This window comes from Mesorhizobium qingshengii (genome assembly GCF_027563465.1).
Classification (GTDB): Bacteria; Pseudomonadota; Alphaproteobacteria; order Rhizobiales; family Rhizobiaceae; genus Mesorhizobium; species Mesorhizobium qingshengii_A.
The window spans coordinates 108,859-165,686 of sequence record NZ_JAPFQA010000010.1 but is presented as its reverse complement, the minus strand read 5'-3'; the positions used below and the strand labels follow the sequence as shown (position 1 = coordinate 165,686).

The 56,828-nt window shown below is 64.5% G+C and carries 51 protein-coding genes and 1 pseudogene (1 of these 52 running past the window's edge); 35 read left to right on the top strand and 17 right to left on the bottom strand.

Going from position 1 to position 56,828, the window contains the following annotated elements; all coding sequences use genetic code 11:
• Positions 1–199: 199 nt before the first annotated feature.
• From OOJ09_RS21450 to OOJ09_RS21420, 7 genes are read right to left on the bottom strand one after another with little or no spacing between them, the layout of a single operon-like run.
• Positions 200–733: an NADH-quinone oxidoreductase subunit B family protein gene (locus tag OOJ09_RS21450; RefSeq protein ID WP_269907110.1), complete on the bottom strand. Its 534-nt coding sequence runs from the start codon at positions 731–733 to the stop codon at positions 200–202.
• A gap of 12 nt (positions 734–745) precedes the next feature.
• The gene (locus OOJ09_RS21445) at positions 746–2,260 is read right to left on the bottom strand and encodes an NADH-quinone oxidoreductase subunit C (protein WP_269907109.1); all 1,515 of its coding nucleotides are present in this window, start codon (positions 2,258–2,260) and stop codon (positions 746–748) included.
• A gap of 18 nt (positions 2,261–2,278) precedes the next feature.
• A complete protein-coding gene (locus OOJ09_RS21440; RefSeq protein ID WP_269907108.1) occupies positions 2,279–3,730 on the bottom strand; it encodes a hydrogenase 4 subunit F in 1,452 nt (483 codons plus the stop codon).
• A complete protein-coding gene (locus tag OOJ09_RS21435; protein WP_091581941.1) occupies positions 3,727–4,389 on the bottom strand; it encodes a hydrogenase-4 component E in 663 nt (220 codons plus the stop codon). Before OOJ09_RS21435 ends, OOJ09_RS21440 begins: the two co-directional genes overlap by 4 nt.
• Complete coding sequence (locus tag OOJ09_RS21430; protein ID WP_269907107.1) at positions 4,389–5,345, bottom strand: respiratory chain complex I subunit 1 family protein; 957 nt, start codon at positions 5,343–5,345, stop codon at positions 4,389–4,391. Before OOJ09_RS21430 ends, OOJ09_RS21435 begins: the two co-directional genes overlap by 1 nt.
• Positions 5,336–7,357, bottom strand: a complete 2,022-nt coding sequence (gene hyfB, locus OOJ09_RS21425) for a hydrogenase 4 subunit B (protein WP_420107530.1) — start codon at positions 7,355–7,357, stop codon at positions 5,336–5,338. The genes OOJ09_RS21430 and hyfB overlap by 10 nt, the downstream gene beginning before the upstream one ends.
• Positions 7,354–7,668 carry a helix-turn-helix domain-containing protein gene (locus tag OOJ09_RS21420; protein ID WP_269907106.1) on the bottom strand — a complete coding sequence of 105 codons (315 nt, stop codon included), beginning with the start codon at positions 7,666–7,668 and terminating at the stop codon, positions 7,354–7,356. Before OOJ09_RS21420 ends, hyfB begins: the two co-directional genes overlap by 4 nt.
• A 270-nt stretch (positions 7,669–7,938) precedes the next feature.
• Between OOJ09_RS21420 and OOJ09_RS21415 the strand changes: the two genes are divergently transcribed.
• The gene (locus OOJ09_RS21415) at positions 7,939–8,709 is read left to right on the top strand and encodes a spermidine synthase (protein WP_269907105.1); all 771 of its coding nucleotides are present in this window, start codon (positions 7,939–7,941) and stop codon (positions 8,707–8,709) included.
• 113 nt (positions 8,710–8,822) lie between these two features.
• Here OOJ09_RS21415 and OOJ09_RS21410 read toward each other — a convergent pair.
• Both OOJ09_RS21410 and OOJ09_RS21405 read right to left on the bottom strand, forming a co-directional pair.
• A pseudogene (locus OOJ09_RS21410) lies at positions 8,823–9,569 on the bottom strand (YoaK family protein); the annotation flags it as partial.
• Positions 9,570–9,709: 140 nt separating this feature from the next.
• On the bottom strand, positions 9,710–9,982 hold the full coding sequence (locus OOJ09_RS21405; RefSeq protein WP_269907104.1) for a helix-turn-helix domain-containing protein: 273 nt from the start codon (positions 9,980–9,982) through the stop codon (positions 9,710–9,712).
• Between the two features lie 130 nt (positions 9,983–10,112).
• Between OOJ09_RS21405 and OOJ09_RS21400 the strand changes: the two genes are divergently transcribed.
• Entirely contained in the window at positions 10,113–10,295 is a 183-nt protein-coding gene (locus OOJ09_RS21400) for a hypothetical protein (RefSeq protein WP_269907103.1), read from the top strand.
• Positions 10,292–10,504, top strand: coding sequence for an alkylphosphonate utilization protein (locus OOJ09_RS21395; RefSeq protein ID WP_269907102.1), 213 nt, complete (start codon positions 10,292–10,294; stop codon positions 10,502–10,504). Before OOJ09_RS21400 ends, OOJ09_RS21395 begins: the two co-directional genes overlap by 4 nt.
• A 96-nt stretch (positions 10,505–10,600) precedes the next feature.
• On the opposite strand, the gene OOJ09_RS21390 is transcribed toward OOJ09_RS21395, so the two are convergent.
• Complete coding sequence (locus OOJ09_RS21390; protein ID WP_269907101.1) at positions 10,601–11,704, bottom strand: histidinol-phosphate transaminase; 1,104 nt, start codon at positions 11,702–11,704, stop codon at positions 10,601–10,603.
• Positions 11,705–11,918: 214 nt separating this feature from the next.
• Here OOJ09_RS21390 and OOJ09_RS21385 point away from each other — a divergent pair, with 214 nt between their 5' ends.
• The 18 genes from OOJ09_RS21385 (at position 11,919) to OOJ09_RS21300 (ending at position 32,126) form a co-directional block, all read left to right on the top strand.
• The gene (locus OOJ09_RS21385; RefSeq protein ID WP_269907100.1) at positions 11,919–12,692 is read left to right on the top strand and encodes an SDR family NAD(P)-dependent oxidoreductase; all 774 of its coding nucleotides are present in this window, start codon (positions 11,919–11,921) and stop codon (positions 12,690–12,692) included.
• A 206-nt stretch (positions 12,693–12,898) separates the two neighbouring features.
• Positions 12,899–14,221, top strand: a complete 1,323-nt coding sequence (hisD, locus tag OOJ09_RS21380; protein ID WP_269907099.1) for a histidinol dehydrogenase — start codon at positions 12,899–12,901, stop codon at positions 14,219–14,221.
• 15 nt (positions 14,222–14,236) lie between these two features.
• On the top strand, positions 14,237–15,262 hold the full coding sequence (locus OOJ09_RS21375) for a zinc-dependent alcohol dehydrogenase (RefSeq protein WP_269907098.1): 1,026 nt from the start codon (positions 14,237–14,239) through the stop codon (positions 15,260–15,262).
• Between the two features lie 31 nt (positions 15,263–15,293).
• The gene (hutC, locus tag OOJ09_RS21370; RefSeq protein ID WP_269907097.1) at positions 15,294–16,025 is read left to right on the top strand and encodes a histidine utilization repressor; all 732 of its coding nucleotides are present in this window, start codon (positions 15,294–15,296) and stop codon (positions 16,023–16,025) included.
• A gap of 108 nt (positions 16,026–16,133) precedes the next feature.
• Positions 16,134–17,420: a hypothetical protein gene (locus OOJ09_RS21365; protein WP_269907096.1), complete on the top strand. Its 1,287-nt coding sequence runs from the start codon at positions 16,134–16,136 to the stop codon at positions 17,418–17,420.
• A gap of 250 nt (positions 17,421–17,670) precedes the next feature.
• Positions 17,671–18,678 carry an ABC transporter substrate-binding protein gene (locus OOJ09_RS21360; protein WP_269907095.1) on the top strand — a complete coding sequence of 336 codons (1,008 nt, stop codon included), beginning with the start codon at positions 17,671–17,673 and terminating at the stop codon, positions 18,676–18,678.
• A gap of 124 nt (positions 18,679–18,802) precedes the next feature.
• A complete protein-coding gene (locus OOJ09_RS21355) occupies positions 18,803–19,570 on the top strand; it encodes an ABC transporter permease (RefSeq protein WP_167365185.1) in 768 nt (255 codons plus the stop codon).
• Positions 19,571–19,580: 10 nt separating this feature from the next.
• Entirely contained in the window at positions 19,581–20,372 is a 792-nt protein-coding gene (locus OOJ09_RS21350) for an ABC transporter ATP-binding protein (protein WP_269907094.1), read from the top strand.
• Positions 20,373–20,480: 108 nt separating this feature from the next.
• The gene (locus OOJ09_RS21345) at positions 20,481–21,083 is read left to right on the top strand and encodes an ANTAR domain-containing response regulator (protein ID WP_269907093.1); all 603 of its coding nucleotides are present in this window, start codon (positions 20,481–20,483) and stop codon (positions 21,081–21,083) included.
• A 2-nt stretch (positions 21,084–21,085) separates the two neighbouring features.
• Positions 21,086–22,324 carry a CmpA/NrtA family ABC transporter substrate-binding protein gene (locus OOJ09_RS21340; protein WP_269907137.1) on the top strand — a complete coding sequence of 413 codons (1,239 nt, stop codon included), beginning with the start codon at positions 21,086–21,088 and terminating at the stop codon, positions 22,322–22,324.
• A gap of 357 nt (positions 22,325–22,681) precedes the next feature.
• On the top strand, positions 22,682–22,879 hold the full coding sequence (locus OOJ09_RS21335) for a hypothetical protein (protein ID WP_269907092.1): 198 nt from the start codon (positions 22,682–22,684) through the stop codon (positions 22,877–22,879).
• A gap of 55 nt (positions 22,880–22,934) precedes the next feature.
• On the top strand, positions 22,935–24,236 hold the full coding sequence (locus OOJ09_RS21330; protein WP_269907091.1) for an MFS transporter: 1,302 nt from the start codon (positions 22,935–22,937) through the stop codon (positions 24,234–24,236).
• Positions 24,237–24,256: 20 nt separating this feature from the next.
• Positions 24,257–26,707 (top strand): nitrite reductase large subunit NirB, encoded by a 2,451-nt coding sequence (nirB, locus tag OOJ09_RS21325; RefSeq protein ID WP_269907090.1) that lies wholly within the window; start codon positions 24,257–24,259, stop codon positions 26,705–26,707.
• Between the two features lie 66 nt (positions 26,708–26,773).
• Complete coding sequence (gene nirD / locus OOJ09_RS21320; RefSeq protein ID WP_269907089.1) at positions 26,774–27,103, top strand: nitrite reductase small subunit NirD; 330 nt, start codon at positions 26,774–26,776, stop codon at positions 27,101–27,103.
• Between the two features lie 2 nt (positions 27,104–27,105).
• Positions 27,106–29,796, top strand: a complete 2,691-nt coding sequence (locus OOJ09_RS21315) for a nitrate reductase (protein ID WP_269907088.1) — start codon at positions 27,106–27,108, stop codon at positions 29,794–29,796.
• A gap of 129 nt (positions 29,797–29,925) precedes the next feature.
• The gene (locus OOJ09_RS21310; protein WP_269907087.1) at positions 29,926–30,948 is read left to right on the top strand and encodes an LLM class flavin-dependent oxidoreductase; all 1,023 of its coding nucleotides are present in this window, start codon (positions 29,926–29,928) and stop codon (positions 30,946–30,948) included.
• A gap of 48 nt (positions 30,949–30,996) precedes the next feature.
• Positions 30,997–31,644 (top strand): ThuA domain-containing protein, encoded by a 648-nt coding sequence (locus tag OOJ09_RS21305; RefSeq protein ID WP_269907086.1) that lies wholly within the window; start codon positions 30,997–30,999, stop codon positions 31,642–31,644.
• Positions 31,645–31,715: 71 nt separating this feature from the next.
• Positions 31,716–32,126 (top strand): hypothetical protein, encoded by a 411-nt coding sequence (locus OOJ09_RS21300; protein WP_269907085.1) that lies wholly within the window; start codon positions 31,716–31,718, stop codon positions 32,124–32,126.
• 10 nt (positions 32,127–32,136) lie between these two features.
• Here OOJ09_RS21300 and OOJ09_RS21295 read toward each other — a convergent pair whose 3' ends face one another.
• Complete coding sequence (locus OOJ09_RS21295) at positions 32,137–34,164, bottom strand: amidase (protein ID WP_269907084.1); 2,028 nt, start codon at positions 34,162–34,164, stop codon at positions 32,137–32,139.
• Positions 34,165–34,378: 214 nt separating this feature from the next.
• On the opposite strand from OOJ09_RS21295, the gene OOJ09_RS21290 reads away from it, so the two are divergent.
• Positions 34,379–34,654, top strand: a complete 276-nt coding sequence (locus OOJ09_RS21290; protein WP_269907083.1) for a hypothetical protein — start codon at positions 34,379–34,381, stop codon at positions 34,652–34,654.
• 46 nt (positions 34,655–34,700) lie between these two features.
• On the opposite strand, the gene OOJ09_RS21285 is transcribed toward OOJ09_RS21290, so the two are convergent.
• Complete coding sequence (locus tag OOJ09_RS21285; RefSeq protein WP_269907082.1) at positions 34,701–34,844, bottom strand: hypothetical protein; 144 nt, start codon at positions 34,842–34,844, stop codon at positions 34,701–34,703.
• Positions 34,845–35,189: 345 nt separating this feature from the next.
• Here OOJ09_RS21285 and OOJ09_RS21280 point away from each other — a divergent pair, with 345 nt between their 5' ends.
• The 6 genes from OOJ09_RS21280 (at position 35,190) to OOJ09_RS21255 (ending at position 43,662) form a co-directional block, all read left to right on the top strand.
• Entirely contained in the window at positions 35,190–35,387 is a 198-nt protein-coding gene (locus OOJ09_RS21280) for a hypothetical protein (RefSeq protein WP_269907081.1), read from the top strand.
• A gap of 261 nt (positions 35,388–35,648) precedes the next feature.
• Positions 35,649–36,656 (top strand): ABC transporter substrate-binding protein, encoded by a 1,008-nt coding sequence (locus OOJ09_RS21275; RefSeq protein WP_269907080.1) that lies wholly within the window; start codon positions 35,649–35,651, stop codon positions 36,654–36,656.
• Between the two features lie 68 nt (positions 36,657–36,724).
• Positions 36,725–37,519, top strand: coding sequence for a taurine ABC transporter ATP-binding protein (locus OOJ09_RS21270; protein WP_269907079.1), 795 nt, complete (start codon positions 36,725–36,727; stop codon positions 37,517–37,519).
• Entirely contained in the window at positions 37,516–38,364 is an 849-nt protein-coding gene (locus tag OOJ09_RS21265; protein ID WP_269907078.1) for an ABC transporter permease subunit, read from the top strand. The genes OOJ09_RS21270 and OOJ09_RS21265 overlap by 4 nt, the downstream gene beginning before the upstream one ends.
• 45 nt (positions 38,365–38,409) lie before the next feature.
• Complete coding sequence (gene ssuD / locus OOJ09_RS21260) at positions 38,410–39,567, top strand: FMNH2-dependent alkanesulfonate monooxygenase (protein WP_269907077.1); 1,158 nt, start codon at positions 38,410–38,412, stop codon at positions 39,565–39,567.
• Between the two features lie 660 nt (positions 39,568–40,227).
• Positions 40,228–43,662 carry an autotransporter outer membrane beta-barrel domain-containing protein gene (locus tag OOJ09_RS21255; RefSeq protein WP_269907076.1) on the top strand — a complete coding sequence of 1,145 codons (3,435 nt, stop codon included), beginning with the start codon at positions 40,228–40,230 and terminating at the stop codon, positions 43,660–43,662.
• Between the two features lie 167 nt (positions 43,663–43,829).
• Here OOJ09_RS21255 and OOJ09_RS21250 read toward each other — a convergent pair whose 3' ends face one another.
• Positions 43,830–44,273, bottom strand: coding sequence for an SRPBCC family protein (locus OOJ09_RS21250; protein WP_269907075.1), 444 nt, complete (start codon positions 44,271–44,273; stop codon positions 43,830–43,832).
• 246 nt (positions 44,274–44,519) lie between these two features.
• Between OOJ09_RS21250 and OOJ09_RS21245 the strand changes: the two genes are divergently transcribed.
• The 5 genes from OOJ09_RS21245 to OOJ09_RS21225 all read left to right on the top strand — a co-directional run bounded on the left by OOJ09_RS21245 (position 44,520) and on the right by OOJ09_RS21225 (position 52,956).
• Positions 44,520–45,380, top strand: a complete 861-nt coding sequence (locus OOJ09_RS21245; protein ID WP_269907074.1) for an FAD binding domain-containing protein — start codon at positions 44,520–44,522, stop codon at positions 45,378–45,380.
• Positions 45,380–45,856, top strand: coding sequence for a (2Fe-2S)-binding protein (locus OOJ09_RS21240; RefSeq protein ID WP_269907073.1), 477 nt, complete (start codon positions 45,380–45,382; stop codon positions 45,854–45,856). Before OOJ09_RS21245 ends, OOJ09_RS21240 begins: the two co-directional genes overlap by 1 nt.
• Before the next feature lies 1 nt (position 45,857).
• A complete protein-coding gene (locus OOJ09_RS21235; RefSeq protein WP_269907072.1) occupies positions 45,858–48,122 on the top strand; it encodes a xanthine dehydrogenase family protein molybdopterin-binding subunit in 2,265 nt (754 codons plus the stop codon).
• 157 nt (positions 48,123–48,279) lie between these two features.
• Positions 48,280–48,525, top strand: a complete 246-nt coding sequence (locus OOJ09_RS21230) for a MoaD/ThiS family protein (protein WP_269907071.1) — start codon at positions 48,280–48,282, stop codon at positions 48,523–48,525.
• Between the two features lie 630 nt (positions 48,526–49,155).
• Positions 49,156–52,956 (top strand): IPT/TIG domain-containing protein, encoded by a 3,801-nt coding sequence (locus tag OOJ09_RS21225; protein WP_269907070.1) that lies wholly within the window; start codon positions 49,156–49,158, stop codon positions 52,954–52,956.
• 471 nt (positions 52,957–53,427) lie between these two features.
• On the opposite strand, the gene OOJ09_RS21220 is transcribed toward OOJ09_RS21225, so the two are convergent.
• The gene (locus OOJ09_RS21220; RefSeq protein ID WP_269907069.1) at positions 53,428–53,625 is read right to left on the bottom strand and encodes a hypothetical protein; all 198 of its coding nucleotides are present in this window, start codon (positions 53,623–53,625) and stop codon (positions 53,428–53,430) included.
• Entirely contained in the window at positions 53,597–54,868 is a 1,272-nt protein-coding gene (locus tag OOJ09_RS21215) for a LuxR C-terminal-related transcriptional regulator (protein WP_269907068.1), read from the bottom strand. Before OOJ09_RS21215 ends, OOJ09_RS21220 begins: the two co-directional genes overlap by 29 nt.
• Here OOJ09_RS21215 and OOJ09_RS21210 point away from each other — a divergent pair.
• Positions 54,867–55,316 (top strand): hypothetical protein, encoded by a 450-nt coding sequence (locus tag OOJ09_RS21210; RefSeq protein ID WP_269907067.1) that lies wholly within the window; start codon positions 54,867–54,869, stop codon positions 55,314–55,316. The genes OOJ09_RS21215 and OOJ09_RS21210 overlap by 2 nt on opposite strands.
• Before the next feature lie 58 nt (positions 55,317–55,374).
• Here OOJ09_RS21210 and OOJ09_RS21205 read toward each other — a convergent pair whose 3' ends face one another.
• Positions 55,375–55,728 carry a hypothetical protein gene (locus OOJ09_RS21205; protein WP_269907066.1) on the bottom strand — a complete coding sequence of 118 codons (354 nt, stop codon included), beginning with the start codon at positions 55,726–55,728 and terminating at the stop codon, positions 55,375–55,377.
• 211 nt (positions 55,729–55,939) lie between these two features.
• Between OOJ09_RS21205 and OOJ09_RS21200 the strand changes: the two genes are divergently transcribed.
• Positions 55,940–56,353 carry a DOPA 4,5-dioxygenase family protein gene (locus OOJ09_RS21200; RefSeq protein WP_269907065.1) on the top strand — a complete coding sequence of 138 codons (414 nt, stop codon included), beginning with the start codon at positions 55,940–55,942 and terminating at the stop codon, positions 56,351–56,353.
• A gap of 280 nt (positions 56,354–56,633) precedes the next feature.
• Here the strand turns inward: OOJ09_RS21200 and OOJ09_RS21195 are convergent, their stop codons facing one another.
• A protein-coding gene (locus OOJ09_RS21195) for a response regulator (protein ID WP_269907064.1) crosses the window boundary here: on the bottom strand, positions 56,634–56,828 show its 3' portion. Its footprint extends 174 nt past the window's final position; the window shows 195 of its 369 coding nt (coding positions 175–369); its start codon lies beyond the right edge, outside the window; it ends in the stop codon at positions 56,634–56,636.

The following is a 56,828-nucleotide window of genomic DNA, read 5'->3' as shown; positions in this document are numbered from 1 at the left end:
TTGCACCAGCGGTGCGGTTTCAATTGGTGGCGATCCTGTCAGCTGCCGAGGGCCGGGATGGGCCCGCAGAGCGAGGGCGGAGCACCAATGCCGCAAGATGCGCGGTGGGTGCGCAAGCGGTGAAATCGACAATCGAGCGCTCGTAAAAGCTATTCCGAGACAGCGACAAGCCCGGCTGGAAAAGCTCCCACATCGGCATTCAACCCCTGGAAACAGCGGTCCTTGAATCTTCGAGCAAGGCGAGCAAGCCCTTCAGGATTTCGATTGGCGGCGGCGGACAACCTGGAATGTGCAGATCGACCGGCAGCACCTCAGACACTCCCCCCACCACGGCATAGCTGCCAGCGAAACAGCCGCCGTTGCCGGCGCAATCCCCCAGTGCAACCACCCATTTGGGGTTGGGAGTCGCGTCGTATGTTCGCTTCAACGCTTCGCGCATGTTTTTGGTCACCGGTCCCGTGACAAGCAGGATATCGGCATGGCGCGGCGAGGCGACAAAGCGGATTCCGAAACGCTCGACGTCATAGAATGCATTGTTGAGCGCGTGCATCTCAAGTTCGCAGCCATTGCAGGAACCGGCGTCGACAGCCCGAATGGCCAGGCTTCTCCCCAGCCTTTTGCGGGCGGATCCGTTGAGGGCGCGCGCCAGTTCCTCGACCGCCGAGTCGCGTGCCAACGGTGGTCGCTCGGTGAGGACAGGGCGTATCAGGCTTTCGAAGAGGAGCTTGCGCATGACAGCGTGCCTTCAAAGATCGTGCCCGGAATAAGAGCAGTTGAACGATTTGTTGCAGAGCGGAAAGTCGGCGACGATGTTGCCCTCGATGGCGGCTTCAAGAAGCGGCCATTGAAACCATGACGGGTCACGCAGGTGACAGCGCTCGACAAGGCCGCCCTTGCCGATGCGCAGCCAGGCCAGAATGTCGCCGCGAAACCCCTCGACGAGCGCCATGCCTTCATGCGGTCCGTCTGTCGGCGCCAAATCGACACGGACCGGGCCGCCGGGCAGTTTTCCAAGGACCTGTTCGATCAGGGACAGGCTCTGCTTCACCTCGTGGATGCGAATCCAGACGCGCGCGTTGACGTCGCCTTCCTGGAGGAGAGGGACGTCGAAGGCGAGTTCGTCATAGGGCGGATAGGCCAGGCCGCGCCGCGCATCGAAGTCCCGGCCAGAGGCTCGGCCGACATAGCCTCCGGCACGATACTGTCGGGCGAGCTCCGCCTTGAGCCGGCCGGTTGCGACTGTCCGGTCCTGCAGCGACGCCGTATTGTCGTAGAGGTCGATCAGCTTGGGGAACCGCTGCCTGATCTCGGTGAGCAGGGACCGAACCGCTGTCGTTCCTTCGTCGCTCAGGAAGCCTGCCACGCCTCCAGGCACGATGCAGTCGCGCATCAGACGATGGCCGAAAGCGGCATCGCTTGCTCGCAATACGCGCTCACGCAGCACCCCGCAGTGGGCATGCATGAGCGAGAAGGAGGCGTCGTTGCAGATTGCGCCGATATCGCCCAGATGATTGGCCAGACGTTCCATTTCGGCCATGAGCGCTCGCAGCCAGACCGCGCGTTGAGGGATCTCGACACGGAGCGCCGCTTCGATCGCGCGGGCGAAGGCGAGGGAGTACGCCACGGTGCTGTCGCCCGAGGTCCTGGCTGCCAGCGTGGTGGCACGATCGATGCCGGATCCCGCCATCAGATCTTCTATGCCCTTGTGCGTGTATCCAAGGCGCTCTTCCAGCCGGACAACCGTTTCGCCGCTCGCCGTGAACCGAAAATGCCCCGGCTCGATGATGCCGGCATGCACAGGTCCGACCGGGATCTGGTGCAGGCCCTCCCCCTCGGCAGGCAGGAAATGATAGGGGAATGCCGTCGGAGACACCGCCGGCTGGGTTGCCAGCGGATAGTTGACCCCCCACTGGCCATGATCAAGCCACCGGCGTGTATCGGGCGCGCCCTGCGGCAGGAGACCGAACAAGTCGGCGGCCGCACGTTCGAGGCGCAATGCGGGCGGATGCAGCCGGCCGACCGATGGGTAGCGGCCATCCGGACATGCCAGGCTGACAACGCCGATGTCGCTGGCGCCTTCATCGATAAGCGCCATGTGGACGACGCCAGGCTCACCCCAGAGACCGAGCAAGCCCCAGTGACCCTCGACCAGCTGTTCAAGGGCAAAGCTCCATATCCTGGGAGCCACCACGGCGCGGGGCCACGGAAAATGGTTGTCGACACGTTGGCCAGCAAGGATGAGGTCGATCAGAGCGGGCATGCTTCTTTCTCCCTTCCATCATCCCAGAAGGTTGGCGACATGCTGGAACCATGTGACCAGCGGTGGCGGCAGATAGATGCCGGCGGCAAACACCAGCGCCAGGTGGGAATACATCGGAATGTAGGACGCCTCGGCTGGCGCGGTGCTGCCGCGCGGTTCGCCGAAAGCGACGCCGGTCAGCCGAAGCAGCAGGGCGCCGAAAGCGAGCAGAATCCCGAATACCAGCGGCACCGCCAGAAAGGGGTGCCTTGCAAATGTCGAACTCACAACCAGGAATTCGCTCATGAAGATGCCGGATGGAGGGAGGCCGGCAATGGCGACGACGCCGATGACGAGCGCCCAGCCAAGCGCCGGATGCGTCTCCGTCAGCCCCCTGATCTCGGTTATGTTCTGTGTTCCCTTGACCTGCGCAATGTGTCCGACCGTGAAAAAGATCGCCGACTTGGTCAGGCTGTGCATCACCATGTGCAGCAGGCCGGCAAAGTTGGCGAGCGGGCCACCCATGCCGAAGGCGAACACGATGATGCCCATGTGCTCGATGGAGGAATAGGCGAACAGGCGTTTGATGTCGCGGCGGCGGTAGAGCATGAAGGCCGCGAAAACCAGCGACGTCAGCCCCATCGTGATCATCAATGGCCCCGTCGCGATCGCTTCCGGGCTTGCCGCGAGCAACAGCTTGAAGCGCAGCACGGCATAGAGCGCGACATTCAACAGCAAGCCCGACAGCACCGCGGAAATCGGCGTCGGGCCTTCCGCGTGCGCGTCGGGCAGCCAGGCGTGCAAGGGCGCAAGGCCAACCTTCGTACCGTAGCCGAGCAGCAGGAAGACGAAGGCGACATTCAGCAGGGCCGGGTCGAAATGTGCCGCGTGTGCGATGAGCACTGTCCAGACCATGGCATTCGTGCCCTCGCCAACAACTGGTTGCGCGGCCATGTAGACGAGGATGGTGCCGAACAGGGCAAGCGCGATGCCGACGCTTCCCAGAATGAAATATTTCCAGGCGGCTTCCAGCGCTTCATGCGTGCGATAGATGCCGACCATGAGCACGGTGGTCAGCGTGGCAAGCTCCACCGCCACCCACATCAAGCCGATATTGTTCGACACGAACGCCAGGTTCATGCCGAACATCATGATCTGGTACATGGCATGGTAGAACCGCAGGTTCGACGCGGTCAGCCGTCCGGTATCCAGTTCGTGCGCAATGTAGGAGGCGCTGAAGACGCTGGTCGTGAAGCCGACAAACGCATTGAGCACGATGAAGACGATGTTGAGATCGTCGACGAGCAGGTATTGCCCGGGCTGCGGCCGATCGGTGACGAAAAGCGACAGTGCGGCGAGCAAGGTCAGCAAGCTCGCGGCGACATTGAGGCCAGCCGCCAGCCGGTAATTCGGCAGCGCCGCCAGCAGCGCGGCCGCGACGACTGGTATCAGCAAAATGGCGGCCACCGCATCGAGGGAAAACGCGGTCAACGATGTTCTCCCCTGTAGTCGTCGAGCGCGCCGACATCGACCGAATCGAACCTTTCGCGGATGCGGAACAGGAAGACACCGATGACGATGAAGGCGATGAGGATCGAGAAGGCGACACTGATCTCGACGACCAGCGGCATGCCCTTGGCCCCCGTGGCGGCAAGGACCAGACCGTTCTCGAGCGACATGAATCCCACCACCTGGCTGACGGCATTGCGCCGGGTGACCATCACCAGGAGCCCCAGCAGTATGATGGACAGCGCGAAGGCCAGGTCCTCGCGGGCGAGGGGGTCGGCGCCGGAAGTGACCCGCAGCATCAGGACCATGGACAGGGTCACCAGACCTATTCCCGCAAGCATGGTCGGACCGATCCCGACGGCGGTCTCGATATCGCGATGGATGCCGAGCCGCTGAATGATGCGATGAAGCCCGACGGGAATGACGATCGCCTTGAAAATGAGGGCAATCGCCGCCGTGACGTAGAGATGATGCGCGTCCTGGATATAGGCCTGCCAAGCCACCGACAGGGCGAGCACGATGGCATGAACCGCAAAAACGTTGATCAGCGCGAAGAGGCGATCCTGGTACAGCATCATGAAACTGACCAGCACCAGGCCACCGGCGAGCAGATGAGCGATGTCGAAGGTGAGGCCGTTCATCATAGGCTCCGTGAGACGAACAGCAGGAGCGTGCCGAGCAGGGCCAGCATGAGCGCCGCTCCGAGGAAATCCGGGACGCGGAAGACACGCATCTTGGCGATGGCAGTCTCGAACAAGGCGAGGAGAACGCCGCTCGCGGCAAGTTTGCAGATGTAGAAAACGACGCCCAGGACATAAGACCAGGGCCCGGCCCCGGCGGTCACCAGCCCCCAGGGAACGAAGACACAGGAAATCAGCGAGACGTAGAGCAGAAGCTTGAGGAAGGCAGCGAAATCGATCATCGCCAGATGGCGGCCGGAATATTCCAGGACCATCGCCTCGTGGATCATGGTCAGCTCCAGATGCGTCGCCGGGTTATCCACCGGGACGCGGGCATTTTCCGCGATCGCCACCATGACGAGCGCGATCAGCGACATTCCGAGCGATACCCGCAGGCCAACCTGCGGCGAGCCCATGAAAGCCGCCACCGTGGACAGTTGCGTAGCTCCGGCAACGAGTGCCAGGCTGAACACGATCAGGAGCATGGCGGGCTCGGCCAGGGAAGCGATCATCACCTCGCGGCTGGCGCCGATGCCGCCAAAGCTCGTGCCGACGTCCATCGCCGCCAGCGCCAGGAAGAACCGTGCGCTTCCAAGCAGCGCGACGATCGCTATGAGATCGGCGGTCCAACTGAATTTGAGGCCAGTGGCGAACGTCGGGACGAGCGCGGCGGCGACCCAGGTGGCGGCGAAGATCAGATAGGGTATGACGCGAAACAGCCAGGATGCATTGTCGGCCAGAACCACCTCCTTGCGCATGAGCCGCAAGAGATCGCGATAGGGCTGGATGAGGGGAGGACCCTGGCGGCGCAACAGTCTTGCCTTCACCTTGCGGACGAAGCCGGTGAGGAGCGGCGCCAGCAAAAGCACCAGCATCATCTGCGCGCCCTGGACCGCCAGTTCAAGGATCAGGGCCATAGTGCGAGCACCAGGAGCAAGACAATAAGGAAGAGAAAGACAAGGGTCAGGTAGCGCCTGATCGTCAGGAACTGCAGATGGTTCAGGTGGTCGGTCGCAAAGTCCAGGGCCTTGCCTATGGGCAGATACAGCGTCTCCCAGATCACATCATGGATTTGCAGATTGAAACGAGCCGGACCGGTTTCGCCGGGTGCCGGCATTTCGACGCTTTCAGTCGCGCGGAACACGAACGCGCCGAAGACGCGGCGGATAGGCTGTGCGAAGCTGACGCCTGTGTACTGCGAGCCCGGGACGGCATCCGCGAAGCCACAACCCCAGGCGGGACCGCGACGCAGTGCGTGCGAGGCGAAGCGATGGATGACATAGACCGCGGCGGATGCGGAAATGGCGATGAACACAAATACCAGCAGGCCGTTGTAGGAACTGCGGCTCTCGGCGATCGGCACGATAGAAAGCCAGGGCTGCGCCATCTGCACCGGCATGCGGCTGCCGATGAGCGAAAGCGTCACGGGTGAAAGGCCATCTATGACAAAGCCCGGCAGAATGCCGGCAAGCAGACAAAGCGCGGCCAGGATGAACATGGCCGCCAACGAGTAGCGGTCGGCTTCGTGCGCGTGTTCCACCGCCGAGGTCCGTGGCCGGCCCAGAAACGTAATTCCGAAGGCCTTCACGAAGCAGGCCGCGGCCAGCGCCGCCGACAGGGCCAGCAGGCCGCCGACGGCGGGCACCATCACCTTCAGGCCCCATTGCGGCAGATCCGGGCTCTGCAGGACAGCCTGGAAAGCCAGCCATTCGGAGACGAAGCCGTTGAAGGGCGGAAGCGAGGAGATCGCCACGCAGCCAACGAGAAAGACGAAGCTGGTCTGCGGCATCCGATGGATAAGACCGCCCAGCTTTTCCATGTCCCGTTCGCCGGTTGCCGTGAGGACGGCGCCCGCGCCGAAGAAAAGCAGGCTCTTGAAGAACGAATGGTTGAGAGCGTGGAACAGCGCGGCCGTGAGCGCCAGCGCCGCCGCCGATGGCATGGCGTTCGCCTTGAAGGCGAGCGCGAGACCAAGGCTGACGAAGATGACGCCGATGTTCTCGATGGTGCTATAGGCCAGCAGCCGCTTGAGGTCCTTTTCCATCAACGCGTAAAGGATGCCCAAGACAGCGGTGAGGCCTCCGAAGAAAAGGACGATGGTGCTCGACCACCATGTCGGTTCACCGAGCAGGTCGAAGACAACGCGGATGAAGCCATACACGGCGACCTTGGTCATGACGCCGCTCATGAGAGCCGAGACATGGCTTGGCGCGGCCGGGTGAGCGAGTGGAAGCCAAACGTGCAGCGGAACGAGACCCGCCTTGGAGCCGGCGCCCAGCAACATGAGAGCCAGGACGAAAGTGGCGACGAGCGGGGTGGGTCCAGCGGCACGCATCGCTTCGAACGTGTAGTTTCCGCCCGGCCCTGACAACAAGCCGAACGCAAGCAGCAGCGCGAGCGTGCCGAAGCTCGCCATCACGAGATAAATGTAACCCGCCCGTGCATTTTCCCTTTCGCGATGGTGGACGATGACCAGCGCCCAGGAAGAGAGCGACATGAATTCCCAGGAAAGCAGGAAGGTGAAGGCGTCGTCCGCGAGCACGACCAGGTTCATTCCGGCGAGGAAGGCGGGGAAGAACGGCAGCACCCGGTGCGGCGAGGGCTCGTGGCTGCCATAGCCGAGACCGTAGAGGCTGGCCATGGCGCCGCCGAAATTGATGACGACGAGGAAGAAAGTCGAGAGCGCATCCAGGCGGAAATGAGCCCCAACCCAGGGCAGCCCGACCGGCAATACGGCAGTCGACGGCGTGACGGGGGCTTCGAGCATGCGGCCAGCAAGGACCAACAGCGCGGTGGCCGAAATACCGAGCGTCAAGCCGTAGACGAGGCGTGTTCCCGAGCCCGGTGTGCGGCTCAACGCAATCGCGAGCACCGCTGTCCCCAGGAGCGAAGCAACGCCCCACAGAAGGACCGCGGCGTCCGAAATCACGCCACGTTCCTCGCAGCGAATTTGGTGCCCGCATCGACCCCGCCCAGAACTTTGGCGGGGTCGAAATCTGCTTTAAGCCGCACGCCGCGTCCACCGATCTGGCTGGAAGCGCCCTCGGCGATCAGCTCGACGCCGGAAAGGTCAAGGGCCCCGATCAATTTCATCAGGGAATCGACGTTGCCCCGGATAATCGACTCGCTGGCTTCCATGCGCTGAATTGTCGGCACTGAAAGGCCGGACAATTCGGCCAGCCGGCGCTGGTCAATGCCAAGGAGCGCCCTCGCGGCACGCAACTGTGGAGCAGTTATCACGGGTTGCATCCCTTATTGTTAGCTTTGAGATATTGTCTCTGCCGGTTCCAGCATATATTAAAATGCGGTGCGTTCAACAAATGATGCGTGGCACATCTATCCCTGCGCCATGGGAAACCGCGCGACATGAGCCGGTATTGGGCGCTCACCGGTGCCCGGCAAATGCAAAGCGGGCCTGCAATGACGAAGGCCGCGAAACGCCCTGGCTAAAGGCCGTTCGAGAGACGGGTAGAGCGGCGGATTTAGGAATTTGGCTGTGATGACCAGGTCATGATCCGGGTTGCGAAATATCATACCGATTTCGGCAACATCGAGGTTCTGCGGGCCAAGGATTCCGGTTCGTTCATCTATCGCCAAGGCGGTTGCTACCAAAGCGAGTGCGACCCGAACGGCATTAGCGTCGTGCCCTATATACACGCGATCTTTGGTCTTCTCGCGCAAGCGGAAGTTTCCGACGTCCTGATGATCGGTTGTGGCGGCGGCAGCCTGGGCACGATGCTGGACAGGGTTGGCGTGCGTGTCACGATCGTCGACATCAACCCAAAGGCTTTCCAGATCGCCCAGCAATATTTTGGGCTGCCTCGGGGAGTTCACTGCTGCACGTCCGACGGGCGGGATTTCCTGCGCGCCGACCGTCATCGCTACGACGCCATCGTTCTCGACGCATATTCCGGGCGGCGCATTCCGGATCACCTGTGCGCAGAGACATTCTTCGGTCTGGCGCAGACACGTCTCAAGAACTCATCCGGCATGCTGATCGGGAATGTTCATGCCCGCCACGACCTTGACACCATGCCGGATCGGGTTGCCGCGAAACTCAGCAATATCTGGGCGAATGTCAGACTGCTCGATACCCGCGGCGCATCGGACCGCAACGCGCTCGTCATGGCAGGCAAGGTGCGTGATCTCGTCCGGCCGATGTTGCTGGTACCGCCGTCGGTTGGCGCCGACGAGATCGCGCATGAGCTGAGCCTGCTGGCGTTCAGGCCCTGGCATGTGCCACGACCAGCAGCGCAAAGCGCAGGGCAGGGCGCCAGCTAGAGGCCGGTGTCATCCGTCGTGTTCTGCTTCAGGACCAGCTGTCGCCGATATGGCGCCGGATTCCTGATGGCCAAATCCGACATGTGGCAAAGCTCCATGGGCTACTGCCAGAGCCGCCTCATGCGAACGGAGACATCCTCCAGGACGGGCATGGAGGCCAGCACGAGGAGAATGGCCGCGAGAAACAACGTCGATGCGAAGCCGACGTGCTTGAAACCGACGGCGCCGATGACGCCGCCGATGAAGAACAATCCGACAAGCGACGCAAGCAGCCTCAGCTTCCTTCGATCCGCTTTCACGAACAGTTCGTCGGAGTCATTCCCCGAGATGTTCCAATAGAGCAGCTTGCCGAGTTCGATGCCCATGTCGGTCACCAGGCCAGTGACATGCGTCGTCCGGATTCTGGCTTCCGACAGCTTGGTGATGATGGCGTTCTGCAACCCCATGATGAAGCAAAGCAGCATCACCGTCATGGGCACGAACAGCGCTTCGTGACGTGCGAGATGGCCGCCGAGCAGGCCGAAACAGATCAGCAGGACTGCTTCCAGGACAAGCGGGAACGCGTATTCACTCTGCAGGCCCTGCCGCCTTCCCCAGTTGACCAGCACCGCCGAACAGGCCGCGCCCGCGACGAACGACAGCAAGGCCCCCAACCCGGAAAGCGCCAGCGCGATATTGCCGAGTGCGACGTGGTCGGCCATCGACGAAACGATGCCGGACATGTGGGATGTGTACTGCTGAACCGCCAGAAAGCCGCCAGCGTTGGCGGCTCCCGCGATGAACGTCAGAAAACGAGCGAGATGCCGGTCGGTTCTTTCGCTTCGTTCCTTTCCGGTCAACCGGCGCAGATACACGATCATGAGCGAATCCTGCCTCTCGACGCGGCAAGTCGTGACCAGGAGTGGGGGTGCCGAGGCGGGTTCATCAACAGGTTCTGGAGCGAAAACAAGGGATCGGCCAACGCATGGTGCTGGCGTGAGCGAAGGTGAGAGTTTGCGGCTTAGCTTGGTCTGGCTGTCAGCGCATCGGGATGCCGGAACCTGACGCCGCGGCCGCCATCGTCGCTGCGCACATGCTCGCTGATCAGTTCGACGCCGGCCCGGTTGAGCGCGTTGATCACTTTCATCAGACTATCGACAACGCCCCGCACATTACCCTGGCTGGCCTCCATTCGCTGGATGGTTGGCACGGAGACGCCCGCCATTTCCGCCAGGGTCTTCTGGTCGATGTTGAGGAGGGCGCGGGCGGCACGAAGCTGGAAGGCTGTGATCATCGAGGCATCAATGTCTGAGTGTGAGAAATGATAGTCTCGATAGTATCATTGATGTGCAGAACATCAATATGAACCGAAAAAATATTGCTGCTCCCTTGGCATGGCGGGATGCCGCGTTTATGGTGCCGACATGACTCAACGCTACAAACTCTGTCGGGAGCCGGCTGGCACCTGGGCCGTCAACGACGCTCTTACCGGGCGGCCCGCCGAGATGGGCAGCCGAACCATCGTTGGAATGAACCAGCAGGATGCCGAGGAAATCGCCGATCTTCTTGGCAAACTCGATGCACAAAGACGGGAAACAGGATCATGAAGGTCAAGGACAGCAACGGCACGCCACTGAGCGAAGGCGATTCCGTCACGCTCATCAAGGATCTCAAGGTCAAGGGCACTTCCGTTACTCTGAAACGTGGAACGCTGATCAAGAACATCCGCCTCACGGGCAACGAGGACGAGGTCGAGTGCCGGGCTGAAAAGGTCAAGGATCTGGTTCTCAGGACGGAATTCCTGAAGAAGGCCTAGGAAGCCCGGTTCGTTGGCTGACGCCGCTCTGCTGTATTGCAGCTCCTGCGGCGATACGCATTGATGCTGCCCGGCTCGGCGCCGGCAGGCGTGCGCTCATAGCAGGTCCGACAGGACAGCCATGAAGTGGTCGTTCTCAAAGGCCGAGCCGATGCTGACGCGCACATAGGTGTCGAAGCCCTCCTGCTTCCACGGTTTGACGATGACGCCTTCGCGCAGCAGGCTTTCGGCGAATGCCGAAGCATTTTGCCGGCAGTTGAAGAAGAGGAAGTTGCCTCTGGAGGGGGCGACTTCGAGGCCCTTGCTGGTGAGGAAATTCTCGACACGTGCTCTCTGCGCCCTGGCCAGCGCGACGACCCTGGCGAGGTGCTCCTCATCGGCCAGGGCCGCCAACGCGGCGGCCTGCGCCATGCCGTTGGCGTTGAAAGGCGTGCGGACACGGTCGAGCAGCGCGCGCAGCTCCGGGTCGCCGACGATGCCGAAGCCGATGCGCAACCCGGCGAGGCCGAACGCCTTGGAAAATGTCCGCAGCACGATCCAGGGCCGGTCGAGCTTGCCGAGATAGGGCAGGGACGACGCATAGCCGTCGCCCTCGGCGTATTCGGCATAGGCTTCATCGATGACGATCAGCGTCTCGTCGCCCACCGCATCGAGGACCCGAGACAGATCGCCGCCGGAGAGCCAGCTGCCGACCGGGTTCATCGGGTTCGAGAACAACAGCATGCGGGGCCGTTCGCGCGCCGCCTCTACCAGCGCGCCGACATTGATGGTGAGATCGCCGTTGACGGCAACGCGCCTGACGGTCGCGCCCATCAACGTCGCGTAGTCTTCGTGCAGCGGAAACGATGGATAGAGGGTGACGACGGCGTCGCCCGGCCGCAACACGGCGCGGCTGATGACCGAGAGCAGGTCTTCGGAACCGTTGCCCAGGATGACCTGATCCTCGGCAACGGCATATCTTTCGCCGATCGCCTGGCGGAGCTTGCGTCCGGCTGGGTCCGGATAGAGCCGGAACATCTCGGAGCCGGCCTGCATCATCGTCGCCAGCAACGGGCTCGGGCCCAACGGGTTTTCGTTCGAGCCCAGTTTGGCGATCCTTGAGGGCGCGTATCGCAGCATGACTTCGTCAATGGTCAGCCCGGAATTGTAGGGCGACAGACGCGTGACTTCGGTTCGGACTATATTCGAGGCTTTCGACACAAGCGGGCTCCTCTGCGGTTGGCCGACAGGCTCTCGTCATCGGCCGGGTTCTCAAGCACCGGGTTTCGCTGCATCTTCCCGGGGACAGGCGCGTCCATGCGGCGGATATTGTCATCACTACCGAAGCCGAAATAGTTTGTATATGCTTGTATATGTAACCTGATCTGATAGTCTCGAAACCAGGCCCGAAGACGATGCCGGCAAGGAGGATCACATGCGCAACGCTTCTCTCTTCGATCTCTCCGGCAGGAAGGCGCTTGTCACCGGCGCAAGCCGCGGCATCGGGCGCAGCATCGCCGAGGCGTTGAGCGCGGCCGGCGCCGACGTCGCGGTCACCGCGCGCACGCTGGCCTCGCTGGAGGATACCACCGCGGCCATCCGCGCGGCCGGCGGGGTGGCGCACGCCATCGCGCTGGACGTCACCGATGTCGAGCGGTGCCGGACGGCGACCGCCGAGGCCGCCGGCCTGCTTGGCGGTCTCGACATCCTCGTCAACAATGCCGGGATGGAAGAGGTCCGGCCCTCGCTCGATGTCGACGAGGCGCTGTGGGACAGGATCGTCGACACGAACCTCAAGGGGGCGTTCTTCTGCGCCCAGGCCGCGGCGCGGCAGATGCGGGATGCCGGCCGTTCCGGCGCCATCATCAATTTGTGTTCGCTGACATCCGAAGTCGGCATTCCCACGGCGGTGCCGTATGGCTCGTCGAAGTCGGGCCTGCTCGGCATGACCCGGGCGCTGGCGGCGGAGTGGGCGGAGCTTGGCATCCGGGTCAACGCCATCGCCCCGGGCTATTTCAGGACGGCGATGACGGACGTCTTCTACAGCAACGAGGCATGGCAGCAATCCATGCTCGCCAAGATCCCGCAGCGCCGTTTCGGCGATCTCGCTGACCTGCACGGCATCGCGGTGTTCCTCGCTTCGGATGCGGCGGCCTACATCACCGGCCAGTCCATTCCGGTCGACGGCGGCTTTCTCGCTTCTATCTGATGCTCCGGTTTGCCTGGACAGTTTCGGCTGGAAGGATGACGGAAAAATCGCTGGCGGTCATTATACATACATGTATATACTTTTCACCGTGAGAAGCCTCGTGATGGCTGTGATCCTTGTCCAGGGTCGACCTGTCGACCTCCAAAGCGTGGCCGACCAGCGCCAGCCAACATTGCTTTCCAAGAGTTGCAGGAGAAGGAGCAGCCATGTCCGACATCAGCTTCCACGATTTGTCATCCATCGGCGCCGACCAGCGCGCCGGCTTGCTGAAGCGCGCCGAGGGCGACCTGACGGTCTTCATCGAAAAGGTCCGTCCGATCATCCAGGCCGTCAAGGACGAGGGCGACGCCGCCCTGATCCGCTTCGCCCGGGAACTCGACAAGGCCAATGTGGCCGAAGGCGAACTGAAGGTGTCGGAGGCGGAGTTCGACGCGGCATTCGACAAGGTCGAAAAGGATGTCGTGGAGAGCATCAAGTTCGGCATCGACAATATCCGTCGCTTCCATGAGGAGCAGAAGCCGGAAACGATGTGGCTCAAGGAAGTCCGGCCGGGCGCCTATGCTGGCGACAGGTACACGCCGATCGCGTCCGTCGCGCTCTACGTGCCGCGCGGCAAGGGCGCCTTTCCGTCGGTGACGATGATGACGTCGGTTCCGGCGGTGATTGCCGGCGTGCCACGGATCGCCATCGTGACGCCGCCGACATCGGATGGTTCGGTGGATGCGGCCACGCTGGTCGCTGCTCGCCTCGCCGGCGTGGGGACAGTCTACAAATGCGGCGGCGCGCAAGCCGTCGCCGCCGTCGCCTACGGCACCGAGACGGTGAAGCCGGCGCTCAAGATCGTCGGCCCCGGCAGCCCGTGGGTGGTGGCGGCCAAGAGCGTGCTGTCGTCGATCATCAACACGGGCCTTCCGGCCGGTCCGTCGGAAGCGATCATCTTTGCCGATGACAGCGTCGACGGCGGCCTTGCCGCGCTCGACCTCCTGATCGAAGCCGAGCATGGGCCGGATTCCTCGGCCTATCTTGTGACGCACAGCCGCAAGGTCGCCGAAGCGGCGCTCGCAGCACTTCCCGAGCACTGGTCGCGGATGACCGAACAGCGGGTGGAGTTCTCGCGCGCGGTGCTGACCGGAAAGCGCGGCGGCATCGTGCTGACCGCGTCGCTGGAAGACAGCTACCGCTTCATCAACGACTATGCGCCCGAACATCTCGAAATCCTGTCGAAGGAGCCGTTCGCGCATCTCGGGCACATCACCGAGGCGGCCGAAATCCTGATGGGCCCGCACACGCCGGTAACGCTGGCCAACTTCGTCCTCGGGCCCAATGCGGTGCTGCCGACCAGCCGCTGGGCGCGGACGTACGGGCCGCTCTCGGTGACGGATTTCGTCAAGCGCTCGTCGGTCGGCTATGTCACCTCTGCCGCCTATCCGGAACTGGCGCTGCATGCCCGCAGGCTCGCCCGTTACGAAGGGTTCAGCTCGCATGAGAACGCGGTCTCGGAGATCCGCGACCGTTATCTCGGCGGCTGAGCGGAAACGATCGCGATGAAGGCGGCACGACTTTATGGACCCGGCGATCTGCGCGTCGAGGATATCGCTGCGCCAGGCATTCCGGATGCCGGCTGGGTGAAGCTCAGGGTCGATGCCGCCGGCATCTGCGGTTCGGACCTGCACAATTTCCGCACAGGCCAATGGATAAGCCGGTCGCCTTCGACGGCCGGCCATGAACTGACCGGCACGGTGACCGCCATCGGCGAGGGTGTCGACACCGTCGCCGTCGGCGACAGGGTGGTCGCCGATTCCCGTTTCTGGTGCGGAGACTGCGCGCAATGCCGTGCCGGCAAGCGACATCTCTGCACTTCGCTGGGCTTTGTCGGCGAAATCTGCGACGGCGGATTTGCCGAACAGGCGCTGTTGCCCGCGCGCCTGCTGCATGTGATCGATGCCGCGCTCGACGAGCGGGTCGCGGCGATGGCCGAGCCGCTTGCGGTAGCGCTGCACGCGGTGCGGCGGCTGCCGAAAACGGCGGGCTGCGTCCTTGTCGTCGGCTGCGGGCCCATCGGCGGTCTTGCCGCGCTGCTGCTCTCCCGAACCTTTGCCGGCACCGTGCTCGTCGCCGACCGCAACCAGGGTCGCTGCGCCCGCGTGGCGCGGGTGACGGGCGCGACGATCGTCGATCTCAGCCGCGATGCCATTGCCGCCGCGACCGCCAATGCCCCGTTGCTGGCGGCCGTCGAGGCGACCGGCAGCATCGCCGCATTCAATCAGTTGCTCGGCGTTCTCGATTCCGGCGGCACGGTGGCGATGGTCGGCATCTTCCACGGCCGCCTCGACATCGACCCCAACACATTGGTCGAACGCGAAATCGCATTGCTGGGATGCCATGCCTTCGCCGACGAACTGCCCGACGCCGTGCGGATGCTGGGTGAACTCAGCGAGCCGCTGCTGGCCCTGATCGACCGCGAGATCGGCCTGGATGACGTTCCCGCTGCCTATGAACGCCTGCTGGCGGGGCAGAGCGACGGCTTGAAAACAATCATCCGCATGCGGCAACCTGCCGAGCATGGGTGACGTCCGATAAACCGCCGGAAAGGACTTTGCGATGATCGATTTGCCCGATACGGCCAGCCCTCTTTACGAGAAGGTGAAGGATTACATCCTGACCAACATCGGAACCGGCCGGTGGGGCAAGGATCGCAAGCTGCCGTCCGAGAATGAGTTGGTGGCTTCGCTGGGCGTGTCGCGGATGACGGTTCACCGGGCCTTGCGGGAACTGACGGCGGCGGGCTTCCTGATCCGCCTGCAAGGCGTGGGGACGTTCATCGCGCCGCCCCGGCCGCAGTCGACGCTGATCGAGATCAACAACATCGCGGCGGAGATCGTCGAGCGCGGCAACAGGCATCGCTCCGAAGTCCTCGTCCTCGAAACGATCATGCCGACAAAGGAGCTCGTGCTGTCGTTCGAGTTCGCAAAGCGTGTCCCGATCTATCACTCCGTCGTCGTCAATTTCGAGAACGACCTGCCGGTGCAACTGGAAGAACGCTTCGTCAATCCGAGCCTGATACCCGACTATGACAAGCAGGACTTCACCAGGACGGCGACCTATGACTACCTGATGCAGAAGACCCCGGTGACCGAGGTCGAGCATATCATCTCCGCCATCCCGGCCGACAAGGAGACGGCGCGGCATCTGGGCATCGATGTCGGCAGCTGCTGCCTGCTCCTGCACCGCCGGACGTGGACGGGCGCGGTGGTCGCCACGATCAGCAAGCTGACCTATGCCGGTAGCCGCTACTCGCTCGGCAGCCGCTATTCGCCTTCCGGGACCAACTGACGGCATGGCGCGAATGCAAGCCGAGGAGATTTGGCCCAAAATGTATATACAGGTACTGATGAGAATGGGTTCACCCCTGGCGGACGGCCTGGGCGGAAGGGACGACAGATGACACCGAGCCGCACGGCGCGGATCCGGGCTCTCGCGCAACACGATGTCGCCGAGGCGCAGCGCGCGCTGTCGGCATTGCTGGGCGATCTGTTCGAGATGCGCCCCTCCAATGTCCGCATCAACTTCGACAAATACAGCCTCAATTCGTTGAACGGCTTCTTCGAGGATGACGGCAATGCCTACTTCTTCAAGTTCCATCAGGAGGAACGGGAAGAGGCGATGACGGGCGAGTATTACCGGGCCGAAATCCTGTCGCGTGCCGGCCTGCCGGTCGACCAACCCGTGCACATGTCCGCCCAGCCCGGCGAGCAGATCCTCGTCTATCGCCGCCGCACGGATCCGAGATTTTCGGATGTGCTGTTCGCACTGGACGCGCAGGACGATGCAGGCAAACGGCGCGAGGCTGTTCTTGCCGAGCGCGACCTGTCAGCCAGGCTGCTCGAGGTCTATCTCGAGACATTGCATCCGGTCACCGTCGCGCAGGTGGCGGCGGAGCCGATCCACCGGCTCTTCCACGAGCGGCTCGTCGATGCCGATACGCATTCGTCGCCGGGCGGCCGCCTGGCCGATTTCTATGTCGGCAAGCCGTTCATCTTTCCCGGCGTGGAACTGGACTGGGATCGGTTTTCCCGGCTGAAATTCGTCATCAACGGCCAGCGCTATGTCGACAGCGTCGGCGAGCTTTTCGATGCCGCGGCAGTGCGCCTTCGGCCGGACAGGCTCGCCGATGCCGGCGGCGTGGTCGCGCATGGCGACGCCCATAACGCCAATGTCTGGTACACGGCGAAGGCGGGGAGGGCTGAGCTGTCCTTCTTCGACCCCGCCTTTGCCGGGTCGCATATCCCGACACTGCTGGCGGAGGTCAAGGCGACGTTCCACAACATCTTCGCCCATCCGTTCTGGCTCTACGATCCGACCACCGCGACCGAGGCTTTTCGCGCGCGGGCGCGGCTGGACGGAAACCTGCTCCATGTCGACACGGACTGGGACCTGAGCCCGGTCCGTCGCGACCTGCTGGAGGTCAAGGCGACAGCCCTGTGGCGGCCATTGCTGCTGGAACTCAAGCGGCGCGGCATGCTTCCGGCGGATTGGCGCGCGGTGCTGCGCTCTGGGCTCTTCCTGTCGCCGACGCTGGTCATGAACCTGCGCGCCGGCGCGCGCAGCCACACGCCGGTCTCCTCGCTCATTGCCTTTTCAGTCGCGGTCATGGTCGGCAGCGAGCCCGATGCCGGGGCCGATCGGGTGACCGGTTTCCTCGACCGGATCGATCCTGAAAGAGCATGAATGATCCTCGCGGAAAGGCAGGCGGATGGGCCCGATCAAGGCGGGAATCGAGTCCATCCAACTTGTATATGCATGTATGTATTTTAGCCTTGACATCCGCTCCCGCTGACGCTGAAATATCCTTGCACTTCACCATGAAGTGGCAGGTATGACGCCGAGGCACAGTGCCGCAAGAGCAGAAACCCGCAGTCTCACCAGACCGGATGCTTGGTTGAAAAAAAGCGGTCTGATCATCAAGGGGAACAAGATGATGCGTAACCTAACAGGACAATTTCGCGCGCTCGTGATGGCCGCCGCCATCGGGCTCGCCGCCGCCCCGGCAGCCCATGCCGCCGATGCGGCCATTCCCACCACGCCCGAAGCCGGAGCGTTCAAGATCGGCATCGAGCCCTGGCTCGGATATGGCCAGTGGCATGTCGCCGACGCCAAGGCGCTGTTCAAGGCAAACGGGCTGACGGACGTTCAGATCGTCAATTTCGCCGAGGACAAGGACATCAACGCGGCTCTCGCGAGCGGCCAGCTCGACGCCGCCAACATCGCCACCCACACGGCGATGGGCATGGTCGCGGCCGGCCTGCCGGTGAAGATCGTGCTGCTGCTCGACGTCAGCATGACGGCCGACGCCATGATCGCCGGCAAGGACATCACCTCGATCAAGGACCTCAAGGGCAAGGAGGTCGCCTTCGAGGAAGGCACGACGAGCGACATCCTGCTCAAATACGCGCTCGCCAGGAACGGCATGTCGATCGACGATGTGAAGCCGGTTCCGATGCCGGCCGCCGATGCCGGCGGCGCCCTGATCGCCGGCCGCGTGCCGGTCGCGGTCACCTACGAACCGTACCTCACCGTCGCCATGGCGCAGAACAAGGACGTCAAGCTTTTGTTCACCGCAGGCGAGGATCCCGGCCTGATCAGCGACGTGCTGGTGGTGCGCGACGAGGTGATCAAGTCGCGGCCCGGCCAGGTGCTGGCCATGATCAAGAGCTGGGACGCGGCGCTCAAGGATTACAATGCCGACACGCCCGGTGGCCGCGCCATCATCGCCAAGGCCGTCGGTTCGGACGTCAAGGACCTCAACACCGCTTTCGAAGGCGTGCGCTACTACTCTCTCGCCGAAAACAAGACGGCGCTCACCGGCGATTTCACCACCAAGACATTCGCCGATGTCGAAGCGGCCGCCAAGAACGCCAAGCTGCTGCAGGCCGATGTGACGCCGGAGCAGATGATCGACCCGTCCTTCGTCAAGGCGGCGCAATGACGAAGGCCGGATCGCGGTGGTGACACGGATGTCCGGGGAGCCCCCCGCGAAAACGGTCCCGGCTCTTTCCGCGCCGGGGCCGGTCACGAAACAGGCGAGACGCCGCCGGTCCTCCGGGATCGGCGTGCCGATCGCCAGGTCGCGTTTCCTGATGATCGCCGTGGCTGTCTTTGTCGGGCTTGGCCTGGCCTGGTGGGCGGCGACCGGACTGGAATGGGTGAAACCCATCTTCCTGCCGTCACCGGGCAGCGTCGCGACCCAGATCGCCAAGCTCGCTACCGACGGTACGTTGTGGCTGGACCTCAAGGCCTCGATGTACCGGATTTCGATCGGCTTCCTCATCGCCTCGGCACTGTCGATCCCGATCGGCGTGCTGATCGGCAGTTTCCGTTCCTGGGAAGCAGGTATCGAGCCGCTGGTGGATTTCATCCGCTACATGCCGGTCGTCGCCTTCGTGCCGCTCTCCATCCTGTGGGCAGGCACCGGCGATACGCAGAAGTTCCTGATCATCTTCATCGGCACCTTCTTCCAGCAGGTGCTGATGATCATGGACAACGTGAAACGTGTTCCCACCGATTTCATCGGCCTTGGGCGCACGCTCGGCCTGTCGGACCGCAAGATCCTGACGCGCATCGTCGTGCCCAGCGCCTTGCCGGGCATCTGGGACACGCTGCGCATTAGCCTGGGCTGGGCGTGGACCTGGCTGGTGCTGGCCGAACTCGTCGCGGCGACATCCGGGCTCGGCTATCGCATCACCGTGTCGCAGCGCTATTTCCAGACAAACACCATCATCGGCTACATCCTGCTTCTGGGCGTGCTCGGCCTCATCACCGACCAGGTGATGAAGGCGCTGGAAAAGGTGCTGTTCCGGCAGGATGGCCACTCGCAATGAGGCACAGTCGATGACCCCCCCCAAATTGCGGATCGCGGGTCTCCACAAGAGCTTCGGCACGGGCGAGCGGCGCACGGAGGTGCTGCGGGACATCAACCTCGATCTTGCCGACAATGAGTTCGTCTCGCTCGTCGGCACGTCGGGCTGCGGCAAGAGCACGCTGCTGTCGATTGTCGCCGGACTGCAGGACTTCGACGCCGGCGATCTCAGCATCGACGGCGCACCGATCCTGCAGCCGGGCCTCGACCGTGGCGTCGTCTTCCAGTCCTACACGCTGCTTCCCTGGCTGACGGCGCGGCAGAACATCGAGTTTGCCCTCAAGGCCGCGGGTTACGATCGCGCGACCTGCCGCAGGATCGCGCTCGAGCATCTCGACCTGGTCAAGCTGTCGCATAGCGCCGACCGCTACCCGTCCGAACTCTCGGGCGGCATGAAGCAGCGCGTCGCCATCGCGCGTGCGCTTTCCTATCGGCCCAAGATGCTGCTGATGGACGAGCCCTTCGGCGCGCTCGATGCCTTGACCCGGCACCAGATGCAGGAACTGCTGACCCAGATCTGGGAAGAACACCGGCTCACCGTGCTGTTCGTCACGCACGACGTCGAGGAGGCGGTCTACCTGTCGGACCGGATCGTCGTCATGGGGATCGGCCCGGGACGCATCACGCAGACCTTCAACGTCGACATCGAGCGGCCGCGCCGGGAAGAGGTGATGGAAAGCCCGGCTTTCATGGATCTGCAGCGCGGCGTGCACAAGGCCATCCGCGAGGGGTCAAAACGCCCCGAAATGGCGCTGGCGGGGTGATGCATCGGCGCCGGGCCCCGGCGTCATGTCGTCATCCAAATCACCATCCATTGCGATCAGCAGGCCATGCCGCATTGCACAATTTCCTCGCATGGGCACAATGCAGGCATGGTCCGCAGCTCACTCGCCGTCCTGGTCATCGACGAAAACCGCATCCGCGCCTCGATCATCGAGGCGGGACTGCGCGAGGCCGGCCATGAACGGGTCACCGTCATCCACGACGTGACCGGCATCGCGCGGCGCATCGCCGAGATCGAGCCCGACGTCATCGTCATCGATCTCGAAAATCCGAACCGCGACATGCTGGAGAACATGTTCCAGCTGTCGCGCGCGGTGAAGCGGCCGATCGCCATGTTCGTCGACCGCTCCGATCAGGCCTCGATCGAGGCGGCGGTCGATGCCGGCGTGTCAGCCTATGTCGTCGATGGTCTCAGGCAAGAGCGCGTCAAGCCGATCCTCGACATGGCGGTCAGCCGCTTCAACGCCTTCTCGCGCATGGCGCGCGAACTGGAAGAGGCGCGCAGCGAGCTCGAGAGCCGCAAGGTGATCGATCGCGCCAAGGGCATCCTGATGAAGTCGCGCGGCCTGACGGAAGAGGCGGCCTACACGCTGCTGCGCAAGACGGCGATGAACCAGAACCGCAAGATCGGCGACATCGCCCAGAGCCTGGTGACCGCCGCAGGGCTGCTGGGACCGGCGGAGGACGAATGAGCATGGGCGCCGAGCATCAGATCACCGCCGGCTTCATGCCGCTTTTCGACAGCGCCGTGCTGGTCGCGGCCGGCGAGCTGGGCTTCGCCGCGCGCGAAGGCATCGATCTGACGCTGCACCGCGAGACGTCGTGGGCCAACATCCGCGACCGCATCGCCATCGGCCACTTCCATCTCGCGCATATGCTCGGGCCGATGCCGCTCGCCTGCAATCTCGGGCTGACGCCGCTCGCTTCCGAGACCATCGTGCCGTTCTCGCTCGGGCTCGGCGGCAATTGCGTCACCATCTCCAACGCCGTCTGGGCCGGCATGACGGCGCATGGCGCCGCGCCTGATCTCGATCCGGCGCGCGCTGGTGCAGCCCTTGGCGCGCTCATTCGCGAACGCGCTGCCGCCGGCCACGATCCGTTGCGCTTCGCCGTCGTGCACCCGCATTCCGGGCACAATTACGAACTGCGCTACTGGCTTGCGGCCTGCGGCATCGATCCGACGCTCGAGATCGAGATCGTCATCGTGCCGCCGCCCTTCATGGCCGACGCGCTGGCCACGGGGCGGATCGACGGCTACTGCGTCGGCGAGCCCTGGAACAGCGCTGCGGTTGCCGCCGGCACCGGCCACATCGTCACCGTCAAGGCGCAGATATGGCGCAACAGCCCGGAGAAGGTGATCGGCGTGCGCAAGGCCTGGGCCGAGCAGAGCCCCGAGGCGCTGGCGGCGCTCTTGCGCGCGCTGCATCACTCGGCACGCTGGTGCCAGGATCCGGCCAACCACGGCGAACTGGCTAATGTGATGGCGCAGCCCGGCTTCCTCGGTCTGCCGCCGGCCGTGCAGATGCCGATCCTGACCGGCCATCTCCGATTGGGCGGCGGGGCGGAGCTGGATATCGACGACTTCTTCCTGCCCTTCGACAAGGCGGCCAACTTTCCGTGGAAGAGCCATGCGCTGTGGTTCTACACGCAGATGGTGCGCTGGGGGCATGTGGCGCACACGCCGGAAAACCTCGCCATTGCCCGTGACTGCTACCGGCCCGACCTCTACCGCTCGGCGCTGAAGCCGCTTGGCGTCGCACTTCCCGGCGCCAATTCGAAGGTCGAGGGCGCGCTGCGCGTGGCCACAGCGGTCGGCGCGACAGGGGCGGGGCTGGTGCTCGGCCCGGATGGTTTCTTCGACGGCCAGATCTTCGATCCGGACGAGATCGACGCCTACATCGCCGCCCAGAAATCGGCCCGCGCGGAAGCCTGATCATTTCCGCGCCATTCTTGTGCATTGCACAAAAATTGTGCGTGCGATTGCTCCAATGAACAATCTTTGGCCTATGCGACAGGTGGGGTCGCGCGGCGACGACCGCTTCGCGTCACTGATTTTATTGACTTTTTTCCTGCAACCCAAAACTGGCACAGTTCCTGCTTTGAAATAAACGAGCCCTTCCAGGGCAATCGAAGAGGCGTCCAATGGCGGGCGCCCTCAGGCAAAGCTGCCGCTCAGGTCAACACGCGATCCCGGATGGACGGACGCGCGAGACCTGGCCGGCGGCTTTTTTGTTTTGGCCGATACGCAATCGACGGCGCTGGTCCCAGGCAGCGCCAAGCGGAGACGACGATGACAATACAGATCGGAACTGCCACCACCCTCAAGGATTTCACACACCGCGATTTTCTGGCGAGCAGCGCGCTGACGGCGGCGCTGTTCACCGCCGCGCTCCTGCTCCACCCCGCCGGCGCCAAGACTGACGGCAAGGGTCCTGAAGTGACGGCGCGAAGCTCGGTTTCATCCAGCTCCCCGACGCAGCGCCGCTGATAACCGCAACGAACAGACAAAGCGGCGCCTCCCACGCCGCAGACCGGAGCCGACAATGACCGCAAATCTCGCAGCCGCGCCCAGCCAGGACAATGCTCCCCGGCGGGCGCTCGTGATGTCCACCATCGCCTTCACCGTCTGCTTCGCGGTGTGGACGATCTTTTCGATCATTGGCGTACGCATAAAACAGGAGCTTGGGTTGAACGAGACGGAGTTCGGCCTGCTCCTCGGCACGCCGATCCTCACCGGCTCTCTCGTGCGCATGGTGCTCGGCGTCTGGACCGACCGCTATGGCGGGCGGCTGGTCTACACCGCGACCATGCTTGCGGCGGCGGTCGCGACCTTCCTGCTCGCTTTTGCGCACACCTACGGGCAGATGCTGATCGCCGCGCTCGGCGTGGGGCTCGCCGGCGGTTCCTTCGCCGTCGGCGTGTCCTATGTCTCGCGCTTTTTCCCCGCCGACCGGCAGGGCACGGCCCTCGGCATCTTCGGTGCCGGCAATGTCGGGGCCGCGGTCACCAAGTTCCTGGCGCCGTTCGTGCTTCTCTCCTGGGGCTGGCAGTCGGTGGCGCTGATCTGGGCGGCCGCACTCGTCGTCATGGCTGCCATCTTCTGGTTCACCACCGGCGACGATCCGGTCATTCGCGAGCGCCGTGCCGGCAAGGCAGCACCCGCGAGAAGCTTCTGGCAGGAATTCACGCCGCTCAAGAACCCGCAGGTCTGGCGCTTCGCCTTCTACTATTTCTTCGCGTTCGGCGCGTTCGTCGCGCTGTCGCTGTGGTTGCCGCGCTACCTGATCGGCGTCTACGGCTTCGGGCTTGCGACCGCCGGCATGATCGGCGCGGCCTATTCAATTCCCGCAAGCGTCTTCCGCGCCTATGGCGGCGTGCTTTCCGACCGCATCGGCGCCCGTACCGTGCTCTATTCGACCTTCGCCGTCAGTGCCGTCGCGACTCTCGTTCTGTCCCTCCCCTCGGCAGACTACGTCGTGCGCGGCATCAGCGGGCCGATCGCCTTCCATTTCGAGATCGGCCCGCTCGCCTTCATCGCCGTTGCCTGCGTGCTCGGCTTCTTCATGAGCCTCGGCAAGGCCGCGGTCTACAAGCACATCCCCGCCTACTACCCGCAGAGTGTCGGCGCGGTCGGAGGCGTCGTGGGCATGATCGGCGGGCTCGGCGGCTTCATCCTTCCGATCGCCTTCGGCGCGCTTAACGACCTCACCGGTGTCTGGTCGAGCTGCTTCATGCTGCTCTTCGTGATCGTCGTCGCCTGCCTTGCCTGGATGCATTTCTCCATCAGGCGCATGGAGCGCGCTGCAGCCGCCGAAGCTCCAGCCCTTTCCTACGCCGCAGAGTGAGACTGGAGCAGATCAGCACCATGACCGAGAAACTCGTCATCATCGGCAACGGCATGGCGCCAGGGCGCATGCTGGAGCACCTGCTGGAGCAGGCGCCGGGGCGCTACACCGTCACCATCTTCAACGCCGAACCGCGCGTCAATTACGACCGCATCATGCTGTCGCCAGTGCTGTCGGGCGAAAAGGCCTACGAGGAAATCATCATCCATGGCGACGGCTGGTACATCAAGCACGGCATCACCCTCTACAAGGGCCACAAGATCATCGCCATCGACCGGGAGGCCAAGACCGTCACCTCCGATCACGGCGTCACCGAGCCCTACGACAAGCTGGTCATCGCCACCGGCTCGGTGCCGTTCATCATTCCGGTGCCCGGCCATGATCTGCCGGGCGTGCTGACCTATCGCGATCTCGACGACGTGCAGGCGATGATGCTCGCCGCCCAGTCACGGGCCAAGGCCGTGGTCATCGGCGGCGGCCTGCTCGGGCTGGAGGCGGCGGCGGGGCTGAATGCGCAGGGCATGGACGTCACCGTACTGCATGTCATGCCGACGCTGATGGAGCGCCAGCTCGATCCGGCCGCCGGCTATCTCCTGCAGCGCGCGGTCGAGCAGCGCGGCATCAAGGTGATCACCAAGGCCAACACGCAGGCGATCACCGGCAACGGCAAGGTCGGGCAGGTGGAACTTGCCGACGGCACCATCATCCCGGCGACGCTGGTGGTCATGGCGGTCGGCATCCGGCCGAATTCGGCGCTGGCCAAGCAAGCGGGCATCGCCGTCAATCGCGGCATCGTCGTCGACGCCGGCATGCGCAGCAACGATCCCGACATCTACGCGCTGGGCGAATGCGCCGAGGTCAACGGCCAGGTCTATGGTCTCGTCGCGCCGCTCTACGAGATGGCGCGTGTCGCGGCCAGCCAGCTTGCCGGCAACGAGGCGGCGGCCTTCGTCCATCTGGACACGCCGACCAAGCTCAAGGTCACCGGCATCGACCTGTTCTCGCTCGGCGATTTCGCCGAGGGCGAGGACCGCCAGGAGATCGTGCTGCGCGATGCCGCCGCCGGCGTCTACAAGCGGCTGGTGCTGAAGGACGACCGCATCATCGGCACGGTACTCTATGGCGAGACGGCCGACGGCGCCTGGTTCAACGACCTCAAGAAGAAGCAGACCGACATTTCCGAAATGCGCGACACGCTCATCTTCGGCCAGTCCTACCAGGGAGGTGCCCCGCTGGACCCTATGGCGGCCGTTGCAGCCTTGCCGGATGATGCGGAAATCTGCGGCTGCAACGGCGTTTGCAAGGGAAAGATCACCGGTGCGGTCACGGCCAAGGGCCTGACCTCGCTCGACGACGTGCGCGCCCACACCAAGGCCTCGGCCTCCTGCGGTTCCTGCACCGGACTGGTCGAGAAGCTGATGGTGCTGACCATCGGCGACAAATACAACCCGGCGGCGGTGCAGCCGATGTGCGGCTGCACCACACTCGGCCATGACGAGGTGCGCCGGCTGATCGTGGCCAAGCGGCTGAAGACCATTCCGGCGGTCATGCAGGAACTGGAATGGAAGACCTCCTGCGGCTGCGCCAAATGCCGGCCGGCGCTCAACTACTATCTCGTCTGCGACTGGCCGGACGACTACGCCGACGACTACCAGTCGCGCTTCATCAACGAACGCGTCCACGCCAACATCCAGAAGGACGGCACGTATTCGGTGGTGCCGCGCATGTGGGGTGGCGTGACCAACGCCGCCGAACTGCGCGCCATCGCCGACGTCGTCGACAAGTTCGAGATCCCGATGGTCAAGGTCACCGGCGGCCAGCGCATCGACATGCTGGGCATCCGCAAGGAAGACCTGCCGGCCGTGTGGGCCGATCTCGGCCAGGCCGGCTTCGTCTCCGGCCATGCCTATGCCAAGGGCCTGCGCACGGTGAAGACCTGCGTCGGCTCCGACTGGTGCCGCTTCGGCACGCAGGATTCGACGGGACTGGGCATCCGCATCGAGAAGTTCATGTGGGGCTCGTGGACCCCGGCCAAGGTCAAGATGGCGGTATCGGGCTGTCCAAGGAACTGCGCCGAGGCGACCTGCAAGGATGTCGGCGTCATCTGCGTCGACTCTGGCTACGAGATCCACTTCGCCGGCGCCGCCGGCCTCGACATCAAGGGCACCGAAGTGCTCGGCCTTGTGAAGACGGAAGACGAGGCGCTGGAGCATATCGTGGCGCTGACGCAGATGTACCGCGAGCAGGGCCGCTATCTCGAGCGCATCTACAAATGGGCCAAGCGCATCGGCATCCCGGAGATCAAGCGCCAGATCATGGACGATGGAGAGAAACGCAAGGCCTATTACGACCGCTTCGTCTTCAGCCAGAAATTCGCTCAGGTCGACCCGTGGTCGGAACGCGTTTCCGGCAAGGACAAGCACGAATTCCGGCCGATGGCCTCGGTCGGGTTTGCGCAGGCGGCGGAGTAGTCGCGTGTTGCCGAAAAGTGGAAACCGGTTTTCGGTCAGGAACACGCGCAAAAAAGGATGGAGCATATGAACTGGATCGCCATCGGTTTCCTCTCCGACATTCCGCGCCGCGGCGCGCGCTGCGTCGCCACGCCGGAAGGCAAGGTCGCGGTCTTCCGCACCCAGGACGACCAGGTCTATGCCATCGATGACCATTGCCCGCACAAGGGAGGGCCGCTCAGCCAGGGCATCGTGCATGGCGCGGCGGTGACCTGTCCCTTGCACAATTGGGTGATCTCGCTGGAAACGGGCAGGGCGCTCGGCGCCGACGAAGGCGCGGTGCGCACCATTCCTGTCAGGATCGAAGGCGAGCGTCTGTTCATCGCGCTGGAAGCGCTGGCCTGCCGCGCGGCCTGAACATGGAGATCGAAGAAGCACGCGAGGTGAGGACCACCTGCCCCTATTGCGGGGTGGGCTGCGGCGTGCTGGCGAAGGTCGCTGCGGACGGGCAAGTGTCCGTCCGCGGCGACCCCGACCACCCGGCCAATTTCGGCCGGCTCTGCTCCAAGGGCTCGGCGCTGGCCGAGACCATCGACCTCGACGGCAGGCTGCTTCATCCGGAGATCCACGGTCGCCGCGCAGGCTGGAACGAGGCGCTCGACCTCGTCGCCTCGACCTTCTCGCAAACCATCGCCGAACACGGCCCGGACGCTGTGGCCTTCTACGTGTCGGGTCAGCTGCTGACCGAGGATTACTATGTCGCCAACAAGCTGATGAAGGGGTTTGTCGGCTCGGCCAACATCGACACCAATTCGCGCCTGTGCATGGCCTCGTCGGTGGCCGGCCACCGCCGCGCCTTCGGCTCCGACACGGTGCCGGGCACCTACGAGGATCTCGAACTCGCCGATCTGATCGTGCTGGTCGGCTCCAACCTCGCCTGGTGCCATCCGGTGCTCTACCAGCGCATCGCGGCTGCCCGGGAGAAGCGGCCGGAGATAAAGATCGTGCTGGTCGATCCGCGCCGCACCATGACGGCTGACATCGCCGACATGCATCTGGCGATCGCGCCGGATGGCGACGTCGCTCTGTTCACCGGCCTGCTCGCCTGGCTCGGCCAGCACAATGCGCTCAACCGCGCCTATATCACCGCGCACACGACCGGCTTCGGGCAGGCGCTCTTCGCCGCCTCGGCGCTCGACCTTGCCGGTGTTGCCGCCGCCACGGGGCTGAGCGAAGACGAACTTGGCCGCTTCTACAGCCTGTTTGCGGCAACCCCCAAGACGGTGACGGTCTACAGCCAGGGCGTGAACCAGTCGTCGTCGGGCACCGACAAGGTCAACGCCATCATCAACTGCCATCTCGCCACCGGCCGCATCGGCAGGCCTGGGACAGGGCCGTTCTCGGTGACCGGCCAGCCCAACGCCATGGGCGGCCGAGAGGTCGGCGGCATGGCCAACATGCTGGCCGCCCATATGGAGATCGAAAATCCAGAGCACCGCGACCGCGTGCAGCGCTTCTGGAATGCGCCAGCCGTTGCGCGGAAGCCCGGCCTGAAAGCGGTCGAGATGTTTCAGGCGGTGGCCGACGGGCGCATCAAGGCGCTGTGGATCATGGCCACCAACCCGGTCGATTCGATGCCGGACGCCGATGCCGTCGAAGCGGCGATCAAGGCCTGCCCGTTCGTCGTGGTCTCGGACGTGCTGGCCAGGACCGACACCGTTCGCCACGCCCATGTCAGGCTGCCCGCCGCCGCCTGGGGCGAGAAGGACGGCACCGTCACCAATTCGGAGCGGCGCATCTCGCGCCAGCGCGTTTTCCTGGCCGTGCCCGGCGAGGCGCGGCCGGACTGGCGGATCATTGCCGAAGTCGGCAAGCGGATGGGTTTTGGCGCGGCGTTCGCGCATGAGACGCCGGCGGAGGTCTTCGCCGAACACGCCGCGCTGTCGGGTTTCGAGAATGATGGCGCGCGGGATTTCGATATCGGTGCTTATGCTGGAATCGATGGAGAAGATTACGACGCGCTGGTGCCTTTCCAGTGGCCAGCGCCGAAACCAGCGGAGGGCGCTCAGGCGGCCGGTGGTTCTTCCAGCTCGCGCTTCTTCGCCGACGGCAATTTCTACACCTCCGACCGCAAGGCGCGTTTCATCGCCATCCGCCCCACCACGGAAATCCGCACCAGCCCGGACTTCCCGCTGATCCTCAACACCGGCCGTGTCCGCGACCACTGGCACACCATGACGCGGACCGGCAAAAGTCCGCGGCTGTCCCAGCACATCGCCGAGCCGTTCGTCGAGATCCATCCGGCGGATGCAGCGCGCCAAGGTATCGGCGACGCCGACATCGTGCGTGTATCCAGCCTGCGCGGCGAGGTGCTGGTGCGCGCGCTGGTCACGCCTCGCCAGCGCCAGGGCAGCCTGTTTGCCCCGATGCACTGGACCGACCAGTTTGCCGCAACGGGCCGGCTCGACACGCTCACCGCGCCGCTGACCGATCCGGTTTCCGGCCAGCCGGCGCTGAAACATGTCGCGGCCCGCGTCGAGACGTTTGCCGCGAAAGCCTTTGGCTTTGCCGTGACGCGCCAGAAGCCAGCGTCGATTGCCGCCCCCTATTGGGCCGCCGCCCGTTGCAGGGGCGGCTGGCGGGTCGAGCTAGCCTTTGCCGATGACGATATCGACTGGGCCGGCTTCGCCGCGTCCTTGTTCGGCGCGCCGCCGGGGGGCGACACGCTCGCCTATCATGACCGCGACGCCGGCCAGCATCGCATCGCCGCTTTCGACGGCGATCAATTGTCCGGCGCCTTGTTCGTCGCGCCCGGCCCGGTCGCCGTGTCGCGCGGCTGGGCGGCGGAACAGCTCGACGTCACCCATGCCGGCCAGCGCCAGCGCTTCCGCATCGTCGCCGGCCGCGCCGGCGCCGATCGGCCGGACGCCGGCGCGATCGTGTGTTCCTGCTTCAGCGTCGGCGCCAACCAGATCGCGGCGGCCGTGGCGGGGGGCTGCACGAGCGTCGAAGCCATCGGGGGCACGCTGAAGGCCGGCACCAATTGCGGCTCCTGCCGGGCCGAAATCCGGACGATCATCCAGGCAAATCGAGTTCAGGCGGCAGAGTGACGCACCCGACCAGGTGCCCGTTCGGGGCACTGGATTTCGTCACATCGCAATGTGGATATGACAAGGTCTCATCAGGTCCGTCATCGCTTTGGCATTGAAGCCTGGCCCGCATCCTTATATCGCATTTCCATGAAGAAAATCGGCTTCCTCTCATTCGGGCACTGGACGCCCTCGTCACAGTCGCAGACGCGGTCGGCATCGGACGCGCTGCTGCAGTCCATCGACCTCGCCGTCGCCGCCGAGCAACTGGGCGCGGACGGCGCCTATTTCCGCGTGCATCATTTTGCCCGCCAGCTCGCTTCGCCATTCCCGTTGCTGGCGGCTGTCGGCGCCAAGACCAGCCGCATCGAGATCGGCACCGCCGTCATCGACATGCGTTACGAGAATCCGCTCTACATGGCCGAGGACGCGGGCGCGGCCGATATCATCGCCGGCGGTCGCCTGCAGCTTGGCATCAGCCGCGGCTCGCCCGAGCAGGTGATCGACGGCTGGCGTTATTTCGGCTACGCGCCACAGGAAGGACAAAGCGACGCCGACATGGCGCGGCATCACGCCGAGGTCTTCCTCGATACGCTGCGGGGCGAGGGGTTCGCACAGCCCAATCCACGGCCGATGTTCCCCAATCCGCCAGGCCTGCTGCGGCTCGAGCCGCATTCGGAGGGCCTGCGCGAGCGGATCTGGTGGGGCGCGGCCACCAACGCCACTTCGGAGTGGGCGGCGAAGCTGGGCATGAACCTGCAGAGCTCGACGCTCAAATTCGATGAGAGCGGCAAGCCGTTCCACATCCAGCAGGCCGAGCAGATCCGGATCTATCGCGAAGCCTGGAAGGCGGCCGGCCATGAGCGCGAGCCACGCGTCTCGGTCAGCCGCAGCATCTTCGCACTGGTCGACGACCGCGACCGCGCCTATTTCGGGCGTGGCAACGAGAGCCGCGACCAGATCGGCTTTATCGAGGAGAACACCAGGGCGATCTTCGGGCGCAGCTACGCCGCCGAACCGGATGTCCTGATCGCGGAACTGGCGAAGGATGAGGCAATCGCCGAGGCCGATACGCTGCTGCTCACCGTGCCCAACCAGCTCGGCGTCGACTACAACGCGCATGTCATCGAGGCGATCCTGACCCATGTCGCGCCAGCGCTGGGCTGGCGCTGAGGCTCATCGCCGGATCGATCACGGCGGATAGCTCCAGGGAGGTACAGCATGCCGAAGAAAGCCTTGATCGCCTGGGGTGGCTGGGAAGGCCATACGCCCGAGCGCAGCGCCAACGTCATCCGCGCACTGCTTGAACGTAACGGATTCGACGTCACGCTGGGCGAGGGCACGGCGATGTTCGCCGACCCGGAGCTTGCTTCCTTCGATCTCATCGTACCCGTGATCACGATGTCGACGATCGAGAAGGCCGAACTTCAGAACCTGACGCTTGCCGTTCGCCAGGGAACCGGGCTCGGCGGCTTTCACGGCACCATGGGCGACAGCTTCCGCAACGAGCCCGACTATCAGTTCATGACCGGCGGCCAATGGGTCGCGCATCCCGGCGACATCATCGATTACACGGTGGCCGTCAGCAGACCGGACGATCCGATCACCAGCGGTATCGGCGATTTCGCCTACCGGTCGGAGCAATATTACATGCATGTCGATCCGAGCAACGAGGTGCTGGCGACGACGACTTTCAGCGACGCGCATTTCCCGGGCATTGGCGGCGTGGTGATGCCGGTGGTCTGGAAGCGGCGTTATGGTTTGGGGAAGGTGTTTTACAGTTCCCTTGGACACACAGCCGATGAGTTCGCGGTGCCGGAAATGGCGCTGATTGTCGAGCGCGGGTTGGTGTGGGCGGCGCGGAGCTAGCCTTCGGTCACAAATTGCAAAGGCGAGTGGGCGGTAGCGGTCCGCATTCCAGCAATGGCGAAGGGGGTGGAATGGATCATCAGCGAACTGTATTTTTGGTCGGAGGGGGCACGGGCGGAGACGAGGAAGCCGTGTTTACACTGCATGTTGACGGCGCTGTCTGCAGCCTTGCATGTGCCTACCGCGATAAGGTCATCAAAGCCGACGAGGAAGACTTTTTCGAGGCTCTGTTCCAGATCCGTCAGGAGCTCGAAATCGATGGCTTACTGCCCTTTTGTTACGGCGCGAGTGCCAATGTATATCCCGAAAATACCGTGATGGAGAAGAGTCGCGGATTGATGGCCTGCAAGGTGAAGATGGGCCAACTTCCTCAAGGAACCGACCTGGTCGACATATTTGACGACGGCCCCGACGTGATCCCGGTTTTCGTCGCCATACAACAGCAATTTTGGGAAGAATGGCTGGCTTCGCTGCCGTCTTAGCGGCCGTCACTCACCCAATCCCACCCACAATCACATAGGCGCCGGCGACGCGGCCGTCGGCGAGCCTCACCACCGCCGTCACGATCGAGCCGTACGAGCCGCGCCAGACACTGTGGAACCGCCTATGCTCGGCTGCGGGAACCAGCGCCCGTCCACTGAAGCGCGCACCGCTCCGTTGCATGGCGACAGGTTCTCCGTTGATATGCACCTTGAAGCTGGCGTTCTCCGCTTCGACTGACCCGACAGGCAGGTCTAGCATGATGGTGATCTCGTCCCGGTCGCCCAAAGTGCGCGTCTCGGCGGCAAGCGCGATCGCAAGCGGTGGCGCCTTGCCATTGCCGGCTTGGCTGGGACGACCTGAAAATACGTCATCAGCCAGTTCAGGCGTGCGTGGCGGGCTCGTGCGGCGCCGTGTGGCGCGCTCGTAATCGCCGGCCATGCGCAGCAGCCTTTCGTCACTGTGGGCTTTGCCCGCAAAGGTGAGGCCGACCGGCATACCGATGTCGGCCATGGTTCCCATCGGCACGGTGACGGTCGGGATGCCGAAATGGCGCCAGACCAGATTGCCGTTGGCGACCCAGGTGCCGTTGCGCCAGGCCAGTGCGGCCGACGCCTCGTTGACATCGGCGTCGGCCGGCCCGACATCGGCGGCGGCCGGCAGCACCACGGCGTCGAGCCGGTGCATGTCCAGCCAGTCCTCGAAATCGATCCGCCTTGTCGCTTCCAGCCCTTTCAGGCCGTCCTCCAGCGTTGGAATATCCCTGACGGGCGTGACGCCGGATTTGGCCCGCTCGACATACTCCGCCAGGTCGAAGCCGCCGTCATAGCGGTCGGGCAGCGTGCCTGGCGGGCGCGGGAAGATCTTCGGGCCGTCGACCGAGGCGAGATCGGGAAGGGCCGGGTCGGCATTGGCGCGCAGGAAATCGTCCCAGCCCCAGATGCAGAGATCCCAGATTTCGCGCTCGGCGAACTCTTCTGGCACCAGCCCGCGCTCGACCATGGTGCGCGCGCCGGGGCGGTCGCGCTCATAGTTGGAGACGACGGGAAAATCGACTTCCACCACCTCCGCGCCAAGCCGCTCGAGGTCCGCCGCTGCCTGCTCCCACAGGGCAAGCACCGAAGCGCGGGTTTCGATCGGCTGATCGGCCTCGGCGTCGCGGCCGATATACATCCTGGGCACGCCGAGCCGCATACCTCTGAGCGCCCCCGCCAGCGCGAGACCGGTGTAGCGCGGCGGCCGTACCTCGGAACTTTTCGGCAGCTCGACCCAGGGCTGCGCGCGCCAGAAATCGCCTCTTGTCCGCGGATCATCGGCGACGATCACGTCGAGCAACTCCAACATGTCGGGCATGGTCCGTGCGTGCGGCACCACGACATCCATGGTCGGCACCAGCGGCCAGTTGCCGCGCACCGAGATGACGCCGCGCGACGGCGTGTAGGCGACCAGCGCGTTGTTGGTGGCCGGGGCGCGGCCGGACGACCAGGTTTCCTCGCCAAGCCCGAAGGCGCAGAAGCTGGCGGCCGTTGCGGTGCCGGAGCCATTGGAGGAGCCCGACGCGAAGGCGGCGGTCAGGTAGTCGCCATTGTAGGGGCTTTCGGCGCGGCCATAGACACCGCGCTGCATGCCGCCATTGGCCATCGGCGGCATGTTGGTGAGGCCGATCAGCACGGCGCCGCCGGCCCGCAGCCGGGCGATGGTGAAGGCGTCCTCATTGGCGACGAGACGCTCGAAGGCCGGCGAGCCGGCGGCCACCGTCAGGCCTGACACCTTGTAGCTGTCCTTGGCGGTGTAGGGGATGCCGTCGAGCGGCCCGAGCACAGCGCCGTCGCGGCGCCGCTGGTCGGAGGCGGCCGCCTCCTCGAACATGTCAGGGTTGAGCACGGGGACAGCGTTGAGGCTGATGCCGTGGCGGTCGAAATGCGCGATGCGCCGCAGATACGCCCCGACCAGTTCGACACTGGTGACGGTGCCCTCATCGAGCGCGCGGCGCAATTGTTCGATCGTCGCTTCGACGAGGTGAAGGCTGGCATCGGTCATCGCTGGTCCCAGGCTGTCGTTTGCGCGTCATGGATGGGCGAGGCGGCCGCCGACGGCAAGAGCCAATCGCGATTTGTCGGCGGTCTTTGTTGCAACCTGGTGTTCTTGCGGCCGAGCCTGGCGCGGCGCACGAAACTGCCCCGTCGGGAACTTTTGTCGCGCTGGCGATTTTGGATGTATGGTGTGATTCCGGATGGCCAGAAGGGTATTCCAGATGACGATGAAACGTTTTGCGATCCTGGCTCTCGCTTTCGCAATGGGCCCGAGCCTTTGCGCCTCGGCACTCGCCGGCGAGCGGCATCACGGCCACCGGGTCCAATCCGAACGCTACGTCCCCGCCGATGACGACCTCATCGGCTTCCTGTTCGGCGGCCCGCGCTACTATGATCAGCAGCTGTTCACGACCGCGGCAGGAGCGTGCTCCTACCATCGCGTTGGCCCTGACGCGAACGCGTTGAACAAGATCAACGATCACCACTGCGGGAAGTAGACCGCGGTCTCGGGCCTGCCGCTACAACGGTTTTCCAGGCCGGCGCTCAGCGCCGGCCGCTCTCCTTCATGCGCTCGATGATGTCAGCCATCAGCGCCAGATCGCGGCGGGAAGCGCAATGGCCGTGGCCGAAGGTGATGCTGGTGTTGGCGCCGCCAGCATTTCCACATGTTTTGGAAAAATTTGACATGCATCAATATCCGGACTGATGCGCAATGATTTGCTTGTCCATTACGGCATGGCTGACTCGCCGGTCATGACAGCGCCGGTGCGTTGCAACCACGGCGCGAAAAATGCCTCGCCGGGGGAACTTCTTGGCGAGGATCGGCGTTTGGGGGTGGTTTGCAATGGAGCGTCCTGGGGAGCCAACAAGCACGTTCTCGATTTTGCCGCCGTCACTGCCGGTGGTGACCGGCCGGCGGGCGGACGAAGACGATCGGCCGCCCCTTGATGACCTGCTTGCGTGAACCATCGGACGCCGCGCCAAAAACCTTGCCGGGAGCAAGGAGGATGTGGAGCGTTGGGAGGTGAGACAATGTCTGGTCAGGACGACCTGATCCGCGCGGCCATAGGACGGCTGCTTGCCGAGAAAACCGGCGCCCCTGTCATATCGATGAGAGAGATCGTCACGGAGCTTCTGGCGCGGACCGGTGCCTTGCTGGACGAAAGCCTGCAAGACCTGCTGCTGGAAATGGCCGAGGTTCGCGGCATGACGGTCGCTCTCGACCTTTAGGGCCGATCGAAATTCATGGCTCACGCCGATCCATGAATGTCGTTTGGTCCAGGGACACCGATCCGCGACCGGCGCCCATCGATGCGTGTGATTGATCCTTGCGGCGATAACCCGTTGTAAGCCGAATTCTTTTTCAAGCGCGAGCCGGTTTTCAGAATTCAATTGCTATCTAAGTCTATAAGATAAGTGGACTTTAATCCACGGCCCCCGGATAGGGCTGGCAATCGAGGCTGTGCCCTCTGTTCAAAGGATTAAGTCGCCATGCGAAATCTGATTTCCGCCGCCCTTGTCGGGTTTGCCGTAGCCGCAACGTTCGCTACGGCGCACGCCGACGACAAGAAAGTCGTCATCGCCTATCAGACGGGCGCCAATCCCTACAATCTTGGTATCGCCAATGGCGATCTCGCCAAGAAAACCGGCTGGGACATCGAATTTCGCCGCTTCAATTCAGGCGCCGACATTTTCGCCGCCATCGCATCCGGCGACGTCCAGATCGGCGATGTCGGGTCGAGTCCGTTCGCCGCGGCCGTCAGCAAGGGCATCGACGTGAAGGCGTTCTATATCTCGTCGGTCTCCCGCGACGGTGAGGCCCTGGTGGTGAGGCCCGATATCAAGTCGCCCGCGGACCTGCGGGGCAAGAAGCTCGCCGCCGCGCCGGTCTCGACGGACCACTACCAGCTTCTCGCCGTCCTCAAGCAGGAAGGCATCTCCGAGAAGGAAACCCAGGTCATCGCCATCCCGCAGCCCGAGATCGTCGCGGCCTGGAAGCGCGGGGACATCGACGGGGCCTTCGTCTGGGATCCGGCACTTTCCGAACTCAAGAAGAACGGCAAGGTTCTGCTCACGGCCGGCCAGGTCGCCGACCGTGGCGCTCCGACCTTCAGCGCACTGGTCGTGACCGGCGCGTTCGCCAAGGCCAATCCCGACTTCCTTGGCCAGTATGTCCGGCTGATCGATGGCTACAACACGGCCTACCTGAGCGACCCGGCCGCCTGGGGACCGGACTCCGAGAGCGCCAAGGCGATCGCCAAATTGCAGGGCGGCACGGCGGCCGAGAATTCGGAGCAACTGAAGACGACGGTGGTTCCGCCACTCGAAGATCAGGTGTCCGACAAATGGCTGGGCGGTGGTGAGAAGAGCGCCGTTGCGAAAATCCTCAGGGACACCGCGGGCTTCCTGAAGGACCAGCACAAGATCACCGCCATCAAGGACAGCTACGCCGCGGCCGCCGACCCGCAATATGCGGAAGCCGCCAAGGCTTCGAACTAGAAATCCTTCAACTGTATTCGGTTCTGGCTGGCGGCAGTCTCGCCAGCCAGACTGCCTGGAGGCCAACCATGCTTCGAATCCGCGACGCCAGCGTCACCTTTCCAGCCTCGGACGGCCAGGACGTCCACGCGCTCGATCACGTCTCGCTCGACATCGCTCCGGATTCCATTGTCGTCGCCGTCGGTGCTTCCGGATGCGGCAAGTCGACATTGCTCAACGCGATCGCCGGCTTCCTGCCGCTCAGCGAAGGCTCGATCACGCTGGACGGAAAAGAGATCGTTGCACCCGGGGGCGATCGTGGCGTCGTCTTCCAGAAAGATACGCTGTTGCCTTGGGCCAATGTGCTGGACAACGTTGCTCTCGGCCTGAAATACCGGGGCGTGTCGCGCGACGAACGCCATGAGCGGTCAAGGCGCCTGCTGGAGCTGGTCGGGCTCGCCGATTTCGCCGAAAAGCCGCCATACGAACTGTCCGGCGGCATGCGCCAGCGGGTCGGCATCGCGCGGGCGCTGGCCACCGATCCGAAGATCCTGCTGATGGACGAGCCGTTCGGCGCCCTCGACAGCCTGACGCGCGAGACGATGCAGCAGCTTCTGGCCTCGGTCTGGGCCAAGACCGGCAAGCAGATCCTGTTCATCACCCATTCGATCGAGGAAGCCCTCACGCTCGGCACGACCATCGTTGTGATGTCGCCGCGGCCAGGCCGCATCGTCGCCCGGTTCGACGCCGATTTCGTGCGCGAGTTCGCGCAGAGCGGCGATATCGGGCCGATCCAGTCCCATCCGCGTTTCATCGAACTGCGGCAGGAAATCCGCTCGCTCATCCACCAGCCGGAAGGCGCCCGCACAGGAACCTTGCAATGACGCTTGCCGCCAATTCCCCAACCACGTTCCCGATCTCGAGCGCAAGGCGCGAGCCGGGCTCTCGGCCGCGCCGGTCCGCATCGACAAGCACGCTCGGCATCAGCCTCGTCACGCTGGCCGCGCTGATCGCGTTGTGGTTCCTCGCCGCGCATTTCGAATGGGCGTCGCCGCTGTTCCTGCCGTCGCCCGCCGAGGTGCTGACCCAGTTCAGCGCCGTCTGGGCCGACGGTTACGCCAACGGCACGCTCCTCGAACACACGCTGGCCAGCCTTGGCCGTATCGCCGCGGCGCTCGGCGTCGGTATTTTCCTGGGCATTCCGCTCGGCCTGCTGATGGGGCTCAATCGCTGGGTCAAGGGTATCTTCAGTGTGCCGATCGATCTCTATTGGGGTCTGCCGCCGCTCGCCTACCTGCCGCTGCTGATCATCTGGCTGGGCATCGGCGAGACTTCCAAGATCGTGCTCCTGTCGCTGTCGACCTTTGCTCCGATCTGCTTTGCCGCACAGGCCGGTGTCCGCTCGGTGCCCGTTGAACGGATCAATGCCGCGCTGTCGCTGGGTGCGAGCCGGCTGCAGCTGTTCACGAGCATCATCCTGCCGTCGGCATTGCCGGAGATCATGACCGGCCTGAAGATTGCCATCGGCGCCGGATTGTCGACGCTGGTCGCGGCCGAGCTGATCGCGGCGCAGTCGGGGCTTGGCTACATGATCATGTCGGCGGCCAATTTCCTCGCCACCGACGTCGTCTTCGTCGGTCTCATTGTCATCGCCGTCCTTGCCTTCGCCTTCACCAGCGGCATGCGCTGGCTGGAGCACCGCCTCATCCCTTGGAAGGGCAAGCTCTGACGCCTGCCCGTCCGCACATCCCTCATCACTGAAGGAACAATTCCGATGTCCAGCAACACCCGCCCGCTCGACCTCTACTGGTACCTGCCGACCCATGGCGATGGACCGTATCTTGGCACGGACGAGCGGCACCGCCCGGCAACCTTCGGATATCTCAGGGAGATCGCCCAGGCCGCCGACCGGCTTGGCTTCAAGGGCGTTCTGCTGCCCACCGGCACGCGGTGCGAGGACGCCTGGATCGTGGCGGCCGGACTTATCCCGCTCACCGAACGGCTCAAGTTCCTCGTGGCACTTCGGCCGGGCAGCGGAACACCAGCCCTGTTTGCGCGTCATGCCGCTGCATTGGACCGCATTTCCGGTGGCCGCGTCCTGCTCAATGTGGTCGCTGGCGCGGATCCTGCCGACCTCGCCGGCGATGGCAACAAGCTCAGTCATGACGAGCGCTACGCGCAAGCCGATGAGTTCCTGACCATCTGGCGGCGAATCCTTTCGGGTCAGCCGGCGGATTTCGAGGGCAAGTATCTTTCTGCCCACGGCACCGACATTTCCTTCCCGTCGGTCCAGCAGCCCCACCCGCCACTCTGGTTCGGAGGCTCTTCCGACGCCGGCATCGCGATCGCCGCCAAGCACGTGGACGCCTATCTGAGCTGGGGTGAACCGGTGGACCAGCTTGCCGAGAAGATTGATCGCGTCAGAGACGCCGCGGCGGCGCAAGGCCGAACGATCCGCTTCGGCCTTCGCATCCATCTGATCGTGCGCGAAACGGAGGATGAAGCCTGGGCGGCCGCCGACCGGCTGATCAGCCACGTCACCGACGACCTGATCGCCGAAGCCCAGAACGGATTTGTCCACATCTCGGAATCCGTTGGGCAGAAGCGCATGTCCGCGCTTCATCAGGGCCGGCGCGACCGGCTGGTTGTCGGTCCGAATCTGTGGGCCGGACCCGGGCTGGTGCGCGGCGGTGCGGGAACGGCGCTGGTCGGCAATCCCGACAATGTCGCCGCGCGGATTCGCGAGTATCAGAAGATCGGCATCGAAACGATCATCGCGTCCGGTTATCCGCATCTGGAAGAGGCGTTCAATGTCGCCGAACTGCTTTTCCCCAAGCTCGGGCTAAGCAGCGAAGCCGCACCCGCGGAGCGCAGCTGGGACGTCGAGTTCGGGCGCGGCGTGCGCCCCAAGGTCGCCGCGACCGCTTCGTGAAGTGCTGCCAGCTGCCGCGCCAGGTCGGCGTCGACATAGGCGACGCCGCGCGGTGCCTCGAGCGGCGGAATTCGGGCGCCATCGGCCTGGGTTGGATCAGCCCGTCGGCCGGTTGGATCAGGCTTGCGTGAGGGCCATGGACCGGAAAATTCCCGGCGGCTCGGAACATACTGGATGTGTCGCGCAATTGGCGCGGACTGTGGGCGCTCCCACTGCTAGCCGTTCGGCAGCAGTGGGGGGACTTCCGTGACAATAAAGCTGTTGCTCGGCCCGCCCGCAGCGCCTGCTGGCGCAGGATATTGCGGGCGATCTTCATGCGGCCAGCAGAAGAGCGAGATCATCGGGTCCAGGTCAGGAATCCATCATTTGAGCGCTCCGCGGGTGATCGCGGGCGACGAGATGATGTGGGCGCGAGGGTGCAATTCCGGTTCAGTTGCGAAGTGCAAGCGATCCTTGTTTAGATCTTCTCTCTTCTTAAGAGGGAGCTAATTTAGATTTTTAAGAAGAGACTAAATTAGACGTTGTTCTGTCGCGCAAACGTCACAGATTGAACTTTACTAAGCAGTGTTAGCATTTTGGTAGCTCTGGAGACTATAGATGTCTTGCGGGGCAGTAACATTCGTGCTGCGTTCGGCTCTCGGGGAATCAGGGATCAAGGGCATGGTGGGGCAAATTCTGGCGCGTGATCGGCTGCTGGCCGAAGGGCGCAAACGCCTTCTGGCGGGCGCTTCCACGGCAGTGCTGCCTCTCACCGCTCTTGCGACGGTCCTTGCTGTCGCCCTTGCGCTGGGCACCGCGCCCGCTTGGGCCGATGGCGGCAATGGAGCCCCCGTGGGTGCCGGACAAGGTGGCGTGGATGGCGCGTTGGCGGGCGCCACGGGTCAGAATGCCGCCAATGGCGCGACCGCCGGCGGCGGTGGTGGCGGCGTCGACCTCACGACGGGCAACGGCGCGCCGGGTGGTTCGGGAGGGACAGGCACGACATTCAACGCCCCAAACGGCGTTCCAGGCGCGACCGGTGGCACGGGCCAGGTCATTTCCACGAGTGGGACCATCTCCACCAGCATTAGCGGCGGGACTGGCGCTCCTGGCCCCAATGGCGTGAACGGCTCGCTCCGGGGGGGCGGCGGCGGCGGTGGCGGTGTCGGCGTCAGTGCCACGGCGAACACTGTCGTAACCGGCAGCGGATCGGTCACAGGCGGCAATGGCGGCATTGCGGGCTCCTTCTCCAATGGAGGTGGCGGCGGCGGTGGCGTCGGCGTGTTTTCGTCAGCCAATGTAACCGTTGATGCCGGCGGCAGCGTCACGGGCGGCACTGGCGGCCGAGGCGGCACTCAGAGCGGCGGTGGCGGCGGCGCGGCCGCCATCGTCCTGACCGGCGGCGGAACGGTCCAGAACAGCGGACATCTGCTTGGGGGAACAGGCGGAAGAACCCTCTTGGCGGCGGGCGGCGGCGACGGCGGAGCCGGTGTTCTCCTGCTTTCGGGCGGAACGGTCATCAACGGGACGGGGGCGACGATCGTTGGCGGGACTGGCGGTCAGGCCGGAGCGACCGGGACGGCCGGCGATGGCGGCGCGGGGATCAAGGGCGCCAACATCGCCATCATCAATGCGGGCACGATCAGCGGCGGCGCCGTCGGTGCGGGTGGTGGAACGCCGGTAGCCGGTAAAGCCATCGAGTTCACCGGCGGAGTCAATTCGCTGGAAATTCAGGCCGGCTCGACCATCGCGGGCAATGTGGTTGCCTTCAGCACCGCCGATACTTTCAAGCTTGGCGGCGATACCAGCGCCAGTTTCGATGTGTCCCAGATCGGCCCTGGCGCCAAATATGACGGGTTCGGGTTTTACGAGAAGACCGGGAACAGCACGTGGACGCTGACGGGGGCGACGACCGCCGTCACCCCCTGGACGTTGACCGGCGGTATCCTGCAGATCTCGAGCGACAACAATCTGGGCGCGGCCTCGGGCGGCCTGACCTTCAATGGCGGCACGCTGGAAACCACCGCCGACATCACCAGTGCCCGCACCATCGCGCTGACGGGGGGCGGAACGTTCCTGACCGATCCCGGCACGACCCTCACGCTCAGCAATGTCATCTCCGGCGCAGGCGGCCTCACGAAAGCCGGCGGCGGCACGCTGGTTTTGACAGGCGCCAACACCTACACGGGCGGCACCACGATCACCGCCGGCACGCTGATCGGCGATGCCGCTTCGATCCGTGGCGATATCGGCAATGCCGGCACCGTCGTGTTCGACCAGGCGGCGGACGCCAGCTTTGCCGGGGATATCTCCGGCACCGGCACGATGGTCAAGGACGGCGCCGGCACGCTGACGCTAACCGGCATCTCCGTGCTCGACTGGACCATCGACCAGGGTGGCCTCGTCTCGGCGGCCGAGCGCTTCGGCGGCGATGTCTCGATTGGCGCGGGCGCCTCCTTCACCTTCGACCAGGTCGCTGACGCTAGCTATGCCGGCGTGCTCTCGGGCGCCGGCACCTTCGTCAAGGACGGCCTGGGCATTCTGGTGCTCTCCTCGGACAACTCGGCCTTCAAGGGCGCCACGTCGGTCAGCGGCGGCACGCTTGCCGCGGGGGCGGCGAACGCGTTCAGTTCCTCCTCGCAGTTCTCCGTCGCCTCGGGCGCCACGCTCGATCTCGCCGGCACCTCCCAGACGCTTGCCGGGCTGACCAACGCCGGAACGGTGCGCATCGCCGGCGGCGGCCTCGGCAACACGCTGACCATCAGCGGCGATTATGCCGGCAATGGCGGCACCGTCGTCCTCAACACCGCGCTCGGTGGTGACGGTTCGGCGACCGACATGCTGGTGATCGCCGGCGGCACATCGGGCACGGGCACGCTCCAGGTCGTGAATTTCGGCGGCGCGGGAGGCCAAACGGTCGAAGGCATCAAGATCGTCGACGTCGGCGGCATCTCGAACGGCACCTTCTCGCTGAAGGGCGACTACACTTTCGAAGGCGATGCGGCGGTCGTCGGCGGCGCCTACGCCTACAGGCTCTACCAGGGCGGCACGAGCACGCCCGCCGACGGCGACTGGTATTTGCGCTCCGCCCTGATCAATAAAGTCGGACCCGAAACTCCGCTCTATCAGGCCGGCGCACCGCTCTACGAAGCCTATGCGGGCGTATTGCAGACCTTCAACCAGCTGGGCACGCTGCAGCAACGGCTCGGCAACCGATCCTGGACCGTCGAAGCACAAGGCACCGATGGGATCTCCGACGAGGTAAAGGCCGAGGCCGGTATCGGGCTGTGGGGCAGGATCGAAGGCACCAGCGGCTCCTACGATCCGGAAAGCTCAACCACCGCAACGACTTACGATACCTCGACCTGGAGGCTGCAGACCGGCGCCGACATGCTCCTCTCCGACAGCACGGCCGGTCAGCTCATCGGCGGCGTCGCTTTCCAGTACGGCACGGTGTCCGCCGACGTCTCGTCGGTGTTCGGCAGCGGGTCGATCGATACCACCGGCACCGGCGTTTCCGGCTCGTTGACCTGGTACGGCGCGGAAGGCTTCTACCTTGACGGCCAGGCACAGGTGATCTGGTACGACAGCAATCTCGACTCGGCGACCGCCGGACAGCGGCTTGTCGACGGCAATAACGGCGTCGGCTACGCGCTTGGCGTCGAAGCGGGCAAGCGCATCATGCTCGATCCGAGCTGGTCGCTGACGCCGCAAGCGCAGCTTGCCTGGTCGTCCGTCGATTTCGACTCCTTCACCGACGCCTTCGGCGCAAGAGTTGCCTTGGGCAGCAGCGACAGCCTGCTCGGCCGCCTCGGCCTCTCGCTCGACCACCAGTCTCAGTGGCAGGATCGCACGGGTCGCACCGGCCGCACGAATGTCTACGGCCTCGCCAACCTTTATTACGATTTCGAGGACGGCTCATCGGTCGACCTCGCCGGCAGCAGCCTCTCAAGCCGGAACGAGCAGCTCTGGGGCGGTCTCGGCATCGGCGGCACGATCAATTGGGCCGACGACAAGTTCTCGGTCTTTGGCGAAGCCGTCGCCCGGACGGGCCTGAAAGACTTCGGTGACAGTTATGCGCTGACCGGCACGCTCGGCTTCCGGACCAAGTGGTGAAAACAAGCTGGGCATCCAGTATCGAAAGTCGCCATTGGGTCCAAACTCGGCCGCTCAGCCTGGAGCCGGGGCGGGCGATGTCCTCCGGCCGGCGCATCCGCCGCCGCGGCTATTTGTTTCGGCGCAATTCCGGACGGAAAAGCGCTGCGCACTTTTCCCGGAATTGCTTATTGATTGATCTCTGGCTCGACGAGCCTTGCCAGGTTTCTGAGCGACTCCTGCCAGCCGAGATAGCAGGCCTCGACCGGAATGACGTCGGGAATGCCGGCCTGGGTGATGTCGATTTCGGTGCCGACCGAGACTTTCTTCAGGATTACGGTCACCTGGATCTCGCCGGGCAGGTTGGGATCGTCGAACCTGTCGGTGTAGCGCAGGCGCTCATTGGGAATGAGCTCGAGATACTCGCCGCCGAAGGCATGGCTGCCGCCTGTCGTGAAGTTGCGGAAGGACATCTTGAACGTGCCGCCGACCTTTGCCTCGAGGTGATCGACCGTGCAGGTGAAGCCGTTCGGCGGAAGCCACTTCGCCAGCGCGTCCGCTTCGACGAAGGCGCGATAGACCTTCTGCGGGGTGGTCGTCAAAACGCGGTGCAAACGTACGGTGCCGGGCATATCCTATCCTTTCATGATGCCTGTTCGATGCCCCAAGGACGAACGAGGCTTGACCGGTCCGACAGAGGCCCCCAGATTTTTGAGGGCCCGGCCGCAAGCCTGTCCGATTGGCGTACACCGGTTCAGGCTGCTTTGGGACTCGATTTTGCGGCGCCTGGCCCAATCGCCGAAAATGCGGAAGCGGATAGCCATTATGAGGAGACTGTTTATAACGGTCGCTGAGATTGCGATAATCAAGGGGAGACGATGCGCTACATACGTCCGCTTTCAATCGAAGATGCCGTTGGCCAATTGGCCGGATCGGCTGGCACGGCGGCCATTCTCGCCGGCGGCAGCGACCTCCTGGTGAGGATGAAGGGCGGCTTTGTCGAGCCAGACCTGATCGTCGACATCAAGTCGATCGCCGGCCTGAGCGAGATCCGGGAAACGGCCGAGGGCTTCAGCATTGGCGCTGCCGTTCCCTGCGCCGTGCTGGGGGAGAGCGCGGCCCTGAAGAAGGCATGGCCCGGCGTCGTCGAAGCCGCCAAGCTGATCGGCTCCAAGCAGGTGCAGGGACGCTGCACAATCACCGGCAACCTCTGCAACGCCTCGCCGGCGGCCGACAGCGTGCCGGCGCTGGTCGCGGCCGGCGCCAGGGCATCGATTGTCGGGCCGGGGGGCAGGCGCACGATTGCCGTGGCGAGCGTGCCGACCGGGCCTGGCAAGACGTCGCTCGCCAAGGGCGAGATCATCGAGGCGATCCTGCTCGACAAGCGCGCGCCGCGCTCGGGCGATGCGTATCTGCGTTTCATTCCCCGCACCGAGATGGATATCGCGGTGGTCAGCGCCGGCGTCAACCTGACGCTCGACGAACACGGCGTCATCAAGGCGGCCCGCGTGGCGCTGGGCGCCGCGGCGCCGACGGTGCTTCTGGTGGAAGAGGCAGCCGAGGCGCTCATCGGCAGGAAGCTGGACGAAGCAGCGCTCGAGCGGCTCGCCAAAGTCTGCTTTGGGGCCTGCCGCCCCATCGACGACAAGCGCGGCACCATCGAGTTCAGAAGGAAGGTTGCGGGTGTGCTGGCCAGGCGGGCCGCCACTTCAGCCTATGCACGCGCAGGAGGCAAATGATGGCTGGTATAGCAGTCTCGGCCACAATCAACGGCGACAGCGTCGAGTACCTTTGCCAGCCGGACGAGACCTTGCTCGACGTGCTGCGCGATCGGCTGGGGCTGACGGGCGCCAAGGAAGGCTGCGGCACCGGCGACTGCGGCGCCTGCAGCGTCATCCTCGACAACCGGCTGGTGTGCTCGTGCCTGGTGCTCGGCGCGGAGGCCGAGGGCCGGCGCGTCGAGACCGTCGAGGGCATGGCGCATGGCGACAAGCTGCATCCGCTGCAGCAGAAGTTCCTCGAGCACGCGGCACTGCAATGCGGCATCTGCACGCCGGGCTTCCTGATCGCGGCGAAGGACCTTTTGGCCAAGAACCCCGACCCGACCGAGGAGGAAATCCGCTTCGGCCTCGCCGGGAACCTCTGCCGCTGCACCGGCTACGACAAGATCGTGCGTGCCGTCCAGGACGCGGCCACCGTGATGAAGGGAGCCTGAGATGAATTTCGATCCGCGTTATTCCGGGCGTAATTTCACATCCGTCGGCACACGCCCCATCCGCCCCGACGGCGTCGACAAGGTGACGGGCCGCGCCCGCTACGGCGCCGACTTCAACATGGCCGGCCAGCTGGTCGGGCGCGTTCTGCGCAGCCCGCACGCCCACGCCACGATCAGGAAGATCGACACCTCGAAGGCGGAGAAGCTTCCCGGCGTGAAGGCGGTGATCACCGCGGCCGACCTGCCGGACCTCACCGATGGCGATGCCGCCATGTACGACATCCTCGACAACTGCATGGCGCGCACCAAGGCGCTCTATGACGGCCATGCGGTGGCGGCGGTGGCCGCCGTCGACGCCCGCACGGCCAGGCAGGCGCTGAAGCTGATCGTGGTCGACTACGAGGTGCTGCCGCATGTCACCGATGTCGACGAGGCGATGAAGCACCACGCGCCGCTGATCAACGATGCCATCTTCACCGAGGGCCTCGAGGAAAAGCCGGTTAAGCCGTCCAACGTCACCAAGCGCAGCCAGTTTGGCCATGGCGATGTCCACCAGGGTTTCGGCCACGCCGATTTCGTGGTCGAGCGCTCCTTCAAGACCGAGCAGACGCACCAGGGCTATATCGAGCCGCATGCCTGCGTGGCGAGCGTCAGCTCCGACGGCACCGCCGACCTCTGGGTCTGCACGCAAGGCCATTTCGTCTACCGCCAGCACTGCGCCCAGCTGCTTGGCATGGAAGCCTCGAAGCTGCGCGTCACCTCGTCGGAGATCGGCGGCGGCTTCGGCGGCAAGACGCATGTCTGGGCCGAGCCGGTGGCGCTCGCCCTGTCGCGCAAGGCGGGGCGCCCGGTCAAGCTGGTGATGACCCGCGACGAGGTGTTCCGCGCCTCCGGCCCGACCAGCGCCACCTCGATCGACATCAGGATCGGCGCCCGCAAGGACGGCACCATCACCGCCGCCGAGGCGACGCTGCGCTATTCCTGCGGCCCCTATGCCGGCTCCTGGGCCGAGATCGGCGCCATGACGGCGTTTGCCTGCTACAAGCTCGATAACGTCAAGACGGTCGGCTATGAAGTGCTGGTCAACCGGCCGAAGACCGCGGCCTATCGCGCGCCCTCGGCGCCGATGGCGGCCTTCGCGGTGGAAAGCGCCGTCGACGAACTGGCCAAGGAGATCGGCATGGATCCGGTCGAGTTCCGCATCAGGAACGCCGCGCAGGAGGGCACAAGGTCGTCCTACGGCCCGGTCTATGGCCCGATCGGCATCGGCCCGACGCTGGAAGCGGCGAGGAGCCATCCGCACATGAAGGCGCCGCTGGGCCCGAACCAGGGCCGTGGCATGGCTTGCGGCTTCTGGTTCAACTTCGGCGGCCAGACCTGCACCGACCTCAACATCGGCATGGACGGCTCGGTCTCGCTTGCCGTCGGCACGGTCGATGTGGGTGGTTCGCGCGCATCGCTGTCGCTGGTGGCGGCGGAAGAACTCGGCATCGCCTATGAGCATGTGAAGGCGATCGTCGCCGACACCTCCAGCCTCGGCTACAACGACATGACGGACGGCAGCCGCGGCACCTTCTCGTCCTCCATGGCGACGATCTCGGCCGCCCGCAACGCGATCAAGATCCTGCGCGAACGCGCCGCGCAGATGTGGGACATTTCCGTCGACGACGTGGTCTGGGAAAAGGGCCACGCTGTTGCCAGGGGCGAGAAGCACGGCAATCTCGGCAAACTGTCGCTGAAGGAGATCGCCGCCGCTTCCGGCAAGACCGGCGGACCGATCGCCGGCCACAGCGAGCTCGTCGCCGACGGCGCCGGCGTCTCCTTCGCCACCCATATCTGCGATATCGAGGTCGATCCCGAGACGGGCGCGACCAGGGTCATCCGCTACACGGTGGTGCAGGATGCCGGCAAGGCGGTGCACCCGACCTATGTCGAGGGCCAGTACCAGGGCGGCGCCGCGCAAGGCATCGGCTGGGCGCTCAACGAGGAGTATATCTACGGCAAGGACGGGCGGCTGCAGAACCCCGGCTTCCTAGACTACCGCATTCCGGTCTGCTCCGACCTGCCGATGATCGACACGCAGATCCTGGAAATCCCCAACCCCAACCACCCCTACGGGGTGCGCGGCGTCGGCGAGACCTCGATCGTGCCGCCGCTGGCGGCGATCGCCAATGCGGTGTCGAACGCGGCGGGCGTGCGCATGACCCACATCCCGATGTCGCCGCCGCGCATCCTGGCGGCGATCGAGGCGGAACGGGGAGGCTAGGAGCAATTCCAGGAAAAGTGTCAGCGGTTTTCCCGGTAAAAGCGCGTAGCGCTTTCCCTTGGGAATTGCGTAGAACAAAGAGAGAGCATGATGCCGAAAAGTGTGAAGCGGTTTTCGGATAACATCATGCTCCATCACGGATAGGGGGCAAGCGGCGATGGTCGAAGTCACCCTCTGGGGCGCGCTCGGCCAGCTCGCCGGCGGCCAAAGCAAAGTCGAGGTCGAGGCCAAGGACATCAGGGAGCTGTTCAGGAAACTGGCTGAACAGTATCCCGCCTTCGAGCCCTTGATCGACCGCGGCATCGCGGTGGCGATCGACGGGACGATCTATCGCGATACGTGGTCGAAGGAGTTGCCGCAGGGGGCGGAGATTTTCCTGATGCCGAGGCTGGCCGGGGGGTGAGGGGGCAGACGCCCCGCCAAGGTTAACATCAAGCTCTCGAACGGCTTGGCGGGGCCGGAAGCGGAACGTCCGCGAGCATGGCGCGATCGTCGAGGTATTGGTTGGTCCGGCTGCGCCGCCTGGAACTGAAGACGCCGTACTCTGCGTGGCGGCAGTGCCGCGTCGATTCGGTCTCGAACGCAGGACGCGGCGACCATCCTCCTCTCGCTCCGTGCCCGAATGCAGCGACATCCCCGCGCGCAATCCCATCGCGCGCTGGAAAACCTGCCCAGGCCGCCCGCGGCGCGCCTCCAAATGTGAGTTTTCTGTGGCAAGGGCCGAGACGGACTGCTATGGCCGATGTGGGGATGCCTGCGTAGCAGAATTGATTTTTTTATTTGGGGGCGGGCGATACTCTTCGCCCAGGCAATGATTTCAAAAATGCTTTTTGTGTTCGGACTTGTTTCGGCAATCCGCAACCGCTCAAGATATGTTCAGGCATCGCTCGCATGGCTTCTTGTGGCGCTCTTTCAACTGGCCCTCGTATCGCCTTCCTTCGCGATATCTGCCGGCTGCAGTCAAATCAACGCGACGTGGGGTGGCGGGCTCTCGGTCTCGTCGAACGCTGAACAATATCTAACGTACAGCCTCTTGGCCGGTGAGAAGCTCACCTACTCCGCCACGACGTCGGGAAATACGAATGCGCCCTCCGACCCTTTCAACGGTTCCGGATTCGCGCTTTACGAGCATGACGAAATCGTCGGCGGGCTGAGTACAGCCGTCGTCATTGTCGAGCAGTACGGGGCAGCAGGCGCTGAACTCAATCTCGGTGGCAATTATGTTCTGCCCGCGGACGATACCCATTTCACAGTCTATGTCTGGAGCATTGCACCTGGGTCGGCCCAGGCGACGGTGACCTGCTCGGCCCCGCCGACCGTGACGGCGCTCTCGCCGACATCCGGGTCCCTGGCCGGCGGCAACTCGGTCGTGATCACCGGCACGAACTTCACCGGCACCACGGGCGCCGGCGGCGTGAAATTCGGCTCAACGAATGCGACGAGCTATACCGTCAATTCCGATACCCAGATCACCGCGACGTCGCCTTCCGGCACCGGCACGGTCGATATCAGGGTCACGACCACGGGCGGCACGTCGGCAACGTCGGCCGCCGACCAGTTCACCTATGTCGCGGCGCCTACCGTGACCTCGATCTCACCGACGGCGGGACCGCAAACGGGCGGCACGACCGTGATCATCACCGGTTCGGGCTTCTCGGGCACCACGGCGGTGACGTTTGGCGCAACCGCGGCGACAGGCTTCACGGTCAATTCCGCAACCCAGATCACCGCAACGTCGCCCGCCGGCACCGGCACGGTCGACGTCAGGGTGACGACGGCAGGCGGCACCTCGGCCACGTCAGCCGCCGACCAGTTCACGTATGTCGGAGCTCCGACCGTCAGCTCGATCTCGCCGACGTCTGGGCCCGGCGCCGGCGGCACCACCGTGACCATCACCGGCACCAACTTCTCGGGAGCGACGGCCGTCACCTTCGGGGCGACCCCGGCGACAGGCTTCACGGTCAACTCTGCAACCCAGATCACCGCGACGTCGCCTTCCGGAACCGGCACGGTCGATGTCAGGGTAACCTCCGTCGGCGGCACCTCGGCAACATCGGCCGCTGACCAGTTCACCTATATCCCGTCCCCGACCGTCACCTCGATTTCGCCGACCGTGGGCCCGACGTCCGGCGGCACCACCGTGACCATCACCGGCACCAACTTCACTGGTGTAACGGCTGTCACCTTCGGTGCCACGGCCGCAACCAGCTTCACCTTCAACTCCGCCACCTCGATCACCGCGACGTCGCCTTCCGGCACCGGCACGGTTGATATCAGGGTCACGACCGCGGGCGGCACCTCGGCAACGTCGGCCGCCGACCAGTTCACCTATGTCGGGCCACCAACCGTGACCTCGATCTCGCCGACATCGGGACCCTTGGCAGGCGGCACGACCGTGATCATCACCGGTTCGGGCTTCTCGGGCACCACGGCGGTGACGTTCGGCGCGACTGCGGCGACAGGCTTCACGGTCAATTCCGCAACCCAGATCACCGCAACGTCGCCCGCCGGCACCGGCACGGTCGACGTCAGGGTGACGACGGCAGGCGGCACCTCGGCCACGTCAGCCGCCGATCAATTCACCTATGCCGCGGCTCCAACCGTGGCGGCGGTCGCGCCAGCGGCGGGGCCGCTTGCGGGCGGCACCTCGGTGGCGATCACGGGCACCGGGTTCACGGCTGCGACGGCCGTGACGTTCGGTGCGACAGCGGCAACGAGCTACACAGTCAATTCCGCGACGTCCATTACCGCGGTCGCCCCCGCCGGCGCCGGGACCGTCGATATCAGGGTGACCAATCCAGGCGGGACCTCCGCCACGTCGGCGGCTGACCAGTTCACCTATACGGCGGCACCGACGGTGACGTCGATCTCGCCAACCTCGGGACCGGCGCCCGGCGGCACCTCGGTGACCATCACAGGCAGCGGCTTCACGGGTGCCACAGGGGTGACTTTCGGCGCTACGGCCGCGACCAGCTTCACGGTCAATTCCGCAACTTCGATCACAGCGACAGCGCCAGCCGGCACGGGTGCCGTCGATATCACGGTGACGACCGTGGGCGGAACATCTGCCGCCACTGCCGCGGATCAGTTCAGCTATCTTGGCGCCCCGGTTGTCACATCAATCTCGCCGACGACAGGTCCAGCGGTGGGGGGCACCTCGGTGACCATCACCGGATCAGGTTTCACGGGAACGGCTGGCGCTGGCGCAGTGCGGTTCGGTGCGGCGAACGCGGCCAGCTACACGGTCAATTCGGCGAACTCGATCACGGCGGTCTCGCCATCCGGCACGGGCACGGTGGACATCGTCGTGACCACCAATTCGCAAACGTCCTCCGTCACGGCCGGCGATCGCTTCACCTATCAATCGGCGACGACGCAGACCACGCTGGCGTCGTCACAAAATCCGAGCCAGTTCGGACAACCCGTAACATTCACTGCAACTGTCTCCGCGACAGGTGGAACGCCCGCGGGCACGGTCACATTCGCCGACGGAGGCGTGACGATCGGATCCGCAACCCTGTCGGGCGGCGCAGCGACCTTCACCGTCTCGACGCTTGCGATCGGCAGCCATACGATCACGGCCAGCTACGGCGGCAGCACGACGTTCGCGCCGAGCACCTCGCCGTCGCTCGCGCAGACGGTCGACGTGCCGATCGACAGCGTGCGGCTGCGGGCGCTTCAGCTCAACGTCACCAAGGTGGTGGCGCAGACCTCGGGCCAGGCGATATCAGGCGCGATCGATGACGCGATCGCCGACAGCGTCAACGAAGACGCTACCTTCGTGACGCCAGGCAATGGACACATACGCTTCAATTTCTTCGCCGACCCAACTGATGATGTTCAGGCCGGGCCAACGGCAAGCGTACCTGGAATCGCCAGCAGCGCTTTCGGCCCCGACGGACGCCGCAACGCGTTCGGAGCGGCCCCAGGCAGCGGCTCGCGGGTCGAAGACGCCTTTGCCGCTATCAATCAGCAGATGCCAGAGAAGGCGCCTCCGAAATTTGAGCAGACGAAGCAATGGCTGCTCTGGGCCGACGTGCGCACCTCGGGCATCGATCGCTGGAACACGACGAACAACAATGGCGTGCCGCAGACCTCGGAAGCTTCGCTCTACGGCCAGCAGGTCAATGCGTTGATGGGCCTCACCTACAAGCCCATGCCAAACCTTGCGATCGGCGTGGTCGGCGGCTGGGAGACCTTCAGCTATACGGAGGAGGACATCAACGGGAAGCTGAAGGGCGACGGCTGGACCGCAGGCGCCTATCTCGGGTGGAAGATCCTGCCGACGTTGCGTTACGATGCGGCCGTCACCTACTCCGGCATCGGATACAATGGCATTGCCGGCACCGCGCAGGGCAATTTCACCGGCGAGCGCTGGATGCTTTCGAGCGGCCTGACCGGCACCTACAAGACTGCCGGCTTCCTGATCGAACCATCCGCGAAGGTCTACGCGCTGTGGGAGCATGAGAACGCCTATGTCGACTCTCTCGGCACCCAACAAGGCATCTACGACTTCATGAGCGGGCGCGCCTCGGGTGGCGTGAAGGCCGCATACCCGTTGCCATGGCTGGATAGCGGCATCGTGCTCACGCCTTTCGCCGGGCTCTACGGCGACTATTACTTCAACATGGAGGATAGCGGCGCGATCCTCGCCGCAGGTGGCCTCCCGCCGGCGTCGACAACCCGGCTGCAAGGATGGTCGGCGCGCGCGACCGGCGGTCTCGCCGCCCGCTTCCCCGGCGGAGCCGGTGTCGCGATCGGCGGAGAATTCGGCGGACTTGGCAGCAACACGCGGACCTGGACGTTGAGCGCGAAAGCCCAGATGCCATTCTGACGCCTGCGCTATCAATGACTGATCGGGCGGCGCTCTCGCCGTGCTCGCGGCAATTCCCTCCTAGATCTCGCGTCTGCCGGCGAGGGATCGCATCGCCGGCGGCGCGTTCGACGATCGATCGCAGGAGGTCCGCCTGGCCGACGAGAACCGCATCCTTGTCGGCGAGCGCGGCGAGCGTGGCGGCTTCCTGCCGATAGCGCTGGGGTCATGCGGTCGTTCTCTGGCACCGGCTGGTGGCAGATCAGGCCATCTGGCGCTGGTCGTCGGCGCACAGTTGGTTTTCCTGGCGTCGTAGCCAGAGCAGTAGAACAGGTTGATGCCGACCCTTGGCGAGCGCTCGTAGAAGCGGCTCATCTCGTCGCGCCCAAAAGGGGCGGAGATTTTGCTGATGCCGAGGCTGGCAGGGGGGGCGCGGCGCGCTTTCATCGGCGACCAGGACTCGGGCTGTAACCCGGACTCCAGTCGGACTCTTCACAGGCTCTCAGTCGCGCCTTGCCAGTTGGCGAAGTGGCGAATGGCGTGCACCGCGTCGGGGTTGGTCACGGGATAGCCCGTGATGAAGCCTTCGACCGAAAAGTCCGGGAATTCAGCTTTCAGGCGGGCTTCGATCCTGGCCGCCTCGACGGCCTCGCCCACGGCCCTATGCGCCAGCGCCAGGAACAACAGCACATGCGGAGAATCCAGCGTACTTCTGCGCAGCGCCGCGATGGCTTCCCTCTGCCTGCCGGCCGTGAACAGGATGCGGCCCAGCATGCCGAAATACCAAGGTGGGGCCCAGCGGATTGAGGCGCATGGCGCGCTCGATGAGCGGCATCGCCTCGGCCGGATCGCCAGCGACCAGCGCCTTGCTGCCGGCCAGCAGCGCCAGTGTATCGGCATGGTTGGAGCCATATTCGAAGGCGCGGCGATACGCGCGCTCGGCTCCCGCGAGGTCGCCGAGACATCCCCTGAGATCGCCAAGGCAATTGCAGGCAACGCTGTCCATCGGATCGAGCAGAATCGCCTTTTCAACCGCCGTCCGCCAGTTCTCGATCGAGCCCCGCGCATCGTCGCCGAAGCCGTTGGCGCCCTCGATCGAATAGGCATAGGCAAGCGCGGTCCAGGCCCTGACCAAGGTGGGGTCAAGCTCCAGCGCGCGTGAAAACAGGCGTATCGCTTCGGCAGTGCCGGCGCGGCTGAATGTGTCCTGCTGTTCAACACCAAGCAGATAACAGTCGTAGGCCCGCAGACTGGCCGGCGGTTTGCGGCGAATCGCGTTGCGGCCGACCGTGGCAAGCGCTCCGTAGCTGCCGGCGATCACATTGATGACGCTTTCGGTCAGGCTGTCCTGCAGCGTGAAAATATCCTCGACCTGACGGTCGTAGCGCTCGCTCCACAGGTTGACGCCATTGCCCGCGTCGGCGAGCTCTATCGACAACCGAACCCGCCGCTCGTCGGCGCGCAGTTGGCCCGACACGATATAGGTGGCGCCAAGCGCCTTGCCGTCGGCGGCGAAGTCGGCGGGCTTGCTGCCCAGGGATTTCATGGTGTGGAAGGCGATGACGGGCAGATCCGCGTAGCGCGCCAGATCGATGGTGATGTCCGACGACAGGCCGTCGGCAAAGCGGCGCCAGCGCTCTTCCGAATTCAGGCATTCGATGGGAAATATCGCGAGCACGGGAGAGCCGTCTGGCGACAGCCCGTCCATCCCCGCGCTGATAGCGCCATTGATATGCGAGGCAAGCGCGACCTTGTTGCGCACGCCGAGCTTGTCGTAGATCGAGGCGAGATGGGTGCGCACGGTCGACGGGGCGATAAACAGCGCCTCGCCGATCTCGCGATAAGTCAGTCCGGCGGCGAATTTTTCCGCCACCGCGCGCTCCCGATCGGACAGCGCGTCGTGACCTGGCGAAGATGTCGCGATGCGGCTCATGGCAGATCCGATCGGCACGGTTTCAGCAATTGCCGAGGCAAAATACTACAAATGCAGGAGGGCGAATACATCATCTGCCCGATCGCAGCGCATGCGGACTCGATGCAAGCTCCCTTACAGCAAAATGGGCTGCAATGGGCCAAGGGAGGCTTTCATGCGAGCTGTTCCGATTGCGCTGGTATCCGCGATCCTGGGTTCGTCCGCCGCGCCGGCGCCGTCGTTCGCAAGCGGATGCAGGCAGCTGCTGGAGTCGGACGTGAAAATCGCCAGCATGCGCCTCTATGCCGACATCCTGGCCAATGCCGCCCGTAAAGGCTGGAACTACGCGCCTGAATCGATCGTCAGCGGCTCACAGCGGCATTTCGACGAGATGAAACTCCGCTTGATCGACGTCGGCTATGAGATCGTTCCCGTCGGGGCCCAGCCGCCTTGCGGCCTGGCAGGCTGATCGCCAAGTCGTTCTGGCGCTCGGTTTCAGACCGATGACATGGTCGCCCCGACGCTGGCTAGTTCCAGTAGCGGAATACCCTGCCCATCCTGTTCGGCATCATGAAAATCTCCTCCGCGCGACGAAATCCGGCATCCCGCCCCATGTGGAGCCAGGTGTCGGCGGTTTCGGGGAAATCGGCCACAAGCATATGCCGTTTCATGGAAGCGAACTCCTCGTCGGAAAGGGTTGACCATCTGTCGCGCTGCAAGGAGAAGCGGGCGAGCCAGGCGGCGCGATCCTCTCCCTCGAACAGGGTCGGCTCCCAGATGACGAACAGGCCCACGCCGCCCAAGGCCCTGCGGGCGTGCCGCACCAGCCTCGCCTTGCCTTCGGTCGCCAGGTGGTGCAGCGACATGCCGATCCAGATCACGTCGAATTCGCGGCTCCGCCGATACCGATGAGACAGTCAGTGCGCAGTGCCCGGGTTTTGGAGCGACATCAGCGGCGCTTCGAACTTGCACGGGTAGACGTCAGCCAATTCGTGACGCTAGTAACCGGCGGCGAAGCCGGCTGCAGACAAAGCGACCGTGCTTCGGATACAGTTCCGCCGGGAGCGACGCTCATCGAGGGAGGATATCGAGGTGAATGAAGCCAGTCCAAGGCCGCTCGCGGAGATCGCCAGCTATCATGCCCATATCTACTATGACGGGCAGACCGAGCGGCAACATGCCGAATGGCTGCGCCTTCGCATCGCGGAACGTTTCCGAGTACGCCTGGGCGCCTGGCACGACCAGAAAGTCGGTCCGCACGACCAGGCCATGTACCAGGTCTCGTTCGCCAACGAGATTTTCGGCTCGCTCGTTCCGTGGCTGATGCTGAACCATGGGGAGCTCAGCATCCTCATCCATCCGAATACGATCAACCCCCGGCGCGACCATCTGGTCGATCCGGTCTGGATCGGCCGGCCGCTGGCCGTGCATGGCGATATCCTTCCGGACGATCATGAGGCGGAAGAGGCGCTGGAGCCCAATACCGAGCCGTCGCTGCAGGCATAGCGGTTCCCAGCGCAACCGCGACCTCCAATGGTCGCCGCTCCTAGTGCACCACCGCGCGCCACATCGTACCTGCTCTTGAACGCCCGCGAGGATGCGCGCTCGAATTGAACCCGCAGGCGATTTCCGAGATCGAGGCCGAGGCGCGGGCGAGCGGTTCCACTCAAAGTCGGCGGACGAGCTGCACCGGCTTTGTCGAACAGGCCGGTGTTCATCCGTTGAATCGAACTTTGGCGCCAACTTGCTGTTCGCCAACAGTCTTTTCCGGTCTCGCCTGCTCCGGCTATGCGAGCAGGCCGTGAATGGTGGCTGCAACAGCCGCGGGCGCGTAGGGCTTGGGCAGGAAGACGCCACCGCTCGGCATTGCGTCCCGGGCCGGCTGTTGCTTGCCCGAGGTGATGATGATCTTGACCGGCGGCCAGCGGTCGCGCACGGCGGCCGACAGGCGCAGGCCATCCATCGAACCCGGCATGTCGAT

Excerpts from the sequence above, each read along its gene's own strand:
- OOJ09_RS21285 (WP_269907082.1), bottom strand. The coding sequence starts at position 34,844 with ATGTCAAATTTTTCCAAAACATGTGGAAATGCTGGCGGCGCCAACACC.
- ssuD (WP_269907077.1), top strand. The coding sequence starts at position 38,410 with ATGTCCAGCAACACCCGCCCGCTCGACCTCTACTGGTACCTGCCGACC.
- OOJ09_RS21280 (WP_269907081.1), top strand. The coding sequence starts at position 35,190 with ATGTCTGGTCAGGACGACCTGATCCGCGCGGCCATAGGACGGCTGCTT.
- nirD (WP_269907089.1), top strand. The coding sequence starts at position 26,774 with ATGAACTGGATCGCCATCGGTTTCCTCTCCGACATTCCGCGCCGCGGC.
- OOJ09_RS21340 (WP_269907137.1), top strand. The coding sequence starts at position 21,086 with ATGGGCGCCGAGCATCAGATCACCGCCGGCTTCATGCCGCTTTTCGAC.
- OOJ09_RS21330 (WP_269907091.1), top strand. The coding sequence starts at position 22,935 with ATGACCGCAAATCTCGCAGCCGCGCCCAGCCAGGACAATGCTCCCCGG.
- OOJ09_RS21230 (WP_269907071.1), top strand. The coding sequence starts at position 48,280 with ATGGTCGAAGTCACCCTCTGGGGCGCGCTCGGCCAGCTCGCCGGCGGC.
- OOJ09_RS21335 (WP_269907092.1), top strand. The coding sequence starts at position 22,682 with ATGACAATACAGATCGGAACTGCCACCACCCTCAAGGATTTCACACAC.
- OOJ09_RS21430 (WP_269907107.1), bottom strand. The coding sequence starts at position 5,345 with ATGGCCCTGATCCTTGAACTGGCGGTCCAGGGCGCGCAGATGATGCTG.
- OOJ09_RS21290 (WP_269907083.1), top strand. The coding sequence starts at position 34,379 with ATGACGATGAAACGTTTTGCGATCCTGGCTCTCGCTTTCGCAATGGGC.
- OOJ09_RS21245 (WP_269907074.1), top strand. The coding sequence starts at position 44,520 with ATGCGCTACATACGTCCGCTTTCAATCGAAGATGCCGTTGGCCAATTG.
- OOJ09_RS21395 (WP_269907102.1), top strand. The coding sequence starts at position 10,292 with ATGAAGGTCAAGGACAGCAACGGCACGCCACTGAGCGAAGGCGATTCC.
- OOJ09_RS21445 (WP_269907109.1), bottom strand. The coding sequence starts at position 2,260 with ATGCCCGCTCTGATCGACCTCATCCTTGCTGGCCAACGTGTCGACAAC.
- OOJ09_RS21265 (WP_269907078.1), top strand. The coding sequence starts at position 37,516 with ATGACGCTTGCCGCCAATTCCCCAACCACGTTCCCGATCTCGAGCGCA.
- nirB (WP_269907090.1), top strand. The coding sequence starts at position 24,257 with ATGACCGAGAAACTCGTCATCATCGGCAACGGCATGGCGCCAGGGCGC.
- OOJ09_RS21450 (WP_269907110.1), bottom strand. The coding sequence starts at position 733 with ATGCGCAAGCTCCTCTTCGAAAGCCTGATACGCCCTGTCCTCACCGAG.
- hisD (WP_269907099.1), top strand. The coding sequence starts at position 12,899 with ATGTCCGACATCAGCTTCCACGATTTGTCATCCATCGGCGCCGACCAG.
- OOJ09_RS21210 (WP_269907067.1), top strand. The coding sequence starts at position 54,867 with ATGGCAGATCCGATCGGCACGGTTTCAGCAATTGCCGAGGCAAAATAC.
- OOJ09_RS21350 (WP_269907094.1), top strand. The coding sequence starts at position 19,581 with ATGACCCCCCCCAAATTGCGGATCGCGGGTCTCCACAAGAGCTTCGGC.
- OOJ09_RS21270 (WP_269907079.1), top strand. The coding sequence starts at position 36,725 with ATGCTTCGAATCCGCGACGCCAGCGTCACCTTTCCAGCCTCGGACGGC.
- OOJ09_RS21360 (WP_269907095.1), top strand. The coding sequence starts at position 17,671 with ATGCGTAACCTAACAGGACAATTTCGCGCGCTCGTGATGGCCGCCGCC.
- OOJ09_RS21375 (WP_269907098.1), top strand. The coding sequence starts at position 14,237 with ATGAAGGCGGCACGACTTTATGGACCCGGCGATCTGCGCGTCGAGGAT.
- OOJ09_RS21300 (WP_269907085.1), top strand. The coding sequence starts at position 31,716 with ATGGATCATCAGCGAACTGTATTTTTGGTCGGAGGGGGCACGGGCGGA.
- OOJ09_RS21295 (WP_269907084.1), bottom strand. The coding sequence starts at position 34,164 with ATGACCGATGCCAGCCTTCACCTCGTCGAAGCGACGATCGAACAATTG.
- OOJ09_RS21240 (WP_269907073.1), top strand. The coding sequence starts at position 45,380 with ATGGCTGGTATAGCAGTCTCGGCCACAATCAACGGCGACAGCGTCGAG.
- OOJ09_RS21405 (WP_269907104.1), bottom strand. The coding sequence starts at position 9,982 with ATGATCACAGCCTTCCAGCTTCGTGCCGCCCGCGCCCTCCTCAACATC.
- OOJ09_RS21400 (WP_269907103.1), top strand. The coding sequence starts at position 10,113 with ATGACTCAACGCTACAAACTCTGTCGGGAGCCGGCTGGCACCTGGGCC.
- OOJ09_RS21345 (WP_269907093.1), top strand. The coding sequence starts at position 20,481 with ATGGTCCGCAGCTCACTCGCCGTCCTGGTCATCGACGAAAACCGCATC.
- OOJ09_RS21310 (WP_269907087.1), top strand. The coding sequence starts at position 29,926 with ATGAAGAAAATCGGCTTCCTCTCATTCGGGCACTGGACGCCCTCGTCA.
- OOJ09_RS21305 (WP_269907086.1), top strand. The coding sequence starts at position 30,997 with ATGCCGAAGAAAGCCTTGATCGCCTGGGGTGGCTGGGAAGGCCATACG.
- hutC (WP_269907097.1), top strand. The coding sequence starts at position 15,294 with ATGATCGATTTGCCCGATACGGCCAGCCCTCTTTACGAGAAGGTGAAG.
- OOJ09_RS21275 (WP_269907080.1), top strand. The coding sequence starts at position 35,649 with ATGCGAAATCTGATTTCCGCCGCCCTTGTCGGGTTTGCCGTAGCCGCA.
- OOJ09_RS21250 (WP_269907075.1), bottom strand. The coding sequence starts at position 44,273 with ATGCCCGGCACCGTACGTTTGCACCGCGTTTTGACGACCACCCCGCAG.
- OOJ09_RS21255 (WP_269907076.1), top strand. The coding sequence starts at position 40,228 with ATGGTGGGGCAAATTCTGGCGCGTGATCGGCTGCTGGCCGAAGGGCGC.
- OOJ09_RS21435 (WP_091581941.1), bottom strand. The coding sequence starts at position 4,389 with ATGAACGGCCTCACCTTCGACATCGCTCATCTGCTCGCCGGTGGCCTG.
- OOJ09_RS21415 (WP_269907105.1), top strand. The coding sequence starts at position 7,939 with ATGATCCGGGTTGCGAAATATCATACCGATTTCGGCAACATCGAGGTT.
- OOJ09_RS21315 (WP_269907088.1), top strand. The coding sequence starts at position 27,106 with ATGGAGATCGAAGAAGCACGCGAGGTGAGGACCACCTGCCCCTATTGC.
- OOJ09_RS21365 (WP_269907096.1), top strand. The coding sequence starts at position 16,134 with ATGACACCGAGCCGCACGGCGCGGATCCGGGCTCTCGCGCAACACGAT.
- OOJ09_RS21235 (WP_269907072.1), top strand. The coding sequence starts at position 45,858 with ATGAATTTCGATCCGCGTTATTCCGGGCGTAATTTCACATCCGTCGGC.
- OOJ09_RS21385 (WP_269907100.1), top strand. The coding sequence starts at position 11,919 with ATGCGCAACGCTTCTCTCTTCGATCTCTCCGGCAGGAAGGCGCTTGTC.
- OOJ09_RS21215 (WP_269907068.1), bottom strand. The coding sequence starts at position 54,868 with ATGAGCCGCATCGCGACATCTTCGCCAGGTCACGACGCGCTGTCCGAT.